Here is a 56,812-nt window from a genome sequence, read left to right as displayed (position 1 = left end):
TGGCGCGACCCCGAAACCGGCTTTACCCGCCGATCCGTCTCCCCTCCGGCCGTGGGTCTTGGCGGAGAGGTCATGGAAGGCCATCTGCCCCCAGGCGTTGTGATCACCTATGACACGCCGCCAAAACACGGGCAGGAGCATCACCTGATCATGCTGGACGGTGGCCTGACCCTGACCGTGGATGGAACCGCGCATCATCTGACGAGCGGGGATTGCCTGCGCTATCACCTGTCTGGCCCGACACGGTTCGAAACCCAAGCCGACCGAGGTGCTCGGTACCTGATGGTGCTGATATGATCTTACGACTGGCGGCCAATGATCTGAACCAAGCCCTGAACGATCTGACAGAGATACTGCACGCCTGCGTGCATGACGGGGCGAGTATCGGGTTCATTCAGCCATTTCCGTCGGGTGACGCGCTGCGCTATTGGCAGTCCCATGTCTGGCCAAACATCCAGTCCGGCGCGGCCGAGATATTCGTCTATCGTGATGGCGAACGGATTGTCGGCACCGCACAGCTGGTGCCTGCCGCGATACCCAACCAAACGCATCGCGCCGACGTGTCCAAGCTGCTTGTTCATCCCCGCGCGCGACGGCGGGGCATTGGGCGGGCGCTTATGGCGGCGGTTGAGGCGCGGGCACGCGAACTGGGGCGGTCCCTTTTGGTGCTGGACACGCGCAGCACGGACCCGTCGCTCCTCCTCTATCAAAGCCTTGGGTTTGAAATTGCCGGAGAGATTCCGAACTACTGCCGCAGCCCGGAAAATGATCGGCTGGAACCAACAACCTTCATGTTCAAAGACCTTAGCTGAGAGGGCGATCAGTCCACGGTGCTAACGGCAGTATAAAGCCGCCGAAACCGCCCCAGGCGTTCAAATAACGCATGCATTTCTACAGGCTCGAACCTGTCCGTCGTCGCAGGTTGCTCGGCCAGATCAGCTATGGTCAGCGCACCCTCAGCACAGGCCGCCAGCCGGGCGGCGCCATAGGCCGGGCCGGACTCCGCCCCCACTGAACGCACTATGGGCTTCTCGGTTACAGCTGAAATCAGACCCAGCAACAGATCAGATCGACTGCCCCCGCCAATCGCTGCAAGCTCTGGCAAACTGTCAATGGTGTCGCCAAAACTCTGTGCCGCATCAGCAAAACAAAAGGCGATTGCCTCGACCACCGAGCGGCAGATCTCGGCACGCGTTGTAGCGTCCTCAAGGCCAAAGAAACAGGCTCGAATATGCGGGTCCCCCAGGGGGCTGCGCTCACCTGTCAGATAGGGCAGGAAAATGGGCACGCGATCACCGCTGACGGTTTCAGCAAGCCCGACAACCTCGGCAGCGGACAGCCCCAGCTGATCACCAATCCACGAAATGGGCCTTGCCCCGTTCAGCATCGCCGCCATTTGATACCAGCGGTCGGGCAATGTATGCGCAAACGCATGGACATAGCGTTCGGGGTTGGGCTTGTATTTACGATCCGCAACAAACAACTGACCGGATGTCCCCAACGAGATAAACCCACGTCCAGGTTCAGTTGCGCCCAATGACACCGCACCGGTTGCCGCATCCCCTCCCCCGGCCACGACAGGCACGCCGGAGTTCAATCCGGTCTCAGCTGCAGCTTGCGCTGTCACTGCGCCAACAACAGTGTGGCCGTCGAAGACCTGCGGCAGCCAATCCACCGCAACATCCGTCGCTTCGGCCAGTCTGGCATCCCAACGACGCGCGGCCTGATCCAGCCACATCGTCCCGGCAGCGTCTGAGGTATCCGTCGCCAGCTCACCATGCAGGCGGAACCCGACATAGTCCTTGGGCAGCAGGATATGGGCAAGACGCGCATAATTGTCAGGCTCGTGCCGTTTCAGCCAGGCAATCTTGGGGGCCGTAAAGCCGGGCAAAGGCAAGACGCCTGCGATGTGACCAACTTGCGGCTGTGCCCCGCGAATGTCGTCGCATTCGCTGACCGCGCGGCTGTCATTCCACAGAATCGCCGGACGGATAGGGCATTGGTCGCGGTCCAACAGCACGGCCCCGTGCATCTGCCCCGACAATCCGACTGCTTTCACATCCGACAGGGAGATTTCGCCAGCAAGCAGGCCCAACGCATCGCGCGTCGCCTGCCACCAAATCTCCGGGTTCTGCTCGGACCAGCCGGGCTGTGGCGACGACGTCCCGATGCCGACTGACGAGGTCGCAAGAATTCGGCCGGCATCCGCGCAGAGGAGTTTGACCGCTGACGTTCCGATGTCGATCCCAAGATACATTCACACCCCTTGCCTTGCATAATTCCGATATCACCGGCCAGGCTATTGATTTTTTTTGCGCGCGCAAAGAATATGTAAAATTATGATAAGATCAAGGTGGACGAACAGACTGGCATGACGAAGATCAGGAACATGGAAGAGTTTGCGGCCCTCAGCGGCATCTCTCGGCCCACCGTATCGAAGTATTTTCAGGATCCGGACAGCGTTCGACCCACAACACGGCTCCGCATCGAAGAGGCGCTTGAGCGCTTCGACTATCGCCCCAACATCTATGCGGTGAACCAGAACCGAAAGCTGACCAAGAATATCGGCATCGTGGTTCCCTATCTTGCCGATCCGTTCTTTGCCGAAATCGCGCGCTATCTGGAACAAAGCTGTATTGCTGCGGGGTATCGCCCGTCGCTGTTCAGCTCGCATGGTGATCCCAAGCTGGAAATCGAAATTCTCGACGGGTTGAAATCCATGAAGCCTGCTGGAGTGCTGCTGGCGCCCTTGGGGCGCACCTCGGATCGGTCAGCGATCGAGAAGTTTTGCGCCAATGTGCCGACCGTCCTGTTTGACAGTAATCTCGAAGGCCTGGGCGCGGCCTTTATCGGGTCGGACAATTTCAGTTTCGTCTCACAAACCGTCGAATACATGACCCGCACCGGCGAACCGCCGTCATTTTTTGAGATGCGAACGCCAGCGAACCCCAATGCTAATAAGCGGCGCCACGCCTATATTGAAGTGATGGAACAGCTCGGCTTTGAACCACATGTCATTAGTATCGACGGCCAGGGTTGGGCATTTGAAGAGATTGGCAAACATGGAGCCGCCGGAGTTCTGGAGCGGCAAGAGCTGAAAACGGATTCGGTTTTATGCAGCAACGACCGCCTGGCAATCGGGTTTCTTTCGGCATGTTACGAACAAGGGATTCGGGTCGGTCGCAAGAAAGACTGCGCGTTGCGGGTCGCTTCAAACGATGACCATCCCTTCTCAAGGTTTACCTGCCCGTCTTTGACAACGGCCGCCCATGACTACGACAATGTAGCGGGGCGCAGCGTCGAAACTCTCTTTGAACTCATTGAAAATGGAGGGAAATTTAACGAGAGGACGGAAACACTGTTTCCTGCACGACTTGTTTTGCGAGACTCCGCATGATCAAAAATTAACGCGCGTAAAGTTTTTATTGACGCCGCGACAATTTTCCCCTTACCCTGTCCAAACAACATCCAAGCTCAGGGAGGACAAGGATGTATCTCAAGAACGCACTTCGTGCGGCGACAGCAATGACTTTCGTCGCCACGGCAGCAGCCCAAGCGGATACCTTAACAATAGCGACCGTGAACAACGGCGACATGATCCGGATGCAGGGCTATACCGATAAATTCACCGAAGCGACCGGCATCGATGTCGAGTGGGTTACGTTGGAAGAAAACGTGCTGCGCCAGCGCGTGACAACGGATATCACCACCAAAGGTGGCCAATTCGACATCATGACCATCGGTATGTACGAGACGCCGATCTGGGGCGCGAACGGCTGGTTGGTTCCCCTAGACGGGCTGTCGGATGAATACGACGTAGGTGACATCCTGCCCGCCATGTCAGGCGGCCTTAGCCATGATGGAACGCTCTACGCGGCTCCGTTCTACGGCGAAAGCTCGATGATCATGTATCGCACTGACCTGATGGAAAAAGCGGGTATGGAAATGCCGGATGCTCCGACTTGGGAGTTCATCCGCGAAGCGGCTGCTGCGATGACCGATCGCGACGCCGATATCAACGGTATCTGCCTGCGCGGCAAGGCCGGTTGGGGCGAAGGCGGTGCTTTCATCACAGCGATGTCCAATTCCTTTGGTGCGCGCTGGTTTGATGAAGATTGGAAGCCGCAGTTCGATCAGCCTGAATGGGCTGACACGTTGAACTTCTACGTAGGTATGATGAACGAGTCCGGCCCCGCAGGTTACGCCACTAACGGATTTAACGAAAACCTGTCGTTGTTCCAGCAGGGCAAATGCGGCATGTGGATCGACGCAACGGTCGCGGCTTCTTTCGTGACCAACCCGACAGACTCGACAGTCGCGGATAGCGTTGGCTTTGCACTTGCACCCGACACTGGGCTTGGCAAGCGCTCGAATTGGTTGTGGGCGTGGGCTCTGGCAATACCGGCTGGTACGGAACAGGCAGACTCGGCCAAACAGTTCATCGAGTGGGCGACATCCAAAGACTACATCGAACTCGTAGCCGAAAACGAAGGCTGGGCCAACGTGCCTCCGGGCGCACGTACGTCGCTGTACGAAAATCCGGATTATCAGGCGGTTCCGTTCGCCAAGATGACATTGGACTCGATCCTGTCGGCTGATCCGAACAATCCGACTGTAAAGCCAGTGCCTTACGTTGGTATTCAGTTTGCAGCGATCCCGGAATTCGCAGGTATCGCCACGCAGGTGAGCCAGGAGTTCTCGGCAGTTTATGCCGGGCAGCAAACGGTAGAAGAAGCTCTTGCCAAAGCGCAAGCCTTCACTGCCGAAGAAATGGAAGCCGCAGGCTACTAAGGCCTCCTTCCCAGCGGGTGGACAGAGGTCTGTCCCCCGCTTCACCCTTCCACAACTCGCGTTTTTCTCGCAGGCTGAGCTATGCCTGAACAGAGAGGTTTTGCGTCATGGCTACTCAACATTCCCGATCAGTTGCACGCCTGATGATGGCACCTGCAGTGATCCTGCTTCTTGGCTGGATGCTCGTGCCTCTGACGATGACGCTGTATTTTTCCTTCAAGAAATACCTGCCCCTGCGCGGCGGTGATCTGGGATGGGTCGGCTTGGACAACTACGTCCGGTTCGTCTCCTCCAGTTCCTTCTGGCCCGCGGTTCAGGCCACGCTGATGATCGTCGGCGGCGTGCTTGCCATCACGGTCGTTCTGGGCATCCTTCTGGCAATGCTGCTGGATCAGCCGATGTGGGGCCAAGGCGTTGTCCGCATCCTAGTGATCGCACCGTTCTTTGTGATGCCGACCGTTTCCGCATTGGTCTGGAAGAACATGTTCATGGACCCGGTCAATGGCCTGCTGGCCCATTTGTGGCGCTTTTTCGGGGCTGAGCCAGTTTCCTGGCTATCCGAGGCGTCGATGACGTCAATCATCATGATCGTATCGTGGCAATGGCTGCCGTTTGCGACGCTGATCTTGCTGACTGCGATCCAGTCGCTGGACAGTGAACAGTTGGAGGCCGCAGAAATGGACGGCGCGCCACCGCTCAAGCGCTTTTACCATATCATCCTGCCGCATCTAAGCCGCGCGATTACCATCGTGATCCTGATCCAGACCATTTTCCTGCTGTCAATCTTCGCCGAAATCTTCGTAACCACCGGCGGCGCCTTCGGCACCCGTACACTCACCTACCTGATCTTCCAGCGCGTGCTAGAGGGCCAGAACGTCGGCCTTGGATCAGCCGGAGGTGTCTATGCAATCATCCTTGCCAATATCGTTGCGATCTTCCTGATGCGCATCGTCGGCAAGAACCTGGACGCGTGAGGAGGTAACGATATGAGCCGCTCAGTTACACCCCGTCGCAAGTCGCTTAACACCGCCCTGGCATGGGCCGTTGGGCTGCTGATCTTTTTCCCGATCCTCTGGACCATCCTGACCAGCTTCAAAACCGAAGCACAGGCCATCGCCAGCCCGCCGCTGTTTCTGAACTTTGACTGGACGCTGGAAAACTATGCCATCGTTCAGGAACGCTCGGACTATATGCGGTTCCTGTGGAATTCGGTCATCATCGCGGGTGGTTCGACCATATTGGGCGTGATCATCGCGGTGCCCGCCGCCTGGGCGATGGCCTTTGTGCCGTCAAAACGCACCAAAGACATCCTGCTGTGGATGCTGTCCACCAAGATGCTGCCTGCGGTCGGTGTTCTATACCCAATCTACCTGCTGTTCATCCGGCTTGGGCTTTTGGACAGCCGCGCGGGTCTGGTTGTGGTTCTGATGCTGATCAACCTGCCGATCATTGTCTGGATGCTGTACACCTATTTCCGCGAAATCCCCGGCGAGATCCTTGAAGCCGCCCGCATGGACGGGGCAACGCTGAAAGAGGAAATCCTCTATGTGCTGACGCCCATGGCGGTGCCCGGTATCGCCTCGACCATCCTGTTGAACTTTATCCTCGCCTGGAACGAGGCGTTCTGGACCCTCAACCTGACCGCAGTCGACGCGGCACCGCTGACGGCCTTCATCGCCAGCTATTCCAGCCCCGAGGGCCTGTTCTTTGCCAAACTCAGCGCGGCATCGACCATGGCAATCGCACCAATCCTGATCCTTGGCTGGTTCAGCCAGAAACAACTTGTCCGCGGCCTGACCTTCGGCGCCGTGAAATAAGGAAAACTCCGCATGGGACGCATTCAACTCAAATCCGTGACCAAGAAATTTGGCGACGTTGAAGTCATTCCGCCGCTGGACCTGACCATTCAAGATGGCGAGTTCACTGTCTTCGTCGGCCCCTCGGGCTGCGGCAAGTCCACCTTGTTGCGGCTGATTGCCGGGCTGGAGGATATCACCTCGGGCAATATCGACATTGACGGGGCGGATGCCACCGATGTGCCGCCCGCAAAGCGCGGTCTGGCGATGGTGTTCCAGTCCTACGCGCTGTACCCGCATATGACGGTGCGCAAGAACATCGCGTTCCCGCTACGCATGGCCAAGCTGGACCAGGCCGAGATTGACCGCCGCGTAGAAGGCGCTGCTGATGTTCTGAACCTGACCGATTACCTGGATCGCAGACCGGGCCAACTGTCCGGCGGTCAACGCCAGCGCGTTGCCATTGGCCGCGCCATCGTACGTGAGCCTGCGGCGTTTCTGTTTGACGAGCCACTCTCGAACCTCGACGCCGCCTTGCGCGTTGGAATGCGGCTCGAAATCAGCGAGCTGCATAAGCGTCTTGCAACCACGATGATCTATGTGACCCACGACCAGGTCGAGGCGATGACGATGGCCGACAAGATCGTCGTGCTGCAGGCCGGTGTGATCGAACAGGTGGGCAGCCCGCTCGAGCTGTATAAGACTCCGCGAAACCTGTTTGTCGCGGGCTTTATCGGCTCACCCAAAATGAACTTCATCGCGGGCGAAGAAGCCGCGAAACATGACGCCCATACGATCGGGGTCCGCCCCGAGCATCTGGAAGTATCCGACAGCTCCGGCACCTGGTCGGGGGTGGTTGGGGTTTCCGAACATCTGGGCTCGGACACGTTCTTCCACATTCACGAAACCGGCCTTGCGGACACGATCACCGTACGAGCGGGGGGTGAAGTTGGCTTCAACCACGGCGACCGTATCTATCTGACGCCACGCGCGGATGTGATCCATCGGTTTGACGCAAAGGGCCTGCGGATCGAATGACACGTCTGGTCGGTAAAACCGCCCTGATTACCGGGGCCGCGCGTGGCATCGGACTGGCCTTTGCCAAAGCCTATGTTGCCGAAGGGGCCCGTGTCGCGTTGGCCGACATTGACGGCGCGCGCGTGCAAGCCGCGGCCGCCGAAATCGGTGAGGCCGCTTTGGCTATCGAGATGGATGTGACCAACCAGCAGAGCATCGATGCCGCGGTGGCAAAGACGGCTTCACATTTCGGTCCCATCGACATTCTGATCAATAACGCTGCCATCTTTACCGCAGCACCCATCATCGAAATCGAGCGCACCGACTATAACCGCGTCTTTGACATCAATGTCTCGGGCGCCTTGTTCACGATGCAGGCCGTCGCGCGCCACATGATCGAACACGGGACCAAAGGCCGGATCATCAACATGGCATCGCAAGCCGGACGACGGGGCGAGCCTCTGGTCGCCGTCTATTGCGCAAGCAAAGCCGCTATCATTTCGCTTACCCAATCTGCAGGGCTGAACCTGATCCAACACGGCATCAACGTAAATGCCATTGCTCCGGGGGTTGTCGATGGCGAACACTGGGATGGTGTGGACGCCTTTTTTGCAAAGCATGAGGGCAAAGAGCCCGGGCAGAAGAAACGCGAAGTAGCCGCAGCGGTGCCGCACGGACGGATGGGCCGTGCCGAAGACCTGACCGGAATGGCCGTGTTTCTGGCCTCAGACGAGGCGCAGTATATCGTCGCGCAAACCTATAATGTCGACGGCGGGAACTGGATGAGCTGATGGATCCTCTGGCAAACGCAAATCCCCCGGTGCGGCTGCGGCGCGACAGCCTTGCAGATATGCCTGCGACTGTCAGGACACCGAATTACCTGCCCACAGACCTGAAACCCGGCATCGTCCATATCGGGTTGGGCAATTTTCACCGCGCGCATCAGGCCTGGTATATCCACCAGTTGATGCAACAGGGCCAAGCACTGGACTGGGCGATCATCGGGGCCGGTGTCCGCAGCTATGATGCCGAAATGCGAGAGAGGTTGCTGGCGCAGGACTGTCTGACAACACTGATCGAGCTGGACCCAAAGGGAATATCCGCCGAAATTGTCGGAGCCATGATCGACTACCTGCCAATCGAAGAGGGCAATGCGACGCTGATCCGGCAGATGGCCGATCCGTCCATCCGGATTGTGTCGCTTACAGTGACCGAGGGCGGCTATTTTCTGGACGCCAATACCGGCGCGTTCAACGCCGATCACGAAGACATTCGATACGATGCCGCCCATCCAGACCAGCCGCGAACCGCGTTTGGCGCCATTGTTGCAGCTCTTCGACAGCGCAAGAAGGAGGGTTTGAAACCCTTTACCACACTCAGCTGCGACAACCTTCAGGGCAACGGGGTGATCCTGCGAAACTGCATTGTTGGTTTGGCGCGTATGTCTGACCCGAATCTAGCCACATGGATCGACCAATATGGCGCATTTCCCAATTCGATGGTGGATTGCATTGTACCCGCTACGACAGAGCAGGTTGTTTCGCAATGCCACGGACTTGGAATCGATGACCGCGTCCCTGTCTCACATGAAAACTTTCGCCAATGGGTGATCGAGGACAATTTTTGCGCAGGGCGTCCGCCGCTCGAACAAGTCGGTGTCACACTGACCCACGATGTTCATAGCTATGAGACGATGAAACTGCGTATTTTGAACGGCGGTCATCAGCTGCTTGCGAATGTCGGAGAAATCCTGAACGTCCCGACGATTTCACGATGCATGCAGGACTCTGATATCCTGGCGTTTTTCGCTAAAGTTCAGGCAGAAGAAATCCTCCCGCATGTCGCTGCTGTCCCCGGCGCTAAACCAAGTGAATATCTTGATCTGGTCGAAAAGCGATTTGCAAACACCGCCATCCATGACACCACGCGCCGCGTCGCGTTTGACGGATCCTCACGGCATCCCGGTTTCTTGCTGCCTTCGCTGCGTGACGCGGTTGCCTCGGACCCTGCCCCCAGCGGGCTGGCCCTGGCCGAGGCATTCTGGTGCCGGATGTGTGCAGGCAGGCGCGAGGATGGGTCTGAAATTGCGCCAAACGACCCCCATTGGGACGCTCTTCAGCACATCGCGCTGGCGTCCAGAGATGATCCGAAACTGTGGATCGAGCAGGATCAGTATTACGGCGAGATTGGCCGTGATACCCGCTTTGGTCAGGCCTTTTCTTTTTGGCTGACCAAGATCTGGAGACATGGCAGCCGCGCTGCGATAGCAGACTACGTCGCGCAGACCTCCGCGTCAGAATAACCGGTCAAAACACATGGAGATCAGTCGCGGGCCAAAACCGCGCAGTTCCGAGACGTATCACGTGCAAACGCGGCGCAGGGGTTCTGACACAGCAAATTGGCACGCACCCATAAAAATTGTAGGTGTTCTCATAACGCTGCATCGCCGCCATTGATTTTACTCACAAAAATTGAAGACTTTTGCGCATAAATTTGCACGATTTGCCCATAACATTGCGCGGTTTGAGAAACGCGCTCAATTGATGGTAGTCACCAAACATCTTCTTCAACTAAAGCCGGGCGTTTCTCAATCAAGAGTAAATTCTTATTGGAAATATTCGACCCTGATCATAGGGAAGCAGTTCTTTCGAGGGCTTGTGATAGATCCTCGCTTCGAGAATGGATATTTCTGTAATTGCCAAGTGAGCGCGTCCAAACCGACGCGCTCACTTTGCTTGGTATTGCTTGTCACTACAGAGTTAAGAGCGATGTATCACTCTGCAGCAACAGCTTCCTCTTCCAGTGCCGGGTAGTCGGTGTACCCTTTTTCATTGCCGCCGTAGAGCGTGGTTGGATCGAGCTCATTCAGAGCGGCGCCTTTCTCCAACCGGTTGACAAGATCAGGGTTGGAAATAAACGGCCGGCCAAAGGCCACCAGATCGACGGCTCCGGTTTCAACCGCTTCAATCGCCATGTCTCGGTCATAAGCGTTGTTGCCCATTTTCGCACCGTCAAACAACTCATAGAGCATCTTCAGATCGCCACCTTCCGGAATTTCGCGGGGGCCGCCGGTCTGCCCCTCCACAAGATGGAGATAGGCCAGCCCATAGCCATTCAGCAATTTGACCGCATGAGTGAATGTCGCCTGCGGGTCGCTGTCGGAGATGTTGTTGGCGTCCGAGAACGGGCTGAGGCGGACACCAACGCGGTCGGCGCCCCACACGTCAGCAACTGCGTCCATGACCTCTTTCAGAAACCGTGCTCTGTTCTCGACAGGACCGCCGTATTCGTCTTCACGCTTGTTGGACTCGTCCCTCAGGAACTGATCGATAAGGTATCCGTTGGCTGCATGGACCTCGACACCGTCGAAACCGGCCTCCTTGGCGTTTTCTGCGGCCCTCCGGTAGTCGGCAACGATGCCAGCAATTTCTTCGACAGCCAGAGCCCGCGGCTCGGATGTTTCGACGAACTGCTCACCATCAAAGGTCTTGGCCTTAGCGCCGATCGCAGATGGCGCAACAGGGGCACCACCATCCGGCTGTAAGCTGGTATGCGAAATCCGGCCCACATGCCAAAGCTGGATCACGATCTTGCCGCCCTCAGCATGGACGGCCTCAGTCACTTTTCTCCAGCCGTCGATCTGTGCTTCGGAATAAATGCCAGGTGTCCAGGCATAGCCTTTGCCTTGGGGCGAGATTTGCGAAGCTTCCGTGATGATCAATCCAGCACCCGCCCGTTGCACGTAGTACTTGGTCTGCAATTCATGGACGCTGTCATCTTCGGCTCTTGCCCGGTTGCGGGTCAGTGGTGCCATGACAACGCGGTTTTTCAGCTCGATTGCACCAGCTTTGATGCCGGAGAACAGTTTTTTATCAGCCATTGCTGCTTCCTTCTTTGGTAAACTTCGTTCAGAAATTATTGGACCAATTAGTCCAATATTAGGGTCACTGTCTCTTGTTTGAGTTTGTGTTAGGTTTCATTTCCTTATGGTGGCGGGAGGCCTTATGGCGAAATCACCAACCGGGCTTGTTTCAGGGTTTGTGATATCTGATCCCCGGGAACACCCGCCTTGCGCAAAGCTAGTGTGCCGATTGCAAGGGAGGCAAAAGCACGCGCCTTGTCGAGTGCCCGTCCCGGGTCCGAAGGCTCAAGCGCTCTCGCAATAATCTCGTCAATACTCTCCAAATGGTGCCGTCCGAGAGCCGCCACTTCATCATCCTGCGGAGCAAGTTCCGTCAGGCAGTTGATAAGCATGCAGCCGTCACGACCTCCTTGCGGGTTCGCCAAAGCTTCCATTATCGCACCAACGGGATCATCCCCGCCCGCATCTGCAACGTCACGCAGATTTTTCAAACCACGCCTTGAATAGTGCCTGAGGGCTTTGTGAAACAAAGTCTGTTTGTTGACGAACGTTCCATAGAAGCTGGACCGGCTCAAACCCATGGCCTTGGTCAGATCATCCACAGATGCGGTCTCGTAGCCCTTGTGCCAAAAAACGCACAAGGCTTTTTCCAAAGCCTCAGCTTCGTCAAAGGCGCGAGGCCTACCCGGGCCTGCGGGTGATTTGATGTCGCCAACTGCGAGAGTTTCTTTGCTCATGAGCAAGATGTGGAATGGTCGGCCCAGAAATTCAAGGTGGCGGTAGGGAATTTTTGGAATGGTCAGTCCGTATTGTGACCAGAGAAAGGAATTTAGGTCCGTGGAAATGCAAAACCTCCCCGGCGCGTTTGGTGTCACGCTAATCTTCGGATCAGGACTGTTAGTCTTCTTGCGGGAGTGTCAGACGAAGAGGATCGTGTTCGTAGAAAAGAAAGTTCACCCTCGGCACTCGTTTCCAACACTGGACAGAGTGACTGGCGGCTTTGTCCAATACGTAGATGTTGATCACTCACAAACCAGAGATTGGTTCGGTAGATCCATGGCCAATGCCCTCAGCTTGTGAGGATTACCACCCCAATGAGTAACAAAGCCTCGAATTCAGAACTGGTTTTACGAGCATCAGTACGGCGGGCCGTTGTAAGCAAACCAACAATAATTTCAGCGCGCTAGGTTAAAAAAACGAGGTTAGCTGAAGTTTAATTCGCCCAATGTGAACTTCTTAACTTTGGCTAGAACGATTTCTTGTCAGTATCGTTTCATGAGTTGTTAGTGAGTTCGGTGAGTAAGTAGATGTATTTGTATAAGTTTGAGGGACATTGTAGCGCAGTCAATGACATCCGGATGGATGATTTTGCGCTTGAGTATCCGTTGTTGGACGATGCCGGCGTGCACGCACAATGGCAAAATGGCTCCTGGCAGATCACGCGGATAGCCGATATCTGGACAAGAACCGGGAAGGTACTTTCTTTGCCTTACAAAGGGGCCAACGCCTATCCATCTTTCCAGTTTGCTGAGGATGGAACCCCGCTTCCTTTGATGGAAAAAGTGTTGAAAGCCCTGCCACGAGAAATGACGCCGTGGCAATGCGCATTCTGGTTAACCTCACCCAAATCAGAACTCCGAGGGGAAAGTCCGGCAAATCGCATTCAGACCGGCGATGACTGCATAGTCGATATCGCAGGCGAAGCTGGTGGTCTGATGGCGGCTTAGTGTTAGCTTTTGGTCACTCATACGTCGTACAGCATCTGGCAAATTCGTGTCTCCCCTGCTTTTTCTACCTCCGGCATGAATAGCGAGTTCAGGGCACTCAAATGTCCATTCTCTTCTGAGGGTTCAGTGACAATACCAAGCAGTCCAACCATAGATAAGACCGGCTAAGAGCATACTGAAATACGGGTACTAACTAGGCCTTCGCATATCGATACCCGTTGGAGAAACCCCACCGACAAGTAAAACTGTTCCGCAAATCTGGTATCTGCCGCTACGAGTAGCCGAAACTCAACAAACTCGGTTTCTGCATATTTCTGTCAAACAGACTTCACCGCTCAAACACAGCCATCATCTGCCTGCGCAATCGCGACAGATCCTCATCCACACTAGCGGTAGGATCGCACGCGAATGTTGGCAATGCCTCCACACGGATCGTCCCGCTGCGCGGTAAATGTTTGCCGCGTGGAAGTAGACTATCGCTGTCGTGGATGACAATAGGGGTGATCGTGCGACCGGTTTCTCGGGCGACTAAGACTGCACCCGCTTTAAAGTCCCCTAGCGATTCTGTTTTGGCTCGGGTGCCTTCTGGGAATAGCACGATGGAACAGCGGGCGGGCATTTCCTTGACAGCCTTTATCAGCGTATCCATGGCCGTTGAGCCGGAGTCCCGGTTGATAGGGACGAGACCCGCTCCATCAAAACCTGTGCGCAGGAGTTTGCTGTTCCAGAACTCTGACTTCGCCGCGAAAGTGAACCATTTGGTGTCGGGCACCACGAGCATGAGACTGAAGCCATCGAGATGGCTACGGTGGTTGACCACGATGATGCTGTTGGTGTCGGCGGCGAGGGCATTCTTTTCCTCAGGACGCATCTCGACGCGGATGCTGAGGAGCCACAGCAGGCGTGAACATGACCGTTTCACCAGGCGCCAATACCAACCCCGAAACCCTCTGCGCCGAACGCAAAGAAGAGGGGCAAAGGCCACGAAGAGGAAATAAAACAGGCCGATAAGAACCAGTATAGCGCGCTTGATAAGGCGTATTGGCAATGGGTCAATGGCGCGAGTAGCGCGGTCTTTACCGTCAGGTGAAAGGGGCATGACGTCCTCTGATAGGGCCTGTGGCAGGTGCGTAAGCCATAAAAAAGGCCACCGGAGGTCCTCCGGCAGCGCTTTGACACGCGCCACTTGAGAAGGAAGACAGCCACCGCACACCTCTCTATCTGTCGAAGTCAATGCCAGATCAATGAGAAAAGACGACGTACGGGAATGTATCTTGGTGCTTCAGTGTGACTTGAGTTCCAACTGACCGGCCTTGGCATAAAATATCGGTAAGAGCCCTTACCAACAAAGCCGAGTGATCTGGTAGCTGCGAGTGCACAAGGCTGCTTACAGCACTTTGCCGACTTTGACCCCTTGGTTCCCGTCAATTGTCTGAGTGAAATGACCGAATGTCGGCTGCGAGCCCAAATTGACACCGGCAAAGCAATGCCAGACATATGCAAAATGACCGTTCAAACAGTTCACTCTTATTGGATAACAGCCTCTGGCCGAGAAGGATTCTCTGGTTCGGTTGAGGCCTGCTTTCCCTATTGGAGCTTCACCAAAACTGTAATTTCAATCTGTGCTTTGAAACTGGTTGAACGCGGGAAACTCGACCTGGACGCCACGCTGAAGGGCGAACGTTACACCCTTCGCCAACTTCTAAAGCACACCTCTGGTCTCCCAGATTACGGGCAGTTTTCTGAATATCACTCAGCCGTTGCGGCCAAGGAAACACCTTGGACACGCAACAAACTACTTGATGTGGCGCTTGCAAAAGGAATGTTGTTTGAGCCGGTACAAGGTTGGTCTTATTCCAACATAGGCTACATGTTTGTAGTCGAGCTAATCGAAGCGACGCTGGAGACGCCGCTTCGTGAGGTTATTGCCGATATGGTGTGCAAGCCGTTGGGCCTGAACAGTATTGAGCTTGCAGAAACATGCGAACAATTTCGGAGGGTACATTGGGAGGCCGCGACTGACTACGACCCAAAATGGGTCTACCATGGGTGTTTGATCGGAAACGCGCCAGATGCCGCGCGGCTACTGCACGCGCTTATGTCTGGTCATCTGTTGCAGCCAGTTACCATGCGCCAAATGTTAGATGCAAAAATCCTTGGCGGTGCTATTCCCAACCGTCCATGGACAGAATGTGGATATGCTCTTGGCCTGATGTCTGGTGCTTTGAATAGTGTGGGTAAGGCGGTAGGGCATTCCGGTGGTGGACCGTTTAGCGTAAACGCAGTCTATCATTTTCCTGACGTTACTGATCCAATCACTGTGGCCTCGTTTACAGATGGGACCGCTGAGGGTGTTGCCGAGTTTGCAGCGGAGAGGCTAGCCGAAGATCAATGACTGCTTCGTCCGCACTGCCGACCTCTGGCGCGCTGGGAGGCCTTTGATGGCTGACAGAAGTTGTCAGATGGCCGCTCTGAGCCCTTAACAGACCTTGATCACACCTCTGTCTTTCGCTCATGCAGCAGGTCGCGAACTACGTAAACCGGACATTCTCTGAGTTGCACGCAGATGGCGGTGACGCGGATTTAGCGGCCAATAGCGTTCACCGACGCAGTGTCAGTAGCCAAGCATTCAGGCTCGCGACCCAGTGCTGTTTATATCTCTCTCTGCAAGTGAAGTACTTGTACGCCAAAAATAGGAAAGTGGACGTTCCGATTTGAACTATTGGAAAAGCAAGTAGTGTCCGCGACCGCTTATGCATGTTTCGCGAGATTGGTTTGACGTCAAAATCTGAGCTGGATGCAGCACAGATCGTTGACCAAGAGTCGCCCTCCCAGATCACGGTCAGCCATGAGACAAGAGTTGGCAAAGTGCGAGTTGCGATCAGACATAATCAACAGAACAGCTTGAGCTTGCGCGACTGGCACACCGATCCATCGGTTGCGAGTGTTTTGGGCATTCTGCATCGCACACAGGCAAGATGGAGGGCCTGTCAGGCATCCGCGATTATCAAATCGCTCGCCTTTTCCCCGATCATGATTGCCGGTGCGTTGGTGTTGCCACTGACGATCTCGGGCATGATCGAACAATCGGCCACGCGCAGATTTTCTAGTCCGTGAACCCTTAGTTTAGGATCGACAACAGATGCCTCAGAGCTTCCCATCGCACAGGTGCCGGTTGGGTGGTAGATTGAGGTCGAATTCGACCTGGCCCAATCCAGCGTAGCGTCATAGTCGTTGCAATTCAGATCTGCTGTTGGTCGAAACTCTTCCGAAATCTTCGAGGCCAAAGGGTTTTTCTTGGCAATTCGCCGCGCGATATTCACGCCATCGACGATGGTTCTGCAATCTGTTTCTGTGGACAAATAGTTCGGTATGATCTTGACATGTTTGGACGGATCGGGGCCGTTCAAGCGCAACTCCCCCCTGCTTTCCGGGCGCAGCTGGCAGACCGACATTGTAAAGGCCGAGAACGGGTGTACGCCCTCGCCCGGGCTGTCAGCGGACCAGGGTTGGACATGAAACTGTATATCGGGTGTCTCTACATCCGGGCGCGTTTTCATGAAGCCGGTGGCAAGGCTGGCCGCCATCGTCATAGGCCCGGCACGGAACAGTGCATATTTCAGAGCGATGCGCGCCTGATTGAACAGGCTGCGGACTTCATCATTCAGTGTTGGTTCATTGCACTTGAACACCAGGCGCGCCTGTAAATGATCCTGCAAGCCCTTACCGACGCCAGACAGGGCGTGAAGCGGTTCGATACCGTTTTCTTTGAGGTGGTCCGGGTCTCCAATCCCCGACAACATCAGGATCTGGGGTGAATTGATCGCGCCGCCAGACAGGATAATCTCGCGTCGAACCTTCAGAGTTCGCTCGACCCCCGACCTGTCCCGGTAAACCAGCCCGGTTGCCTTTTTCCCGTCCAATACCACGCGCGTCACAAATGCGTTGGTGATGATGTTCAGATTCTGACGACTTCGAATGGGTTTGAGATAAGCCACAGCCGCGCTGCAGCGACGACCGTTGCGGGTGGTCAGTTGGAAATACCCCACGCCCTCTTGTTCAGCACCGTTGTAGTCGGGGTTGAACGGGTAGCCTGCGGCCTGTGCCGCGGCAACCCAGGCGTCGCAGATGGGGCGTTGAATGCGCATGTTCGAAACAGACAAAGGCCCGCCAATGCCGTGAAACTCATCTTCACCGCGTTCTTGATCTTCGCAGCGTTTAAACAGGGGCAAGACATCGTCCCACCCCCATCCCTCATTGCCCATTTGCCGCCAGCGATCGTAGTCTTCTTTCTGGCCGCGGACATAAAGCAGTCCGTTCAGCGAGGATGAGCCGCCCAGCACCTTGCCTCGTGGCCAGTCTATGGATCGTCCATTAAGTCCCGGATCGGGTTCAGTGCGATAGCACCAGTCAACCGACGGGTTGTGCATTGTTTTGAAATATCCGACCGGAATGTGAATCCACGGGTTGGTGTCGCGACCGCCAGCCTCCAGCAATGCGACGGTCGTATTGGGATCAGCACTCAAACGGTTGGCAATGACACAGCCCGAAGATCCTGCTCCGACTACCGCATAATCGACTTCCATAACTGTCTCCTCCCGACGCGACTGAAAAAAACTCTATGCAAGATGCGAGAAATATACTAGCCTTTTTTGATACAAAACGTCTCATTAATTGCGATCAGGGAGGTAGGCAATGGAGATCGGTAAGAAACTAAGTGGCATTTCCCGGCGAGATTTTTTTCGTGTGGCCGGGCGCTATGGCATGAGTTCGACACTGCTGGCGGCAGGTGGGTTCGGTGGCGCGATGAGCCTGGCGAATCTGGCGCAGGCAGCCGAATCAACCTATGAAAAGCGCTTCTCGAAAGAGCCAAAGCACACGCTTAAATTCGGCGCATCGGGCTTTAACACCCGCAATCTGCTGATCGAACGCGCCGGCGCGATCGAGTTTGCACGCGATCTGGAAGAGCGCACGGACGGTGAAATTCGGATCGAGTTCATTGGCGACAACCAGATCTGCGGGCAGCTGAGCTGCGTTGAAAAAACTCAGCAGGGCATTGTTGATATTTACGCGGCCTCGACCCAGAACTCGGCTGGAGGCGCGCCGTATCTCAACGTGCTGGACTATGCTTACATGTTCCCCAGCCGGGCAGCGCAGTATCACTTCTTCTACAGCCCGGCGAGCCAGCGCATTCTGCGTGATCCGCTTGAGAAACGGCACGGCCTGAAGTTCCTGTTTACCCACTGTGAATTGCGCGGCCTGCAAATGGGTTCGACCTTTGCCGACAAGCCGACCGTCACCAAACTGGAAGAGCTGTTCGGCACAAAGAACCGTGTGACGGGTACACAGCTGGGACGCATTGCGATGCAGCTGTTGAACCTGAATCCGGTACCGGTTGCATGGGAAGAAACTCTGGATGCGTTGAAGACTGGTCTGATCGACGGGGCTGAAACGTGGGCATCGGCCGTCGCATATGCCAACATGGCTCCAGTGGTGTCGCAGTCAGTCAACCTGAAATTCTTCTGCGGCACTGAACATACCTCAATGTCAGCCAAAGTGTTCGACAGTCTGGGCGGGGAGCTTCAGGATGCTGTGATGGAGTCTTCCTACTTTACGCAGGCTTTGATTCAAGGTGCCAATGAAGCGGCTTTGCTGAACACCGTCGGTTTCTCGGAACCGCAGCTGCCTGATACTATCTTCGCCGAAAATGGAGTACGTCCGGCATTCCTGCCAGATGATCAGATCAAACTGGCCGAAGAGATGTGCGCCCCGAACTACAACCCCGAACCCTGGGCGCAGTGGCGTGAGCGTTTGAACAAATGGGCCGGCGGCATCGATACCTATCAGGAAATCTACGACATCGCGCGTGAGATTCCGGCAGACACCCTGCCGGAAAACGTAGAACCGCGCCGTTGGTGGAAAGGCGAAGCCTGATACAAAAGACGAACCGGCCCCAAGCGGGCCGGTTCTAATACACACCGACTGGGAGGACGGGGTACATGTCGTTTTGGGCAGACACAGGCGCGATCTTCAGTGCCTTTCTCAGCCAGGATTCGTTCGAGATTCAATCAGCGCTGGAATCGGACGCCGCATGGGTGTTGGGCGCGGTTGTTTCAGCCATGGGCGGATTCGTGATCATGCTGATCTATCGGACAGTGCCGTTTATCGAACGCCATCTGGAGCGGTCGGTGATGGTATATTCTTACCTCGCCATTGCGTTGATCATTTTCTGGGGCGTGATCGACCGATTCGTGTTCAACGATCAAGAACCGTGGTCCACCACTATCCCTCCCTTGTTGTTTATGGTGATGGCGTGGTTCGGGGCCACGTACAATGTTCGCCTGCGGACGCATCTGAGTTTCAATGAGTTCCGCACCGCAATGCCCCGAGGCGGGCAGTTGGCCTGTTTGATCCTTGATGCGGTGCTGTGGTTCATCTTTGCCGTGATCGTCATCGTGACGACCACGCGACTGGTTGCGTTATCGGCGTCAAATTTTCAGATCGTTCTCGGCACGGACAATATCATGCAGTGGTGGTTTTTGCTGGCCGCGCCTCTTTCGTTCTTTTTGATGATCGGGCGTGTGTTTCAGAACCTCGCCGACGATCTGCAAAACTGGAAAACAGGTGAGCCGCTGATCAAGCAGGCCGTGATCGGAGCAGACTGATGACAGACGGAACTTTGGTTACACTGATCTCACTTGGGGTTACCTTTCTGTTCATGCTGGGCGTGCCGGTGTTTTTGGTCATCGGCTATTGGGTGATCGGCTGCTCATTCGTCCTTGGCTTGACGCTGGACAATATGGGGGCCGAACTGTTGAACGTGTTCAACAAAGGCTTTGCCCTGCTCGCGATGCCGCTCTTTATCCTGACCGGAGACCTGATCAACAAGTCTGGTATTGCCCGAAGGCTCAGCGATTTCGCCTATGCCTGTCTGGGCTGGATACGTGGTGGGTTGGCGATGGCATCGCTTGGTGCCTGCGGGTTATTCGCGGCGATTTCGGGATCAAACTCGGCGACGACAGCCACAATTGGTTCGATGCTGCACCCCGAGATGGTCAAAGGTGGCTATGACGAACGGTTCAGCGCGGCGACCGCTGCGGCAGGGGGTACTGTAGGGATCATTATCCCGCCTTCCATTATCTTCATCGTCTATGGCTTCTTGATGAACCTTCCTATTTCCGAGTTGTTCGTGGCGGGCATTCTTCCGGGCGCGCTCATGGTCTTTGGTATGCAATTCGCGTGCTGGATCATTTGCCGCATGAACGGGTGGGGCCATCTGATCCCTTTGCAGCTCAACCGGGTACTGAAAACGGCATTTGGCGCCTGGCTTGGATTTTTCGCCATTGGGCTGGTGCTGTGGGGCATCTACACAGGCAAATTTTCACCGACAGAAGCCGCGGGCGTGACGGTTGGCTTCTGTGTGATCGCTGGTTTGGTCAGCTATCCGATCAACCGGATTATGGGGGCCAGAAACGACATATCGCCAACCGAGAAGAGTTACGCCGAAATGTTCGTGGTCGAAGGCTTTACGATCCCCGAGATCCCCTCGATCGTCATCCGCTCGGCCCAGATCACCGGCATCCTTGCGCCGCTGATCGCGATATCAGTTGTGATGCAACAGATCTTGTCATTGCTCGGCGCGCAACAAACCATTGGAGATTTTGTAACCTCGATGGGTGGGTACTATGCGGTTCTATTCACGTCGATGGTGATTGTCTTCTTCTCGGGTATGGTTCTGGAAAGCCTACCTGTAACCATAATTCTCGCTCCAATTCTTGCGCCAATCGCGGCCTCGGTTGGGATTGATCCAATCCATTTCTCGGTGATCTTCCTTGTGGGGGCGTCCATTGGATTCATCACACCACCTTATGGGCTGAACCTCTATGTGGCTTCAGGAGTAACAGGAGTACCCTATTTCCGGTTGCTTCGGTATACGGTACCCTATCTGGTGGCGCTTCTTTCGGTTTGGATTTTAGTGTCGCTTGTGCCCGATCTGGCCTTGATACTGCTGCCAAATAGCTAGACTGTTGCAGGATGGCCGAGACGGAAACACAAGAAAAAGAAACTCAAATACCGACCAACCTCCGCCTCCTGCTGATCCTCGAGGAGGTGGCGCGGCGTGGCGTTTCCGTAAAACCATCGGATCTGATTGAGGCATTAGGTCTGGCCAAGCCAACAATTCACCGTCTGCTGCAAACCGCAGAAGCCGAAGGGTTTCTGCAGCGGGATCTCGATGGCAGATCGTATGGCCCGGGACACCGGCTGCGACTGCTATCGGTCAACACCATGTCGTCCGAGCATTTGCGCACTGCGCGACTGGCGATCTTGCGCAGTGTGGCTGAAACTGTTGGCGAGACATGTAATCTCGCCATTCCAGACCGCGAGGGCATGATCTATCTCGACCGGGTGGAAACGAAGTGGCCCCTGCGAATTCAACTGCCGGTCGGGACACAGGTGCCTTTCCATTGCACGGCCAGCGGCAAGATGTACCTGTCCACACTACGGCAAGGAAAGCTGGATGGGTTTCTTTCGGCAGGACATCTACAACCACAAACCGAACGCTCGCTGACCGATCCCAAGGCATTGCGATCGGAGATCCAACGTATCTCCGAGAATAGTTATTCCACCGATGACGAGGAGTTCATGACCGGAATGACTGCCCTAGCAGTACCCGTTCAGGATGGACAAGGCCGATTGGTAGGCACGCTTTCGGTTCACGCGCCGACACAACGTCATGACGTCAACAGTCTGATGTCGTTTCTGGGCATACTTCAGAAGGGAGCGAAGCAGCTTTCGGCTCTTTTGAGCGAGTGACTAATGCTTCAGATGACAGTCAAAGCGTGATTTTTTTCACCAGCTGCGAATTCGATCATCGACCGGTTTGGAGAATTCTGCACCAGAATGGATGAGAGCGCGATAAAAGTTCCGTGTACTCCGTTCGTTCAACTTTGCAGAGTCGACATTAGCGCACCGCTGCCATTCCTAGCTAGTACAGCATCTGTCACTCTGGGCGCAAATCGGACACTTGCGTGTACCGCCACAAATGCAGGGATATGGCGACTTGCTCAGTGCATGACGCAAAGGTCAGAATATTCTTTCGCCCAACACCTATGATTACCGAGGAGCCGGCAGGAACGTGCTTGCGTGCATGATGATGTCGAAATGCTGCATCCCTTTCTGCAGATCAAAACTGACAGAATGCCCGCCTTTACGCAGCAATTCCGCATAGTCCCGGCTTTGACGAATGAATTCGGGTGTGTCGCGCTCGGCGACGGTTACATGGTAACGCGGACCGGGGGCGGGCAGGTGCAGGATGGGTGAGAAATCGTGTATTTCGACCGGGGTCAGTTGCAGCGGGTCATTCACCGGCGTCAGGCTGATCGGTTCAAGATCATAGACGCCGCTGATCAGAATCACCTCTCGTACCCGCAAGCCGGCGCGGGCTAGCGCATCGGCTGAAGTCGCCATCATCATGGCCGCCAGATGTGCCCCGGCGCTGTGCCCCGACAAGGTGATTTGCGCCGGATCGAACCCAAGGGCCGTCGCCTGTGATCCCAGCCAAAGCAGGGCATCGCGGCACTCTTTGATCATCTGATCCAGTCGGGCCTCAGGTGCGAGCGTATAGTTCAGCGTTGCAAAGGCTTGCCCGTTTTCCACCAGTGTAGGGGCCATCATCGCCGACTCACGCTGACTGAGCGCCTGCCAGTAACCTCCGTGAATAAAGACATGCAGCGGAGCGTTGGCCGTCGACGCAGGAAAGAAGTCGAGCACCTGTTCAGATGTTTCGCCGAAGGGCAGGTTTTCCCGGCATTCCATCCGGGCGCGGTTCTGCGCACTCAGCGCGGCGTAGCTCTCAAGATAGGGTGTCAGATCGCCGCCAACCATCGAACTGGGAGAATACTCCTGCTCCAGCTCTGTCTGAGTGAAACCACGATACAGCATCGCCTACTCCTGCCCGCTATACATCAATTCGGTGCGCACATCGTAGAGATCGTGAAAGAACCGCAAGTCCAGCGCTTTGCGCAGGAACGACACACCGCTAGACCCGCCTGTACCTGGCTGGTTGCCAATAACTCGCTCGACCGCGGTGACATGGTCAAACCGCCAGCGCTGGAACAGGGATTCAACGTCCATCAGCTTTTCGGCCAGCGCATAGAGGTCCCAATACTGATCGGTATTGTGAAACACCTGAGCCCAGATTTTCACCACGCGCGGGTCGCCGGAATAGGGTTGTGCAAAGTCACGGTTCAGCAGGTCATCAGGCACGTCAAACCCTTGCCGGGCCAGCATGTGCAGCACTTCGTCATAAAGCGAAGGCTTGGTCAGTGCGGCATCCAATAATTCCATGACTTCGGGATCATGCTGGTGAACCTTCAGGGTCGAGGCATCCTTGTTGCCCAGAATGAATTCAATCTGACGATAGCCATAGCTTTGAAATCCCGAGGAGCTGCCAAGTGCTTGCCTAAAGGTCATGTAATCGGCGGGGGTCATGGTCAGAAGCGTTTCCCACGCGGAAATCAACTGCCGCTGGATTGCTTTGACCCGGTCGAGATTCTTCATTGCCGGGCCAAATTCGTCCTCTTGCAGAAAGCGGCGCACTTCGACCAGCTGGTGATGCATCAGCTTCAGCCACAGCTCGCTGACCTGATGGATGATAATGAACAGCATCTCATCTGGTTGCGCGGGATCCTGAAACGTCTTTTGCAGATTCAGTAGGGTTTTGAGCTGCAGGAAGTCGCCATAGCTCTTGCGGTGGGTTTCGGCGAAATCCGTGACCAGAGTGTCCTCGATCCCGCGTTCAAGATACCGGTTGTCCTTGTCGCTCATCTGCGCCTCCAAACACCTGAGTTCCCTCCTGTTTAGGGGGTGAAGCCGTTTAACGCCAGAGGGTTAGGTCCAATCCAGAACAACCTTGCCGGATCGACCTGATTTCATCTCGCCAAAGCCCTTGGCGAATTCATCAACCTTGAAACGGTGCGTGATCACTCGGCTGACATCCAAACCGTTCTGTAACATGGCAATCATCTTATACCAGGTCTCGAACATCTCGCGCCCATAGACACCTTTGATGGTGATGGCCTTGAATACGATGCGGGACCAGTCCACGGGGGATTTTCCAGGTGGGATGCCCAGCAGAGCGATCTTGCCGCCCATCACCAGTGCCTCGACCATCTGGTCCAGTGCAATTTGTGAACCTGACATCTCAAGCCCGACGTCAAAACCTTGCTGCATGCCCAGTTCGGCGATCACGTCCTGCAAATCTTCCTTGGTCACATCGACAGGGCGCAATGTTGGCACAACATGCGCAGCCAGCGTCAAGCGGTCCGGATTGATATCGGTGATCACCACATGCCGCGCGCCTGCATGGCGGGCCACGGCGGCGGCCATGATGCCGATGGGGCCTGCACCGGTGATCAGCACATCCTCACCCAGCAGATCAAAGCTGAGTGCGGTGTGCACGGCATTCCCCAACGGGTCGAGAATGGCTCCGATTTCGTCGGGAACGTCATCGGGCAGGGGTACCACGTTGAAGGCAGGTAGTTTCAGGTATTGCGCAAAGGCACCCTGTTCGTTGACGCCGATTCCGCGCGTGCCGGGATCCAGATGGAACTTGCCAGCGCGGCTTTGGCGGCTGTCGGTTGTGATCAGGTGCCCCTCGCCGGAGCAGCGCTGGCCGATCTCAAGCCCGGTCACGTTGCGCCCGATCTCAACGATTTCACCGGCAAATTCATGGCCGGTGATCATCGGGGTGGGCACCGTGGCGGCGGCCCAGTCGTCCCAGTTCCAGATGTGGATATCGGTGCCGCAGATGCCGGTCTTGTTGATGCGGATCAGCACTTCATCAGGGCCGATCTCGGGCACCGGGGCCTGCACCATCCACAGCCCCTCCTCGGGCTTGGATTTTTCCAGCGCTTTCATCGTATTGGGTCGCATCAGATAATCCCCAGCTCTTTGCCGACCTTGCCAAAGGCGGCCAGCGCACGGTCCAGCTCATCCTTTGTCAGCGTCGCATTCATCTGCGTTCTGATCCGTGCCTTACCGCGCGGGACGACGGGGAAGAAAAAACCCGAAACATAAACGCCTTCGTCAAACAGCTTTGCGGCCATGTCCTGCGCCAGTTGTGCTTCGCCCAGCATTACCGGGATGATCGGGTGTTCGCCCGGTAGAAGGTCAAAACCCAACTTTTCCAATCCCGCGCGCCAATACTTGGCGTTGCCGAACAGTTGCGCGCGCAGCATGTCGCCCTCTTCGACCAGACGGATGGCTTCGATCCCGGCAGCAACGATTGAAGGCGGCAGCGAATTTGAGAACAGATAGGGCCGCGCCCGCTGCCGCAGCAGGTCGATCACCGGCTGCGGCCCGGCGATATAACCGCCGATTGCCCCCCCAAGTGCCTTGCCCAAGGTTCCCGTCAGAATATCCACAGCGACACCGAAATGATCCGGTGTACCGGCCCCGTTCGGACCCATGAATCCGGTGGCATGGCAGTCATCGACCATGACAATGGCGTCATATTTGTCCGCCAGTTCGCCGATTTTCGGCAAGTTAGCCAGATAGCCATCCATCGAAAACACACCGTCTGTCGCGATCATGATGTGACGCGCGCCGTCCTCGCGCGCCTGCTTCAGCCAGGCCTCCAGATCGTTCATGTCGTTGTTCAGATAACGATAACGTTTGGCCTTGCACAACCGTACCCCGTCGATGATTGAGGCATGGTTCAGACTGTCCGAGATGATGGCGTCTTCAGGCCCTAACAAAGGCTCAAACAGCCCTCCATTGGCATCAAAACAGGCGGCAAACAGGATCGCATCGTCCTTATTCAGGAATTGTGCCAGCTTCTGTTCCAGCTCACGGTGAATGTCCTGTGTGCCACAAATAAACCGGACCGAGGCCATGCCGAACCCTTTGGGCTCCATCGCATCTTTGGCGGCGGCGATCAGTGCCGGATGATCGGCCAGACCCAGATAATTGTTGGCGCACAGATTGATGACCTGCCTGTCGCCCACAGTAATCTCGCCGCCCTGGGGCGAGGTGATCATTCGTTCACGCTTGTACAGACCCTCCGCTTCGATCTGCACGAGGGTGTCGGTGACATGGGACAGGAATGCATCTGACATGGCGATCTCCGTTCAACTGAGTCGCATGTCTAACATAACGGATGAAATTCCCAAATAGGGGAATTACAGTATGAAGGAAAAATTTCCGTAAAGGCGGAAATGCGCCGGTGTCAGGCGTTTTTGACGATCAGGAACACCCTTGCTGGCTTCTTGGCAGTAATTGAGTGCAGAACGTCGGCCGCGTATCGCGCGGTGTCGCCCTGGTTCAGCTCGCTGACGGCACTGCCCGAGGTGACGCGCACAGCACCTTCAAGTACAGTCAACTGTTCATGCGCGCCGCGGGCGTGTGGTTGGCTGTTCAGCGCGCCATCACTGTCAAAGCGGATATCGTAGACCTCGTGGCCACCGGCCTCTTCGGGCGGGGAGAGGATACGGATGCGGCAATTCTGGCCCATATTGTCGATGCTGGGCACTTCGTCGCTGCGCAGGGTTTCGATCTGATCGGCGCTATTGGCCTCTTCCAGCAGGCCAGCGAAATCCACCTGCAGGGCACGGGTCAGGTTCCACAGGGTCGAGATCGTCGGGCTGCTTTCGCCGCGTTCAATCTGGCTGACCATGGATCGGGACACGCCGCTGAGATTGGCCACAGCTTCCAGCGACAGGCCTTTGGCGCGGCGGGCCTCTTTCAGGCGGGCGGGCAGGCGCGTCAGGATATCGTCTGAATTTTCCGTCATGACGGAATCTCATGCGCGTTTGGTGGCCTCATGTCAATTCCGCTTGTGACGGTACGTCCTATGGGACAGTTCCAATGACTGGATGCATAGTGCCCGCAAATCCACGAGGAGAAGAGACATGAAAGATATCGTCATTCTTGATGGTGCGCGCACCGCGATTGGCACATTTGGTGGCGCCTTGGCTTCAACTGCGCCGATTGATCTGGCGACCGTTGTGACTGAAGCGGCGATGGAGCGATCTGGAGTTGCGCCCGAGCAAATCGGCAATGTGGTGTTTGGTCATGTCATTAATACCGAACCACGCGACATGTACCTGTCACGCGCCGCGGCCAAGCAGGCCGGTATCCCCGTTGAAACGCCCGCGATGAACGTAAACCGTCTGTGCGGGTCCGGTGCGCAGGCGATTGTGTCGGCGGTACAATCCCTGATGCTGGGCGACGCCGAATTCGCTGTGGCTGGTGGCGCCGAAAGCATGTCGCGGAGTCCGTATATCGTGCCACAGGCGCGCTGGGGAGCGAAGATGGGCGATGTCACCTCGATGGACATGATGCTGGGCGCGTTGAACTGCCCGTTTGGCACTGGCCATATGGGCATTACGGCCGAAAACGTTGCTGATGAGCACCAGATCACCCGTGAGCAGATGGATGAATTCGCGATGGCCAGCCAAACCCGTGCGGCGGCTGCGCTGGAGGCGGGGTATTTCCAAAGCCAGATCACGCCGGTTCAGGTCAAGGTCAAGCGCGACATGGTCGATTTCATGGTCGACGAACATCCCAAACAGACATCCGCCGAGGCGCTGGCCGGGCTGCGTCCTGCCTTCCGCAAGGATGGCCGGGTGACGGCGGGCAACGCGTCGGGCATCAACGATGGTGCGGCGGCGATGGTACTGGCCACGGCGGAGGCGGCCGAAAAGGCCGGCTTGAAACCCAAGGCACGCATTCTGGGCTATGGCCACGCAGGCGTACGCCCCGAGGTGATGGGCATTGGTCCGGTTCCTGCGGTGCAAAACCTGATGGCGCGGACGGGCCTGACGCTGGGTGATTTCGATGTGATCGAAAGCAACGAAGCCTTTGCCGCGCAAGCGTTGGCCGTGAACAAAGAGCTGGGCTTGGATGCCGCCAAGGTAAACCCGAATGGCGGGGCGATTGCGCTGGGCCATCCGGTGGGTGCAACCGGTGCGATTATAACGCTGAAAGCCCTGTATGAGCTGGAGCGCACGGGCGGGTCCAAGGGTTTGGTCACCATGTGCATCGGTGGCGGTCAGGGCATTGCCATTGCCTTTGAGCTGCTCTGAAACCGAACCAAGCAGGGGGGCTGTCTGCCCCCCATCGCACCTGTGGCGCAATTCCCCCCGAAGGTATTTTGGCCAGATGAAGCGGGCGGGATTGGGTTTAGCTGAAGCTTGTCAGCAATAGGACGAGGGCCGCGCCGGTAGCGGCTCCAATGGTGGCGGGCAAGGCAACGGACCATAGGCGCGACCGGGTCGGCTCATCCTTTTGGGTTTGGGAAATCAATGCGTTTTCTACCAGTGCTGGAAGCCGCGGACCAAACCGGGCAAGAACCATTGCTGTTTTGCCAAGATCGCGAAGTGCGGCGCGGGGGCCGATGGATTGTTTGATGTAGTCTTCGACCACGGGCCGGGCGACTTCCCAGATGTTCATTTGTGGGTCGAGTGAGCGCGCGACGCCTTCGACCACGACCATTGTACGCTGAAGCAGGATCAGCTCGGTACGGGTTTCCATGCCGAAGCGTTCAGTGACTTCGAACAGATAGCTGAGCAACCGTCCCATTGAGATATGGGTGGCGTTCATTCCAAAGATCGGCTCTCCAACCGCGCGCAAGGCACGGGCAAATTCGTCGACATCCTGGTTGGCGGGGACATATCCGGCCTCGAAATGAACCTCGGCCACGCGCTTGTAGTCGCGGCGGATAAAGCCAAAGAGAATCTCGGCATAGACCCGGCGCGTGTATTCGTCGATATGGCCCATGATGCCATAGTCATAGGCAATGATATCGCTATTTGCCGCGACCTTCAGGTTACCCTGGTGCATGTCGGCATGGAAATAGCCGTCGCGCAGAGCATGCAGCAGGAACAGGCGCAGCACGCGTTCGGCCAGATCGCGGCGGTCATGACCGGCTGCATCCAGTGCGCCATTGTCGCCCAGCGGGATGCCATCTGCCCAGCTGAGAGTCATTACCCGACGCGCCGACAGGGACCAGACCACGGGGGGCAACCAGAATCCGGCATCGTCCTTGGTGTTAGCGGCATATTCCGAGGCAGCCGAGCTTTCCAGACGCAAGTCCAGCTCGCCACGCACGACGCCGTCGAAATGTTCGATCACTTCCATCGGGCGCAGGCGGCGCGCGCCGGGGGCGAAGAGTTGCACGATTCGGGCAGCAAAATAGAACGCATCAACATCCTTGCGGAAGGCACGTTCGATCCCCGGCCGCAAAACCTTGACGGCGACATCCTCGTCTGTGCTGACCAACTTGGCCTTGTGGACCTGGGCGATTGAGGCGGCCGCAATCGGTTCGCTGAACTCATCGAATATCTCGACGACGGGTTGACCAAGCTCTTTCTCGACCTCGGCCATGGCCTCGGCCTTGGAGAACGGGGGCAGTTTGTCCTGCAGCACGCGTAGCTGTTCTGCCAGTTCGTCTCCAACCACGTCGGGCCGCGTGGACAGAACCTGACCGAATTTTATATAGGCAGGTCCCAGGGCGGTGAGGGCACGGGTGGCTGGGGGCATCGACGGATCGCCTTTGTAACCCAGCCATTGAAAGGGTTTGCCCAGAGTGTGGGCCAGAACGCGCAGGGCACGTGGTGCTTCGAACGCGTCCAGGACGACATTCATGGCACCTGTCCGTTCCAGCGTCGCGCCGGTCCGGATCAAGCGGATGATATTGTGAGGGCCGCGCATCAGATTTTCCAGCCGGAATGCAGCGCGGCAATGCCCATGGTCAGGTTACGGTATTTCGCGTTGTCGAACCCGGCGGTGCGGACCATGTTCAGGAAAGTATCCTGATCCGGGAAATTACGGATCGATTCGACCAGATACTGATAGCTGTCATAATCATTGGCGATCAGTTTCCCCATGCGCGGGATGACATTGAAACTATAGAGGTCATAGAGTTTCTGCAGCCCGTCATTGGGCAACTGGCTGAACTCCAAAACCATCAGGCGGCCGCCGGGTTTCAATACGCGGTAGGCCTCGTTCAATGCCTCTTGCGGGCGAGTCACGTTTCGGATGCCGAAGGAGATCGTGTAGACGTCAAAGGTGTTATCCTCGAACGGCAGGGCCATCGCATCGCCCACCACCCAATTCAGACTGTCCGACATCTGATCCGCCTCGGCCCGCTGTCGGCCTTCGATCAGCATCGGCTCGGTCAGGTCCAAAACGGTGGCATGGCCACGGCCTGCGCGTTTCAGGAACCGGAACGAGATATCGCCGGTGCCCCCCGCAACATCCAGCAGGCGCTGACCCGGGCGTGGGGCCAGCCAATCCATCATCGCGTCTTTCCAGACCCGGTGAATGCCCATCGACATGACATCGTTCATCACATCGTATTTTGAGGCGACCGAGTTGAACACGCCCTGCACGCGCCCGGCCTTGTCGGCCTCACGCACGGTTTCGAACCCGAAATGAGTGGTCTTGTCGCTGTTGTCGGACATTTGCCTTGCCGTTTGTCGAATTTCGCCTCTGTTATAGGGCGATAAGAACCGGGCACAATGCGGCCCTTTGGAATAGGAGCCAGGAAATGCCCGAATTGCCCGAGGTCGAGACAGTAAGACGCGGCCTGTCCCCGGCGATGGAAGGTATCGTGATCGAACAGGCGGATGTAAATCGCCCCGATTTGCGCTGGCCGTTTCCTGACCGGATGGCCGAACGGCTGACCGGCCAGCGGGTCGATCGGTTGCGGCGGCGGTCCAAGTACATTCTAGCTGATCTTAGCAGTGGCGAAACGTTACTGATTCATCTGGGCATGTCCGGGCGGATGACGGTCTCGGGTGATCCGCTGGGCCAATTTGCGCATACCCATCCCATGCCCGAGAAACATGACCATGTGGTGTTTCACATGGCCAATGGTGCCCGGATCACCTTCAATGATCCACGTCGGTTTGGTGCGGTGGACCTGCTACCTACGGCAACCGCCGAGCATCATAAGTTGTTATCGGTCCTGGGACCAGAGCCTTTGGGCAATGATTTTCATGAACAGCATCTGATCGAAGCGTTCAAAGGCAAGAACACACCGGTCAAATCAGCGCTGTTGGATCAGGGAATCGTTGCAGGGCTGGGCAATATCTACGTCTGCGAAGCGCTGTATCGGGGTCGAGTGTCGCCACGTCGCAAAGCGGGACAGATTTCTTCAACCCGCGTTGCCGGGTTGGTTCCGATCATCCGTCAAGTGCTGCAGGAGGCGATCGAGGCAGGTGGATCGTCGCTGCGGGATTTCCGGCAAGCCGATGGAGAACTTGGATATTTTCAGCACAGCTTTGATGTCTACGGGCGCGAGGGTGCGCCCTGCCGGACAGGGGGTTGCGGGGCAGAAATCAAGAGAATCACCCAGTCCGGTCGCTCATCCTTCTATTGTGTGCAATGCCAAAGATAGCTTGATCCAAGTTTTTCGCGTGGTAAGGAATCGTACCTGAACGGAACAACCGGAAGCTTTAACTCATGGCTTTTGAGACGATCATCGTCGAAATCGAAGACCACGTCGCCCTCATCAAACTCAACCGCCCCGATGCGATGAATGCGCTGAACACTCAGTTGCTGGGTGAATTGTGCACCGCGTTGGAAGAGGCGGATGGAAACGACAAGGTACGCTGCGTCGTCATCACCGGCTCGGACAAGGCCTTTGCCGCAGGTGCGGACATCAAGGAAATGTCCGAGATGAGCTTTGTTGACGTCTTCACTGTCAACCTGTTTGCCGAGGCCAACGATCGAATCTCGGCCATCCGCAAACCTATCATTGCAGCAGTTGCGGGTTATGCGCTAGGCGGTGGCTGTGAATTGGCGATGCTGTGCGATTTCATCATTGCCGCCGATACTGCCAAGTTTGGCCAGCCTGAAATCAATCTGGGCGTTATTGCAGGGCTGGGCGGCAGCCAACGTCTGACCCGGTTCGTCGGCAAGTCAAAATCGATGGACATGAATCTGACCGGTCGCTTCATGGACGCGGAAGAGGCTGAACGTTCTGGTCTTGTCAGCCGGATTGTACCGGCCAAGAAGTTGATCGAAGAAGCCATTGGCGTGGCCCAGAAAATTGCCGAGAAATCGCAACTGTCGACCATGGCGGCAAAAGAGGCGGTCAACCGCAGCTATGAAGTGCCGTTGAGCGAAGGTATGTTGTTCGAGCGCCGGGTGTTCCATTCGATGTTCGCCACCGAGGACCAGAAAGAAGGCATGGCAGCCTTTCTGGAAAAACGCTCGGCTCAATTCCGGGACAAATAAACCGGCCACGAAATATGTATCGAACAGGCGGGCTGAGCCCGCCTTTTTCTTGCCCGCGGTTCAGCAGTGAAGAATCGGCTTGGCAAAGCCTGAAAACTTGGCTATGCACCGCCGCTATACATGCGCGTGCGGCCCGCTTGGCCCGACTCACACTCGTGATTCTGATCCGGTGCGGATATCCGTGGCGCGCTTACTACATAACCGTACCGAACAAAGGTCAGAGACACATGGCAAATTCGCCCCAGGCAAAAAAACGCGCTCGTCAGAACGAAAAGCGTTTCGCCGTTAACAAAGCGCGTCGTTCGCGTATCCGCACCTATCTGCGCAAAGTAGAAGAAGCAATCGCATCCGGTGACAAGGACGCAGCAACTGCTGCTCTGCGCGCAGCTCAGCCCGAACTGATGCGCGGCGTCACAAAGGGCGTCTTCCACAAGAACACAGCCTCCCGCAAAATGTCCCGCCTGTCGGCCCGCGTTAAATCGCTGGGCTGAGTCTTTATGTGACCTAGGGTCACGTAAGCATGGCTGAACTATTCCGAAGGGCGTCGCATATCGCGGCGCCCTTTTGCTGTTGCCAGAATACCGCGTCTTCACGTTGCCGAGAGATTCTTTCGCACAAAGACCCGAGTCAATATCAGAGTTTCGTTGCCGCAGACGTCGGCCTCTTGTTACCACTGATACAGCGATTCACTCGCTTGGGGGGACAGGCTGTTCCTGCGATTGTACTGACGGGCATCAGAGCGGTCGAGGAACGAATGTTGGCATCCGGATAAACCGGTTTGCTGATCTGCTGAGGGTCTTGGGGTAACCGAGGATCCGAGCCCTGTCTAAAGATAAGATTGCGAAGCGCAGGCCGCTTTTCGGGATATTCAGGTGCTGGATGTCACGAGTTTGGATTGTGCTGACTTTCAGGGACAAACCCGCCAAACTTCTGCGGTTTGGCGCAGGGTATCCTTTTGCGAGTGACATCGTGATCCGGGCGACCGGGGCTTAGTAATAAGGCCGACAGGCCAATAAAGAATGGGATGCGTGAGGCGCTTAATGACACAAGAGAAATGGGGACTACTGCGTAACAAACTGCTCAAGGCGATCGGAAAGAACAACTATACCACCTGGATCGAGCCTCTTGAATTCCAAGAGCTGCAGGACGGTGTAGCGGTGTTCTCGGTTCCGACGAACTTTATGGGCAATTATGTGAGCCAGAATTTTGCGGATCTTATCCTGTATGAGATGAACACCGCTGGAGAATCTGTACAGCGCCTCGCGTTCCGAGTGGCAGCGAACTCTCCGGTACGTCCTTCGAGCGACGTGGCAACTGCGCCTGCCCGCGTTCAGGAAGCGCATACGCCGACTCTATCCGCGACCGCGAATGATGCGTTGGAATCCCTGCAGGCGGCGCCGTTGGATTCTCGTTTCACGTTTGACAGCTTTGTGGTCGGCAAGCCCAACGAGCTGGCCCATGCCGCCGCGCGTCGTGTGTCCGAAGGTGGCCCCGTGACTTTTAACCCGCTGGTTCTGTATGGCGGTGTCGGCCTGGGTAAAACCCACCTGATGCATGCCATCGCCTGGGAATTAAAGACCAAACATCCCGAATTGAATGTTCTGTACCTGTCGGCGGAACAGTTCATGTACCGCTTTGTGCAGGCGCTGCGGGAACGCCGGATGATGGACTTCAAACACCTGTTCCGTTCGGTCGATGTGCTGATGGTTGATGACGTCCAGTTTATCGCTGGAAAGGATTCGACTCAGGAAGAGTTCTTTCACACCTTCAACGCGCTGGTAGACCAGAACAAACAGATCATCATCTCGGCCGACCGCGCTCCGGGCGAGATCAAGGACCTGGAGGACCGTGTGAAATCACGCCTGCAATGCGGTCTGGTCGTTGATCTGCATCCCACTGATTACGAACTGCGTCTGGGCATCCTGCAAACCAAGGTTCAGCAATACAGCCGCACCTATCCTGACGTGACTATCGTAGATGGGGTGCTGGAATTCCTGGCCCATCGCATCTCGACCAATGTGCGTGTTTTGGAAGGGGCCTTGACCCGGCTGTTTGCCTTTGCCTCGCTTGTCGGGCGCGAGATCGACATGGAGCTGACGCAGGATTGCCTGGCGGACGTGCTGCGCGCGTCAGAACGCAAGATTACCGTCGAAGAGATTCAGCGCAAAGTGTCAGAATATTACAATATCCGCCTTAGCGACATTATAGGCCCCAAGCGTTTGCGCTCCTATGCGCGCCCGCGTCAGGTGGCGATGTATCTGTGCAAACAGCTGACCAGCCGCTCTTTGCCCGAGATTGGCCGTCGGTTTGGCGGACGCGATCACACCACGGTCATGCATGGCGTCAAACGCATCGAAGAACTGAAGACAACCGATGGCCAAATCGCCGAAGACGTGGAAATGCTGCGTCGCGCGCTGGAAGCCTGAGTATCTTCTAGGCATTAAACAGGCGCCCCGGATCCTGATAGCCGGGGCGTTTTTTTGTGCGCAATAGTCCACGGTTGGCTATGAACTGTGACCGCAGGGTCACGCGCCTCTTGACCCTGCGGGCAAACCGACTCAGAAATCCATAAAAAATCCTTGTGCCTCAGGGCGGAGGCGCTAACGTGCCAGTCCCGCCCATTTTCGGCACGCAAGTCAGAGGAATTAAGGGTATGAAGATCAGCATCGAACGCGGCACCCTTCTCAAGGCCGTTTCCCAGGCCCAATCCGTCGTCGAACGACGCAACACGATCCCTATACTTGCTAATGTTCTGATCGAGGCCGAAGGCGATCAGGCCATGTTCCGCGCCACCGATCTGGATATCGAAGTGGTCGACAAGGCCCCTGCGCAGGTGGAAAAGGCCGGCGCCACCACGGTTGCCGCCACAACCCTGCACGAGATCGTGCGCAAGCTGCCCGATGGCGCGCTGGTCACCCTGACCGCCGACAGTGCGGCAGGTCGTCTGACGGTTGAAGCCGGGCGATCGAACTTCTCTCTGGCGACTCTGCCGAAAGAAGATTTCCCGGTTATGGCCTCATCGGAATACCAGTCGAACTTTACGGCTTCGGCAGCATTGCTGCGCCGTTTGTTCGACAAATCAAAATTCGCCATCTCAACCGAAGAGACGCGGTACTATCTGAATGGCGTCTATATGCATGTTTCAGATGGCTCCGAAGGCGGCAAGGTGCTGCGCTGTGTGGCCACCGATGGTCACCGTCTGGCGCGCATTGACGCAGACCTTCCGGATGGGGCTGCGGACATGCCCGGCGTGATCGTGCCGCGCAAAACCGTGGGTGAGATGCGCAAGCTGTTGGACGATGACGAGATGGATATCGCCGTTTCCGTCAGCGAAACCAAGGTGCGTTTCGCAACGCCGGATATCACGCTGACCTCGAAGGTGATCGACGGCACATTCCCCGACTACACACGGGTCATCCCGCAGGGCAATACGCGGCAACTGGAAGTGGATGCGGCTGAGTTTGCGCAGGCCGTCGACCGGGTTGCGACGGTCTCGTCGGAACGTTCGCGCGCGGTCAAGCTACAGCTGGACACGGATAAGTTGGTTCTTTCGGTCAATGCCCCGGACAGCGGTGCCGCCGAAGAAGAGCTGGCCGTCGCATATTCAGATGAACGGCTCGAGATCGGTTTCAACGCAAAATACCTGCTGGAAATTGCTTCTCAGGTAGATCGCGAAAACGCGGTGTTCCTGTTCAACTCCGCTGGTGATCCGACCCTGATGCGCGAAGGCAATGACCTGAGCGCGGTCTATGTGGTCATGCCGATGCGTGTCTGATCGGCTTTGGGGGCTGATCGCTGAGGAAAGAGAGGGGTCATGACCTTGGCCCTGACCGAACTGACGGTCTCGCATTTTCGCTCTCACAAACTGGCGCGTTTGTCGCTGGATGGCCGTCCGGTTGCCATTCACGGACCTAACGGCGCGGGTAAGACCAATATCCTTGAAGCTGTTTCGATGTTTTCACCCGGCCGCGGCATGCGGCGGGCCAGTGCAGCCGAGATGACGCGTCGGCCCGAGGCGCTGGGCTGGAAGCTGTCCGGTCTGCTGCAAGCGCAGGGCCAGAGCTATGAGATCGAGACTTGGTCCGAAGCTGGCGCAGCGCGGCAGGTTCGGATAGATGGCAAATCCGCCAGTCAGATCGATCTGGGCAAGCTGGCGCGGGTCGTCTGGCTGATCCCGTCGATGGACCGGCTGTGGATTGAAGGCGCCGAGGGGCGGCGGCGGTTTCTGGATCGCATCGCGCTCAGCTTTGATCCTGCCCACGCCGAAGCCTCACTGATTTATGAAAAATCCATGCGCGAACGCAACCGGCTGCTGAAAGAACAGGTGCGCGATGCCCATTGGTACGCCGCGCTCGAGGGGCAGATGGCCGAAACCGGGCATCGCATCCATGTGGCGCGCATGGCCGCTCTGGATCATCTGCGCACAGCACAGGATCAGGCCGAAACGGGTTTTCCATCGGCTGATCTTGAGCTGGTTCAAACCGAAGGTGCGATGCCGGAAACGGCGGATGATCTGCGTGAGGCGCTGAATGAAAGCCGCTTTCGCGATCTGGCGGCGGGGCGCACACTGGTCGGGCCACACCGGTCTGACCTGTACGGCGTCTTTGCCGCCAAGGGCGTTCCGGCCAAGGATTGCTCGACCGGTGAGCAAAAGGCGCTGCTGGTCTCGCTGATCCTGTCCAACGCGCGCGCTTTGGCCGGGATGATCGGGGCACCGCCGATTGTGTTGCTGGATGAGGTCGCGGCCCATCTGGATGCCGGGCGCCGCGCCGCGCTCTATGATGAGATTTGCGCGCTGGGCGCTCAGGCCTGGATGACGGGCACAGGGCCTGAGCTGTTTTCGGAATTAGGGGACCGGGCCCAGACCCTGGTTGTCACCGAAGACGATGAGGGCTCGGTCGTCGATTAGGCCGGTTCGCTGACCTTACGTTCCCACAAGAAGCCGCGCATTACTTCGTCAACTGGGGTTTGTGCCATGTGGTTGACGTAGTTCGACATGGTTTTCTGCGCCAGGCCCAGCACCACGTCCAATACGGCGCGGTGCGAATAGCCAGCGTCAAAGAAGGCTTGCAGCTGCGCCTCGGTCGGATTGCCGCGGGTCTGCATCATCTGCAGCGTAAACGTCCGCAGCGCCTCAAGCTTGGCATTCGGCAGCGCGGTTTCGTTGCGCAGCGCCTCGGTGATGTCATCCGATACCTTCATCATCTTGGCGATACCTGTGTGGGCGGGCACGCAATAGTGGCACTCGTTTTCCACATTGATGGTCTGCCAGACAACGGTTTTTTCGTCATTGTCGAAATCGGTCTGCATGAAGAGACCGTGCAGAACCTGATAGCCTTCCAGATGCTGCGGGCTTTCGGCCATCACCTTATGCAGGCCGGGCAGGCGGCCAAACGCGGCCTGAGATTTTTCCAGCAAAGGTTTGGATGCTTCGGGCGCGGTGGTCAGGTCGTGGGATGGGAAATCGGCCATGTGGATGCTCCATTTTTTGATGTCTGAGTTGGAAATAGTCTTTCTTGAGTGATCACTCAAGTATATATTTGAGTGACCGTTCAAGAATTGGTGATGTCGATGCCCCGCAAACCTACCTATGACCGAGACGCGCTGATCGCGCAGGCCCGCGACATATTCTGGCGCCATGGCTGGGCCGGGACGTCGTTGAAGGATCTGGAGCGCGAGCTGAAGTTGAAACCGGGCAGTTTCTATGCGGCCTTTGGGTCGAAAGACGCGCTTTATGCGCTGGCGCTGGAACGTTACACGCAGGACGGTGTAGCGCGGCTGACAGCGCTGGCAGAAGACATCGGGCCGCTGGCCGCGTTAAAGACGCAGCCGCAGATTGTGATCGATTCCAGCCAAACGCCGGTGCAGGCCTGTATGCTCGCCAAGACCTTTGCCGAATTGCAGGCCAGGGATCACCAGCTAGCGCAGAAAGCCAGCCGGCATATGGCTGAGATGAAGCAATGTTTTGCAACGCTGTTTAGACAGGCGCAACAGGCCCGAGAGATCGGTCCTGACCACGATCCAGAGCGGCTTGCGGCGCGCTATCAATCCGACCTGTTGGGCCTGCGATTGTCCGCTGAACGCAGCGACGTCAACGCCAAGGAAATCGCCGCAGATATCGCCGCAGACCTCGATCAGCTTTGATCGGCTGAAAATCCAAACTCTGGCACAAAATATTGGGGGATCGCGTGACATTCCCCACCAGAGAACGTATAAGTTTCCAAAATAATATAGGTACTAACGGCATGTCCGAAGACGCACAGGCACCGCAAGAATACGGCGCGGATTCAATCAAGGTTCTCAAAGGCTTAGAGGCAGTTCGAAAGCGCCCAGGCATGTATATCGGCGACACCGATGACGGCTCGGGTCTGCACCATATGGTGTATGAGGTTGTCGACAACGGAATTGACGAAGCTCTGGCCGGTCATGCCGACCATGTGACAGTGAAAATTCACGCCGATTCCAGCGTCTCAGTCAGCGACAACGGTCGCGGGATTCCGGTGGATATCCATCCCGAAGAAGGCGTGTCCGCCGCCGAGGTCATCATGACTCAGCTGCATGCGGGAGGTAAGTTCGACAGCAACTCGTACAAAGTGTCTGGTGGTCTGCACGGCGTGGGCGTTTCGGTTGTGAATGCGCTGTCCAACTGGTTGGAACTGCGCGTCTGGCGCAAGGGCAAAGAACATGTTGCCCGGTTCGAAGGGGGCGAAACCGTCGAGCATCTGAAAGTGGTCGGCGAATGTGGTGACCGTACGGGGACCGAGGTGCGCTTTCTGGCCTCGACTGATACGTTCTCGAACCTCGAATACTCGTTCGAGACGCTGGAAAAGCGCCTGCGCGAGCTTGCCTTCCTGAATTCGGGTGTGCGGATCATCCTGGTCGACGAACGCCCCGCAGAACGGCTGGAAACCGAGCTGTTTTATGAGGGCGGCGTGAAGGAATTCGTCAAATACCTCGACCGGTCAAAGTCGTCTGCCATGCCCGAGCCGATCTATATCAAGGGTGAGCGGGACGATATCGGTGTCGAAATCGCGATGTGGTGGAATGACAGCTATCACGAGTCGGTTCTTCCCTTTACCAACAACATACCTCAGCGCGATGGCGGTACTCATATTGCGGGTTTCCGGGGTGCGCTGACCCGCACGATCAACAACTATGCCCAATCTAGCGGCATTGCGAAAAGGGAAAAGGTCAGCTTTACCGGCGATGACGCGCGCGAGGGCCTGACCTGCGTGTTGTCGGTCAAAGTACCGGATCCAAAGTTTTCCTCACAGACCAAAGACAAGCTGGTCAGTTCCGAGGTCCGCCCTGCGGTCGAAGGGATGGTGAACGAGAAGCTGGCTGAATGGTTTGAGGAAAACCCAAATGAAGCCAAAATCATCGTGGGCAAAATCATCGAGGCTGCTCTGGCCCGTGAAGCCGCACGAAAAGCCCGTGAACTGACCCGCCGCAAAACGGCGATGGATGTGAACTATCTGGCTGGCAAGCTGAAGGATTGTTCCGAGAAGGACCCGTCAAAGACCGAAGTTTTCCTGGTCGAGGGGGACTCGGCTGGCGGCTCGGCTCAGACAGGTCGGGATCGTTTGACACAGGCCGTGTTGCCGCTGCGTGGGAAAATCCTGAACGTGGAGCGTGCACGGTTCGACCGGATGCTGTCGAGCCAGGAAATCGGTAATCTGGTAATGGCGCTGGGCACGGGCATTGGCCGCGATGAGTTCAATATCGAAAAGCTGCGCTACCACAAGATCGTTATCATGACGGATGCGGATGTGGATGGCGCACATATCCGGACGCTGTTGTTGACCTTCTTCTTCCGGCAGATGCCAGATCTGATCGAGGGCGGATACCTGTATATCGCGCAGCCGCCGCTTTATAAGGTCGCGCGCGGTAAGTCCGAGGTGTATCTGAAAGATCAGGCGGCACTGGATGACTACCTGATCAATCAGGGCGTCGAGGGTGCGGTGCTGAAACTGGGTTCGGGCGAGGAATTGACCGGCCAGGACTTGGCGCGCGTGGTTGACGAAGCGCGCCAGCTGAAACGCGTTCTGGATGCATTCCCGACGCACTATCCGCGTCACATTCTGGAACAGGCCGCCGTGGCCGGTGCCTTTGTCCCCGGTGCAGTTGATGCCGATCTGCAAGGCGTGGCCGACAAGGTCGCAGCCCGTCTTGACCTGATCGCATTGGAATACGAACGTGGCTGGCAGGGTCGGATCACGCAGGATCACGGCATCCGCCTGGCTCGTATCCTGCGCGGCGTTGAAGAGGTGCGTACGCTGGATGGCCCGATGCTGCGCTCGGGCGAAGCGCGCAAGACCGGCAGTTTTACCCAAAGCCTGCAGGAGATCTATAACACATCCGCAACCCTGATCCGCCGCGACCGGTCGCAGGCCATCCACGGTCCGCTGGACCTGTTGCGTGCCATTCTGGAAGAGGGTGAAAAGGGCCTGTCCCTGCAGCGCTATAAGGGACTGGGCGAGATGAACCCAGATCAGCTGTGGGAAACCACGTTGGACCCGGATGCAAGGACGCTGTTGCAGGTACGGGTGAATGATATGCTCGAAGCTGATGACCTGTTTACTAAATTGATGGGCGATGTCGTGGAACCGCGCCGTGAATTCATACAGAAAAATGCTCTGAGCGTCGAAAACCTGGACTTCTGAATTTTTGTATGTGCGCCCAAAGATTTGCATTTTTGGCCCAAAACTCTGGGCGCATTAACCTTCAACTTTCTTAGTTCGAGGTTCCATATCTTCGGGTCTCATTCTTTGCTTGTTTCGCGCCATCGCCGTATTGCCGGGGAAGGTTTTCGGATGGCCGCTTCCAGCTTGAAGCAGACTTTCAAAACTAGACTTTGCAGTTTCCGAGATGCGGGACGAAGCCGCCATAGGCACCATCGCAAGCAATGACGGTTGTCAGCCCAATGTGGGCTTGGTCGATCCGCAAGCAGGGAGGCGAGCAGGCATAGGCGCTGGCAACTACCTTGGTCTGATTTACAGGTAAGCCGCGCAAAAGCGGCGAATGCGAACACGTATTTGCAGAACCCTATTATACCAGTTGATTAATTAACAAAATGGTATAATATGTCACCATGACAGGTGATGAACAACTTGATGCAGCTTTTTCCGCACTGGCCCACCCGACGAGGCGCGCGATTCTGGCCCGATTGGCCAAAGGCACAGCGACTGTGAACGAGCTTGCAGAACCCTTCGATGCGACCTTACCCGCGATTTCCAAACATATCCGGGTACTGGAGGCTGCTGGCTTGGTCTTACGTGGCAAGGATGCTCAGTTCCGCCCTTGTGCTTTGGACACAAAACCGCTGGAGGCCGTTGCAGGCTGGACCGACCAATACCGTTTCATCTGGGAAGCTCGGTTCGACGCAATGGACAGAATTCTGAATGGAATGAAGGAAACACCAGATGAATGACGAGAAGAAATGGGTAAAGATCGAGCGAGAATTTGACGCCCCGATTGGCACCATCTGGGACATGTGGACTGACCCGGCGCTGTTTAGTGCATGGTATGGACCCCGTGGCATGTCGGTTCCAGTAGCCGAAATGGACGTGGTTGTTGGCGGCACGCGTAAGGTTTGCATGGAAATGACGTCCGCCGAGCGACCCATGAAAATGTGGTTCACGGGAGTGTACAAAGAAGTCACCCGTCCGCATCGCCTCGTCTATACGGAGAGTATGTGTGATGAGGATGGCACCCTTATCACACCTCAGTCCATGGGCATGCCTGGTGACTTTCCTGACATCACCGAGATCATTGTTGAACTCTCTGAAGTGAATGGCAAAACCTTAATGACCATGGTCCACATCGGTGTTGAGGCGGACACGGCAGGTGCCGGTGGCTGGAATCAGGCCTTTGACAAGCTCGCTGAGTACCTTTCTGCAAGAGAAGCTAGCTGACAGGTCGGACACATGCGACAGCTTGCCATTCTGACATTCGTGACGCTCGATGGCGTGATGCAATCCCCGAGTATGCCAGAAGAAGATCCGTCGGAAGGATTTGAACACGGTGGCTGGGCCGCGCCGTATTGGGACGGCGTGATGCAACAAGTCGAGCGTCACGCCATGTCCGAACCATATGACATGGTTTTTGGTCGCAACACCTACGACATCTTCGCGGGCCATTGGCCGGGTGCACCAAAGTCCGCTCTTTCAGACCGAATGAATGGCGCCAGGAAATACGTCGTTACTTCGCAGCCTGACAGTTTGCGCTGGGAAAACTCGCACCCGATCAACGATGACGTTATCGGCGAAATCTCGGCTTTGAAGGCGAGGGATGGGCCTCTTTTACAGGTGCATGGCAGTGCCCGGCTGATACAAACGCTTCTGGCCCATAGTCTTATCGACGAGTTCCGCTTGTTGGTTTTCCCTGTGGTTGTCGGTAGCGGAAAGCGTCTTTTCCAGAACGGCAGCCCATCATGCCAACTAGAGCTCACTAGATTTGAACACTGCGGAAATGGTGCAACGATGCAGTTCTACCGGCCCTAAAGTGATCACTCTATCTCCACATAGCAGCCGTGAAACTGGGCTTGTTGCCACCATGCTATACGCTCAGCTCAATTGATTGTTCGCAGCCCAAAGAAGCCATTGGTCGCGGCTGCAAAGAACGACAGAAGTACACTAAGTGCACCAAGATCAACGTGCTTTCTTGATCTTTATCTTGTCAAGTTTCGCTCTGCTCTTGGTCGATTCCTCAGAGCGTGTGAGAGCTTTGGCTATGGCTTTCAAGCCCATGCCCTTTGACACCAGTAGGTGCAATTTTTGAATTTCTTCTTGTGTCCAAGCTTGAAGGTGGCGCTCAAAACGTTCTGGTATGGTTTTCGTCTACCTTATTAATGTGCCTGATCTGTCATAAAGCATGGTCATCGTGTTGGTGCCAGCTCAAGGGCAATCACGAGTATTTTCAAGAAGCAGGGTTGATGCCAAACGCGACAAATGACGGCACCCATCCCGATGCGAATATTCCACCGTCATCCTACCTCGGATAAAACAGACGTTCCTCCAAGGATCAGAGTTGGTGGAGTCGGCCACCAAGCAGACCTTCGCTGCTAGCGCAGCACTAGGACTCAGTGACGGCAGCAATGCACAGGAAGCGGATTTTTAATCTAAGATGCAGTGTTTTTGTCTTAGACAGCAGCTATGCGGACAAAGCGCCATTTCGCTGCGCTCGCAAGAAATTCCGCAATGCAGCGAAATGATGGGTTGTCTCGGTGGCCGTCCTGGGGCTATGGAATCTTGAAAAGACCTCGCCATCGTTGGGAAATACCGTGAACATCGCACGAAAGAGTATAGTTTTTGTTGTGTTCTCTTCCGCGATTCAATGCGGCATACAAACAGCCTGGGCGGCACCTAATGAAAGTGTCCCTTTTCAAATCAGCGCAAATTGGCAATCTGATCACCAACCTCACAAGGAAAGGCGTAGACGGTCCGGTGATGATCGGGATCGCGCCGATGAGCGCGACGTTGGCGTAAATTCAAGCGACCGTCAGTTTGACAGGGATACGCGCACCTTGCATAATCAGGTTAGGTCAGCAGCGCGCAGTATTGAAGCCGCCTTGAATGGTGACGTTGCAGTTTCAGCTCAGTCCCTTCATGAGGAACTGACGGCACTAAGTAACACCGTTTCCGATTATCTTGAAAAACATGGTCCGAGACTGCCAGTCAAAGCCAGAGCTAAGGCTCAGCAAACACTTGCCGAACTGAACACATCCATAGAGGGGAGTTGGAGTGGAATTCAGGTCGCAGTCATGTGGATTGTTCAGAATTCAGTCGGGGCTCTTGATGTAATTATTCAGGAGTTTCGAGCAAATCACGGTCAGTGAGTACCAAACATCAAGGCAAAACAGATGAGTTTTGATAGGCGGAGCGCCGACTTCTTGCCGTGCTTTTGTGAGTGATGGTGGACTGCAATTTACAGCGCCTTCCTTGCGCTGCGGTCTTGATAACAGCCGTTTGTGCGCGACGCGGCATCGAGTAATTTTGGGCTCGAACCGGTCATCTAACGGTTTCAGTTGGTCATCGGGTCGGTTCAGACGGCATCAAGGTCGGCCTAGCGGGACTTTCCGGTCGTTCACTTATCGGGCTTCGCTGATGCAGCATTCGTTCGCACGCGCGGCACGTTCATCGTTGTGTCGCAGCGGATGTCGCCAGACCGGTCGTTCAGGGCCCCCGATTGTGCCTGACCCAAGACCGATCTTTCGCCGCACGCTACGCCAATATGAAAGATGCGGACAAACCGGACTTGTGCAGTCGCAGCTATTGCAGACGCAGAAGTACCTCGCATCTGCGGCATGGCTATCACTGTTTTGCAACTCATATCGCCGAAGTCGCCGTTTATCGCGTTATGAGATGGCGAACGGCAGAACCGCTCGCCAAGGTAGGTCATATGTCGATGCGCTCGGCTATGCTCAGAGCATCTTCCAATTCGACACCAAGTTAATGCATCGTGCTGTCGACTTTGGTGTGGCCAAGGAGCAGTTGCGCCGCGCGAAGGTTGCCCGTCTTACGATAGATCTCGGCCGCCTTTGTGCGGCGGAGCGAGTGTAAACCGTATCCACTCGGCTCCAGCCCGATCGCCTTCACCCAGTCGCGAATAAGCCGTGCGTACTGACGCGTCGAGATGTGTGGTCGGTCGTGAAACCGGCTTGGAAACATGAACAGGCAAGCAAGCATCTCTGGAGTTCTGACCCAGGCCAGAACGGTTTTTCGCGTGTTTTCCGACAGTTCAAATTGAACGGGTCGCTTGGTTTTGCTCTGGATCACCGAAACACGTTCCCGGACGCGATGGTTTTTGATAAGATCAGGCACGGTTAGCTTGACCAGATCACAGCCTCGAAGCTTGCTGTCGATGGCGACGTTGAACAAAGTCAGGTCGCGCAGATTGCCTGCAAGCTCGAATCGAGCACGGATCGCCCAAACCTGTTTTGGCAGCAGTGGACGTTTCTGTCCGATGATGCGCCCTTTGTTCCAGGCTTTGCACATGGGGGTAACTGCGGGAAGTTGGACTCTTGGCATGATTTGCCCTCCGATCCTCCCTCCACGCCCCGTCATCAGCACCGTGCTGACTGGGCGATTGTGCAAGCAGGGCTGAGCGCCCGTTTAGGGCAGCCACTCAAATGGGCATCTTCTGCGAGCGCTTTCGGCGGCTTGGAGGTCCAAGGGCGAACTGCGCCGATGGCCTCGAAACGCATAAGCCGACATTGTGGATGTTGAAGACGGGCCTTGGCCGCCATGGCGATGACAGGCAATGCAGCAGCGTGTGTCGCGGATACGGTCGCCGCAGAATGTCATGTCTGCAGGACACCCAATGGTTTGAGGATGTGCAGCGTCAAGACGAAACGAAACCTCTGCCGCTTAGAACGACTGAAATGAGCGGACGTCGAGACGGGTTGAAGGCTTCAAAACATACTGCCTATCCGTCAATTGACCTGGGTCATTCGGTAGAGATAGGATCGTGTAAAGCCTTCCGGCCCACGCAGAAAATATCCTCGGATTCTCCGTTGATTACGGGGCAAATGGAACAAAAAATTCGGGGCATCTGGAACATGGCCAGGAAGAATTCAGTAACTTCGGTCGACGTCGCCAAACGGGCGGGCGTGTCGCAATCAGCCGTGAGCCGCGCCTTCTCTCGTGTACCCACTCAGTCCGGCGTATCGGCGGAAGCGAAGAAGAGAATCTTCGATGCGGCCAAGGAGTTGGGCTATAGGCCAAATGCTCTTGCCCGGTCGATGATCACTGGGCGCTCGAAGATCATCGCCTTGCTGTTCAGCTATCTGGACAATCAATTCTATGCGCTGGCACTGGAAAAGCTCTGTATCGAATTGCAGAAGAACGGCTATCACGCGATGGTTTTCATGATGCCGGAAACCGCAGTCGGGGTCGAAGAGACGGTATCCGAATTGCTGGAATACAAGGTTGACGGGATTATCACCGCATCGGTCGAACTGTCTTCGTCGCTTTGCAAGCATTGCCAGGATCAAGGTATCTCAGTCGTTATGTTCAACCGGATAAAGGCTGAGGAAGGTGTGTCTTGCGTGTCGTCAGACAATGTCCTGGGCGGACGCTTGGCAGCGCGCTATCTCATTGAAACTGGACACCAGAAGATTGCGTTGCTGTCCGGTTGGGCGGAATCTTCGACCGGGCGCGACCGCCAATTGGGATTTGAGCAAGAGCTGTCGGATCAGGGACACAGCCTGTTTGATCATGCTGCCGGGCATTTTGATCTGGCTGAGACGCGCTCTGCTGCCCTCAAACTTTTGGACAGACCAGCGTCAAAGCGGCCAGATGCGATCTTCATCGCCAACGACTACATGGCGATCGAAGCACTCGGCGTAATTCGCAGCGAGTTGAAACTCACGGTGCCGCAAGACGTGTCGATTGTCGGCTTTGACGACATTCCAATGGCGGCATTGCCTGAGTATGATCTGACGACATTGCGCCAGCCGATCAACCGGATGATCGACCAATCCGTCTCGCTGATGCTAGCTGCGATAGCCGGAAACGACACAGCAGGTAACGTGAGCATCGTGCCAGAACTGGTCGAGCGCGGCACCGTGGCAAACAGAACCTGATCAGCTTTCGCGCCCAAGCTCTGCCAGAATGTCCACTCCTTGCATGGCCATGAAATGTGGGATGTCGATGAAGATCCAGTTCTCGGCCAGTTTTTCGCCATCGCGGCGGTAGAGATCCACGATCCGCATGTCGGCTTCGACTTCGCCAGGCGGTAGACCAAGAAACCCACCCTTCGACCGTAGGGATAGGCTGGGATAGCCGAAGAACCCGCCGTAGTTGCCCTCGCCCAAACGCGCGACATGTTCGGTGTGGCGAACGTATTCCAGACCCTCCTCGAACGGCCCTGAGTGGCCGCGCCGATAACCATCGAAGAATGCGCTGGCGCCGATGCCGCCGGGGCCGAACCAGCACATATTGGGCGTCCAGAAACGGGTCATGTGCTCTTCGGGCGAGCCAACTTTGTTCGCGCGCAAATCGGTTACCATGTCAGAGATCAGACCGACACTCGCCCGGCCTTCGGTTTCCGAATGCGCATCGTACAATAGGCCATCATGCGTCGCAGGTCCAGGCGTCAACAGGACCGATCCGGTTGTGCCCGCGCTTGGATGACGTCCCGATTGCGCCAAAAGGTTCAGGATATCGACGTAGCAGGCGGTTTCGACGATCTTTTCCTTCTCAATGCGGTGAAATTCGCAATAGCGCAGAAACGAAAGCTTGCGGGAGGGTGCGAGCCCGATCCAGGACTGATCCCATGTGCCCATCAGATGCCCCATTTCGACAACCCAGACCGAGGAAAACCCGTCAAGTTCGTTCCGTCCGGCAAAGAAAATGTCCGGCCGCCGTTGCAATGGCCCCATGGCCTGTTTCAACGGCCGCCAGAAGACGTCAGCAACCTGTTCCGGACCGGTCTGCTCATGAAACGGGTACATGCCGCGCCACGCAAGATTGGCGGCGAAATGAGGTGTCATCGCCTCGGAAACACTTTCAGTGCCTGCCGCATCAATAGCCGCATTGGCGGAGCGGACAAGCGCCTTGGCGTCCTGATAATCAGCCATCGCGGCGGGCCTTGGCGATCTGGATCATCAGGTCCAACTCGTTGAAAAGCTGCCATTCCTGCTGAACCACACCATCCTTGACGCGCTGTTGCGTGATGCCCCAAATCTGGCATTTCTGCCCCGTGGGGTCTCGGTAGAGAGTACGGCCGGTATGGGTGGCATCGGCGCTCCAACGGGTTGAGATCAGATAACCGTCGTCATCGTTGCCCATCCAGTAGACCTCGTCGACATGGTGTTTCATGTCAGGGAAGGCTTCACGCAATTCGGCGATGTAGGCGCGATAAGCGTCCCGCCCGAAAAACTTGCGATCGGTTGTCCCTTCGAATGACACATCGGCGGCATAGCATTCATCCAGTGCCGCCCCATCGCCATTCCAAAGGCTGTCATGGATGGCTCTAGCAAAAGCATCGGGGTCGAACCCCTCAACAGGTTCGCCAACGCACAACGGGCGCTCAGGACGCACACCGGACCGCAGATCGGCCCAAGTTTCGGCGCTGCGCGGCCAGCCGGGGAAAGGATCGGCGGCCAGCCTGTCCGCCTCTTCCCAAAGATCAAGGCCCAGCTGCTTGAGCATGGCGGATGTGTTGTAAAGCACGTGCTCAAGAAAAATGTCGTTGCCAAGTGCCACACAGTTGGCAATGACCATGACGTCGACCTCAGCTCCGGCCGGGTCGCCGTATTTGCTCGGTCCGGTGTTCTTGCCCTTGATGCGCGTCAGGTGTGAAGTGTGAAATCCGATAGTGTCATCGCCAGCCCAGATCACCTCTTCCGCGTTAAGGATAATGTCGGGGATTGCGCCGGTCGTGTGGTGCGTGTCGCCGACGATCTTGGCGTTGCCGTGCTGCAGACCATAGTCGTCATAGACAAGGCTATCGTCGGAGTAACACGCTTCGATATATTCGACTTCACGGGCCTCGGTTTCCCAGATGCGATAGGTGATGCGGACGATATAGTCGACGATGTTGCGGTACTCGGGATCGAACCCGCCAAGCGACTGCGACGGCCCGAGATAGGGCGGGATACGGTGCGCCCCGCCCTTGGTGTAGTTCTTGAGAGATATGTCGAACGACGTGGGCATGTGACCCCGCGACAAGGCGGCGGCCGGATGATGCGACTTCGAGCGATCGGGCATGAATTGGGTCATTCGGTCTCTCCAGTATTGGCCAAAAGATCAACGCCCTGTTCGGCAAGGAAATGCAGGATGTCGATGAATATCCAGTTTTCGGCGAGCTTGTCGCCGTCGCGGCGATAAAGGTCCACGACGCGCATTTCGGCAGCCACGTCATTGGCAGGCGCGCCGAGGTAATCGCCGGTGTTGCGAAGGGTCAGGCAAGGCCACCACATGAAGGCGGCAATGTTGCCTTCGGCCAGTGCAAGTTCCCAATCGTGGATCTTCACCACGTCTTGCTTTGCTTCGAAAGGCAGGGTGTGTCCGCGTTGGTAGCCGGGAATAGAGAGGCTGGCTCCGATGCCGGCCGGGCCGAACCAGTTCATGTCCGCGTTCCAGAACCGGACCAGATGATCGCCGGGCGACGTATAGCTCAGCGCCAGATCGGTCAGCATGGCGTGGGTCAGATCATAGGTGTTCTGGGTCAGGTCCCCGGGCTGGGGGTCATGCAGAAGCCCGTCGTGTGTCATTGGTCCCGGCGACATCATCATACCCCCGGTCTGTTGTTTCGCCAGTGGGTTCCGGCCTGCCTGGCTCAAGACTGCGAGAATATCCAGAAACTCTACCGTTTCGACAATGGCTCCGTCCTGGACCCGAGACATCGTCGCGTAGGGCAGATAGGTGGTTTTTCCGGTGGCGGACATGCCCAGCCAGTCGTCCGTAAAATCGCACAGGAAATTGCCCATTTCAACAACCCAGGTGCCGGCACCCGGGTCAAGATCGGCATGACTGGCGAAAAAGATATCGGGGCGCCGCTGGATGGCGGACATGGCATTCTTCAGCGGTGTCCAGACGGTGTCGGCCAATGCTTCGGGCCCTTCGACATCGTAAAACGGGCGCATACCGCGGTAGGTGTGCTCAGGGGACAGGTACTCTGCGCAAGCAGCAGCGGTTTCGGCCCCGGGGGCGCCTTTGTCACGGGCGGTGAAGTACGCTTGAACAAGCGACTTGGCGGATTGCAGGTCTACTGACATGGATCTTCCTTGATCTAGAGGTGACGGTTGGGTTGCGGCGTTGCGTTAACGGCGCGACACACCCTAGGTTTGAAGACGATCTCCCAGATACCATGTGAAAATCAGCGGAGCGGAGGCGAGTGTCAGACGGTCCATCGCCTCACCCTTTCACCGCGCCGGCGGTCAACCCGCTAACGATCTGGCGTTGGAAGAACAAAACCAGGAAGAACAGAGGCACCATGGCGCTCACCACCGCCGAAACGGCAAACATCACGTTGCCCTGTTCGCGTATCTGGGTAAGGAAGCTTGCGATTTTGGGCACCATCGTCTGGTTTTCCGAACTCAGAAGCATCGAGGTAATTGCAAAATCATTGTAGGCCAGAAGGAAAGAAAATAGCCCGGTCGTAATGACGCCCGGCCACATGACCGGAATTATCACATGCCAGAACGCCTGGAACCGGGTGCAGCCATCGACCATAGCGCTTTCGTCCATATCCTTCGGGATGTTCAGGAAGAACGAGTGCAACATCCAAAGCGTAAACGGCTGATTAATTGCGACCAGTACGACGATTGTGGTCGAGAGTCGTCCCCACAGGTTCCATTCGAAGAATGGCAGCAGGTAGCCTGAGACCAGCGTGATATGCGGCATGGCCCGAAACACGAGTGCTGCGATCAAAAGCCAGAATGCGTAACGATATCCGGAACGCGCCAAGGCGTATCCGCCCAAGGTTCCAAGCGTCAAAGAAATAATGACTGTGCAAACAACGACAATCGTGGTGTTCAGCACATTCCGCCAGAACTCTTCCTGAATCCAGGCGCCATAATATCCGTTGCCGGTGAAGCTGCCGCCGGTTTCGGACAGGGTATAGACCCCATAGATCGCGTTCCGCCAATCGGCCTTGGAAAAGAAATCGCCCTGAACCTTGAAAGATCCCCAGACCGTCCAGACAAACGGCCCGATCGCGATCATCAGCCAGAAGATGATCATCGAGGTCGCGAACCACGTCAGCAGACGCGGTGATTTGTTAGCCGCTGACGCCATCACACCGCCCTCCGGTTAAAGTCCCGCCAGGTCTTGATCAGCACTGGTGTCAGCAGGATGGCAACGCCGAGGATTGTTAGCATCGAAGTCGCTGCGGCCGAGCCGAAGAGTTTATCCTGCCCCGAAAGGTCGTTGTAGATGATCCAACTGAGCGATCTGGCCTTGGCTTCGGCCGAGAAGGACACGATGGGTTCAAGGACGCGGAAATTGTCCATCAGTTGCATCAAGGTGATGAAGACCAGAAGCGGCATCATGTAGGGAACGATGACATAGCGGACCTGTTGAAACCTGCTTGCCCCGTCAATCTTCGCAGCTTCGAGAGTATCCGTGGGAACCGTCTGTAACCCCGCGTAGAACACAACGAAGGCAAAGGGCGTCGAATGCCAGACGCCGTAGACCATCAGCATGATCCAGGTGAGCGGTGCCGAAGCTTTCAGGCTAAGATCAGGATCGTCAAAGATGATCTGCAGCGTAGCCCCGATGATGCCGTCTGCGTCTACCATCCAAAAAAGGATCAAGCCCCCGATCAGAGGTGTCACGATCATCGGCAAGAGCGAGGCAAAGATTGTCGGCCCCTTGGTGACTTTTGGAAGGCGGTTCACACCCAGAGCTATCAATAGACCAAAGACGATCACCAACGGTGTGACGACGAAGGTATAGGCAAGCGTGAAGAAAAGCGCCTTGTAGAACGGCAGGTTGTAAACCCCCGAGATGAATCCCCCGAAAGATTCAGATGCTGACCAGATCCCGCTCACTTCGTCAAAGGCCAGATGCCCACGGTTTGTGTAGGTTCCCAAGCCGTTATAACGCCCGAGAGGTGCGTCGACCTTCAACGCGTCGGTTGCTTCCAGATCGACTTGTAGAATCGTGGTACATGTGAAGGGCCCGCAATTCTCGACCTCACGCATGACCTGTTCATGTTCAACAAAGAACGACTGCATCGCTACCGACACGATCGGCAGGGCAATGAACAGGATCATTGCCAGGAATGATGGCCAGATAAATCGTGCAAAAGTTCCGTGCGGCATAGCGAAAACCCGACAAAGTTGTGTGCGGCGCAGAAAGAGCGCCGCGCACTATTTGAGTGTTTACTTGAGGAACCCTTGTTCCTTTGCAGCAGCGGTATAAGCCGCCTCGATGTCAGCTAGGGTTTGTTCAGCGCTTTCGTTGCCCTGCAGGAAGTCTGGCACCTCTTGGAAAAATGCCGAATGCAGAAGCCCCATGTAGGGCAGCATCGGATAAGGCTCGGCACCGGTACCTGCGACGGCCGCGACGCCCTCAGCAGCGACGCCAGGTTTGTAGCTTTCCATCAACCAAACGGCCTTGTCGTTATTAGCCATGACCATGTCATCAGAGATGCCATTGACCATCGCAATGAAAGTAGCTTCGGCATCTTCATCGCTGATATTCGCGGCGATGGTGAAACCGTCCCACCAGAGCGATGACGCTGGCGTCGAACCGCCCGCAACAGTCATCGCACCGGCAGGCATCGTCGCCGCAACGATTTCAGGTGTAGAACCCTCGTCGTCGAGCAGACCACCCACCGACGATCCCCAAATGACAGCCATTGCTAACTCGCCCGATTCCCAAAGCGGCACGACTGCGCCAGTATTGTAGGTCAGGAAGTCAGGGTTGGAATATTCCATCAGCGATTTCAGCATGTTCAGCGTCGCGACGCCTGCTTCGTTGTTGATGGACACCTCAGCCGTGCCGGGCTTGAAAAATTCGCCGCCGTGACCGAGATACATGTTCACGACCTCTTCGCCGAGGTTCCAATCCGATTTGGTCAGCATTGCGAAAGGGTATTCCATGATGCCAGCCGCGCGGATGGCTTCGGCAACATCAAGCACCTCTTCGTAGGATGTCGGCACCCCTTTGCCGACTTGGTCAAGAATGTCCTGGCGCACGATCAGATGCTGTGCATTGGCCATGAAGGCAATCGCCATGATCTTACCATCGACACGAATTAGCTGGTTTGGTTGCAAATTCTGACCGTGCTTGGCGACGAGATCATCCAGCGGGCGTATCAGCCCATCATTCAACAAAGGAACGATGGACGAGTTCGCTACGATTTTAGTCGTATACTCAGCCGGATTGGCCGTGAGCGCTGCAACCTGTATTTCATTGTGCTTGGTCGAGTGGTTCTTCGAGAATTCCGCCCCCTCTCCGACGCACGCTTCGGCGTTATCGACAACCGCATGCAGCGCTGGAAAGTCGTTGGCAAGGATTCTGACGCTCCCGCTGGTAACCGGACAATCAGCGAACGCAGCCCCGACCGTCATTCCAAGCGCAGTTGAAGTAACTGCCAGACGAGTGATGATAGACATGTTTTTCTCCCTGGGTTCGACCTCGTTGGGTCAGCTTAGAAGCAGATACGAGCAGTTTGGTCGCTCGACATCGCATACGTATGCGATGTCGACTATACTCGATTCTCTTAAAATATCAAAACCTCAATCCAATCCGGTCAGCAGGCGTTGTCGCGCAATAAGATCGACACCTAATTGTTCAAGAAAGTGCAGATGATCAATGAAGTTCCAATTTTCAGCGATTTTATCACCCTCCCGCCGATAGAGGTCGACAACGCGCATCGTCGCCTTCTTCTCGGACTTCGGGGCAAGCCCGATATATCCCCCAAGCGAGGTCACATCAAATGTGGGCCAACCGAAGAATCCACCATAGTGGCCTTCTGCGAACTCCGTTCGGTGGCCGAAAAAGTCGCCCCACTTCAAGCCTTCTTCGAAGGGAACGCAATGCTGCTCAAGATAGCGTTCCTGGGTGTAGGGTGCACCGATGCCGCCTGGCCCCCACCAGATCATGTCTTCCTTCCAATCCAACGACAGATCCGTGTTTGTTGTGTGAACATCTTCCGCCAGCAAACGGTCGATCATCCTGAGAAACAGCTTCAAAGTCTTTTCGCCTTCGCTCGAAGGTTGGCTGTTGAAAAGCAGGCCGTCATGCGTGCGCGGCCCGGGCGTCACCATCGTCGCGGCGGTCGACGGCGGAAGTGCTTCGGCCCGCACCTGCGCCATCAGATTCAGCACATCTAGGAACATCGTTGTTTCGGTTATCTTGCCGTCCACGACCAGGCTGAATTCTGCGTATCTGAGCATTGTTGACTGTCGGGTCGGACGCATTCCGAGAAACGGCTGATCGAACAGACCAAGAAGGTGCCCCATAGAAGCGACCCAAACGCCAGGTTCATCGCTCAGGTGATTGTAGCCTGCAAAAAATATGTCCGGTCTGCGTTGAAGGGGAGAAAACGAACTTCGCAATGGGCCCCAAAAATTCTTGTCGGCATTTTCGGCGCCGACGCATTCCCGGAACGGTGCAGTGAACTGAAAACTGCAATTCGCGCTGGTTTCGACCGAAAGCCCTTCAGCAAGCGCAAACTTCGGTGCAGTGTCTATGTGCCGCTGATGCGACAAGACTGTCTTCTTGGCTGCGTCTAATGCGCTCTCACGTCGATCCATTGGTGCCCTTTTTTCTACAAATTACCGCTTTCACTCTATCCCAAAAGAACACCCCGAAAATGGTATCAACACCAACCTTACCTGAAAGGGACTCCCGTCAGCTTTGGTGGACGATAGGGAAGAGCATGCGCCACGACTTCACGCATGATACTAGCTTCTAATTTCCACATTGAACTAGGCTGAGCGAATAACCGCATCAAATTTTCGGATCCCGTTGTGGCGCTTTCCCTGCTTTCGCGATGCTCACTAAGGTGGACCTCGGGTCGCGAAAGCCGATCTTCTGCATTGTCCGCGACCTATGAATTGATGATTCCAGATTTGCTGCGATATGTTTGAACGGCCGGTTTTCTCGCCGCGTTGCGACCGCCTAAATTCAGCAACAGCAGAAAAATCCGCGCTGCGTGCGCTCGCAGCAAGAACAGTGAACTCACAGGAAGGGCTCACTGCCGCCGAATGCATCGGCAGAAATGGTGTTCTCCGTAGACTTCCGAGAGCAGGCATTCACTCCGCTTGTAAGATTACAACGTCAGCGCGGTGCAGATGTCTGGGCGTGGGGGGGATCGGAGGGCAAAACATACAAAGAGTCCAACTTCCCGCTGTCACCCCGAAACGCAAAGCTTGAAACAAAGGCCGGATTCTCGGTCAGAAACGACCGCTCTTGCCGAAACAGGTCAGGACGATCCGTGCGCGGCTCAAACTAGCGGGCTACCTGCGCGATCTTGCGCTGTTCAATGTGGCGATTAATAGCAAGCTTCGCGGATGCGATTTGGTGAAACTGGCCGTCACCGACTTGGTGAGGGATGATCGCGTTCGCGGACGCGTGTCCGTTGTCCAAGGCAATACTAAGCGGCCCGTTTAGTTTAAGCTCTCTGAAAACACGCGAATGCCATTGCCTCTTGAACCAAGGCTACCCCGTGCGACTTGATGATTAACTTCAAACAAACTCGCGCATAAAGTCAAAGGCTCACGTCAGCTCACCAAAAGAAAAACAGCGGCCCGTTAGAGCCGCTGTTTTCCGAATTTCAGTTCTGTCCGGATCAATCCAGTGTCCGGGTGACCTCTTCGCGCTCGAAGATTTCGATGACGTCTCCGGCGCGGATATCGTCATAGTTCTCGAATGCCATACCGCATTCCTGACCCGACTGAACCTCGGCCACTTCGTCTTTGAAGCGTTTCAGCGTCTTCAGCGTGCCTTCGTGGATCACCACGTTGTCGCGCAGCAGGCGGACACCTGCGGAACGACGCGCCACGCCTTCTGTAACCAGACAGCCAGCAACCTTGCCAACGCCTGTAACCTTGAAGACTTCGCGGATCTCGGCATAACCGATGAACTTTTCGCGGATCTCGGCGCTCAACAGGCCTGATGCGGCGGCTTTCACGTCGTCGACCAGATCGTAGATCACCGAGTAGTAGCGGATTTCCACGCCCTTTTGGTTTGCGGTGTTCCGGGCTGAAGCATTGGCACGCACGTTGAAGCCCAAGATCGGGGCTCCGGACGCTTCCGCCAAGCCGACATCCGTTTCGGTGATCGCGCCGACGCCTGAATGCAGCACCCGCACGCGCACTTCGTCGTTGCCGATCTTCTCCATCGCCTGAACGATGGCTTCGGCAGAACCTTGCACGTCCGCTTTCATCAGAATTGGCAGTTCGGTGACGTTTTCGTCTTCCTTGGCCTTTTGCATCAGCTGTTCAAGGGTGGTTGCGGCACCGGCGGCGGCGCGTTTGTCCTTGGCGGCCTGTTCACGGTAGGCGGCGATTTCACGCGCCTGCGCTTCAGTCTCGGTCACGTTCAGAACGTCCCCGGCTTCGGGCGTGCCATTCAGACCCAGAACCTCAACCGGAACCGAGGGGCCTGCCTCTTTGACGCGTTCGCCCTTGTCGTTGATCAGCGCACGGACTTTACCGTATTGCTCACCCACAACAAAGATATCGCCCTGACGCAATGTACCGGTTTGAACCAGAACGGTAGCAACAGGTCCACGGCCCACATCCAACTGCGCCTCGATCACGGCACCCTGGGCGGCGCGATTCGGGTTGGCTTTCAGCTCAAGAATTTCGGATTGCAACGCGATGGCTTCCAACAGCTCATCCAGACCCTGACCGGTAATGGCGGACACTTCGACGTCCTGAACCTCACCCGACATTTTCTCAACGATGACTT

The 56,812-nt window shown here is 56.2% G+C and carries 51 protein-coding genes and 1 pseudogene (2 of these 52 cut by a window edge); 30 read left to right on the top strand and 22 right to left on the bottom strand.

The genetic code is table 11. From position 1 onward, the window contains the following. Positions 1 to 297, top strand: the 3' portion of a protein-coding gene (locus AC2FH9_RS16755) for a helix-turn-helix domain-containing protein (RefSeq protein ID WP_496750450.1). The gene continues 258 nt to the left of window position 1, outside the view; only the last 297 of its 555 coding nucleotides appear in the window; the start codon falls outside the window, past its left edge; its stop codon occupies positions 295 to 297. Beyond that, positions 294 to 812 carry a GNAT family N-acetyltransferase gene (locus AC2FH9_RS16750; protein ID WP_496697472.1) on the top strand — a complete coding sequence of 173 codons (519 nt, stop codon included), beginning with the start codon at positions 294 to 296 and terminating at the stop codon, positions 810 to 812. Before AC2FH9_RS16755 ends, AC2FH9_RS16750 begins: the two co-directional genes overlap by 4 nt. Before the next feature lie 8 nt (positions 813 to 820). Here the strand turns inward: AC2FH9_RS16750 and xylB are convergent, their stop codons facing one another. Beyond that, on the bottom strand, positions 821 to 2,257 hold the full coding sequence (xylB, locus tag AC2FH9_RS16745; RefSeq protein ID WP_496872295.1) for a xylulokinase: 1,437 nt from the start codon (positions 2,255 to 2,257) through the stop codon (positions 821 to 823). A gap of 114 nt (positions 2,258 to 2,371) precedes the next feature. Here xylB and AC2FH9_RS16740 point away from each other — a divergent pair, with 114 nt between their 5' ends. The 7 genes from AC2FH9_RS16740 (at position 2,372) to AC2FH9_RS16710 (ending at position 9,906) form a co-directional block, all read left to right on the top strand. Further along, on the top strand, positions 2,372 to 3,397 hold the full coding sequence (locus AC2FH9_RS16740) for a LacI family DNA-binding transcriptional regulator (protein ID WP_271951883.1): 1,026 nt from the start codon (positions 2,372 to 2,374) through the stop codon (positions 3,395 to 3,397). 92 nt (positions 3,398 to 3,489) lie between these two features. Further along, a complete protein-coding gene (locus tag AC2FH9_RS16735) occupies positions 3,490 to 4,791 on the top strand; it encodes an ABC transporter substrate-binding protein (protein WP_271951885.1) in 1,302 nt (433 codons plus the stop codon). Between the two features lie 107 nt (positions 4,792 to 4,898). Beyond that, on the top strand, positions 4,899 to 5,765 hold the full coding sequence (locus tag AC2FH9_RS16730; protein WP_142639539.1) for a carbohydrate ABC transporter permease: 867 nt from the start codon (positions 4,899 to 4,901) through the stop codon (positions 5,763 to 5,765). A 12-nt stretch (positions 5,766 to 5,777) separates the two neighbouring features. Further along, positions 5,778 to 6,608, top strand: coding sequence for a carbohydrate ABC transporter permease (locus tag AC2FH9_RS16725; protein ID WP_142639541.1), 831 nt, complete (start codon positions 5,778 to 5,780; stop codon positions 6,606 to 6,608). A 12-nt stretch (positions 6,609 to 6,620) separates the two neighbouring features. Beyond that, positions 6,621 to 7,625, top strand: a complete 1,005-nt coding sequence (locus AC2FH9_RS16720; protein ID WP_142639543.1) for an ABC transporter ATP-binding protein — start codon at positions 6,621 to 6,623, stop codon at positions 7,623 to 7,625. Further along, positions 7,622 to 8,395: an L-iditol 2-dehydrogenase gene (locus AC2FH9_RS16715; RefSeq protein ID WP_496694124.1), complete on the top strand. Its 774-nt coding sequence runs from the start codon at positions 7,622 to 7,624 to the stop codon at positions 8,393 to 8,395. Before AC2FH9_RS16720 ends, AC2FH9_RS16715 begins: the two co-directional genes overlap by 4 nt. Further along, the gene (locus tag AC2FH9_RS16710) at positions 8,395 to 9,906 is read left to right on the top strand and encodes a mannitol dehydrogenase family protein (RefSeq protein WP_496872293.1); all 1,512 of its coding nucleotides are present in this window, start codon (positions 8,395 to 8,397) and stop codon (positions 9,904 to 9,906) included. Before AC2FH9_RS16715 ends, AC2FH9_RS16710 begins: the two co-directional genes overlap by 1 nt. A 471-nt stretch (positions 9,907 to 10,377) precedes the next feature. Here AC2FH9_RS16710 and AC2FH9_RS16705 read toward each other — a convergent pair whose 3' ends face one another. After that, entirely contained in the window at positions 10,378 to 11,484 is a 1,107-nt protein-coding gene (locus AC2FH9_RS16705) for an alkene reductase (RefSeq protein WP_496872292.1), read from the bottom strand. Positions 11,485 to 11,606: 122 nt separating this feature from the next. Next, the gene (locus tag AC2FH9_RS16700) at positions 11,607 to 12,203 is read right to left on the bottom strand and encodes a TetR/AcrR family transcriptional regulator (protein WP_496872290.1); all 597 of its coding nucleotides are present in this window, start codon (positions 12,201 to 12,203) and stop codon (positions 11,607 to 11,609) included. 621 nt (positions 12,204 to 12,824) lie between these two features. Here AC2FH9_RS16700 and AC2FH9_RS16695 point away from each other — a divergent pair. Further along, positions 12,825 to 13,193, top strand: a complete 369-nt coding sequence (locus tag AC2FH9_RS16695; RefSeq protein ID WP_496872287.1) for a hypothetical protein — start codon at positions 12,825 to 12,827, stop codon at positions 13,191 to 13,193. A 328-nt stretch (positions 13,194 to 13,521) separates the two neighbouring features. Here the strand turns inward: AC2FH9_RS16695 and AC2FH9_RS16690 are convergent, their stop codons facing one another. Then, complete coding sequence (locus AC2FH9_RS16690; RefSeq protein ID WP_496872284.1) at positions 13,522 to 14,292, bottom strand: lysophospholipid acyltransferase family protein; 771 nt, start codon at positions 14,290 to 14,292, stop codon at positions 13,522 to 13,524. Between the two features lie 405 nt (positions 14,293 to 14,697). On the opposite strand from AC2FH9_RS16690, the gene AC2FH9_RS16685 reads away from it, so the two are divergent. Continuing rightward, the gene (locus AC2FH9_RS16685; protein WP_496697873.1) at positions 14,698 to 15,588 is read left to right on the top strand and encodes a serine hydrolase domain-containing protein; all 891 of its coding nucleotides are present in this window, start codon (positions 14,698 to 14,700) and stop codon (positions 15,586 to 15,588) included. 595 nt (positions 15,589 to 16,183) lie between these two features. Here AC2FH9_RS16685 and AC2FH9_RS16680 read toward each other — a convergent pair. After that, the gene (locus AC2FH9_RS16680) at positions 16,184 to 17,779 is read right to left on the bottom strand and encodes a GMC family oxidoreductase (protein WP_496872282.1); all 1,596 of its coding nucleotides are present in this window, start codon (positions 17,777 to 17,779) and stop codon (positions 16,184 to 16,186) included. A gap of 109 nt (positions 17,780 to 17,888) precedes the next feature. Here AC2FH9_RS16680 and AC2FH9_RS16675 point away from each other — a divergent pair, with 109 nt between their 5' ends. The 4 genes from AC2FH9_RS16675 to AC2FH9_RS16660 all read left to right on the top strand — a co-directional run bounded on the left by AC2FH9_RS16675 (position 17,889) and on the right by AC2FH9_RS16660 (position 22,007). After that, positions 17,889 to 19,127, top strand: coding sequence for a TRAP transporter substrate-binding protein (locus AC2FH9_RS16675; RefSeq protein ID WP_142638251.1), 1,239 nt, complete (start codon positions 17,889 to 17,891; stop codon positions 19,125 to 19,127). A gap of 65 nt (positions 19,128 to 19,192) precedes the next feature. After that, positions 19,193 to 19,858 carry a TRAP transporter small permease gene (locus tag AC2FH9_RS16670; protein WP_142638249.1) on the top strand — a complete coding sequence of 222 codons (666 nt, stop codon included), beginning with the start codon at positions 19,193 to 19,195 and terminating at the stop codon, positions 19,856 to 19,858. Continuing rightward, a complete protein-coding gene (locus tag AC2FH9_RS16665) occupies positions 19,858 to 21,216 on the top strand; it encodes a TRAP transporter large permease (RefSeq protein ID WP_496689852.1) in 1,359 nt (452 codons plus the stop codon). The genes AC2FH9_RS16670 and AC2FH9_RS16665 overlap by 1 nt, the downstream gene beginning before the upstream one ends. 11 nt (positions 21,217 to 21,227) lie before the next feature. Further along, positions 21,228 to 22,007 carry an IclR family transcriptional regulator gene (locus AC2FH9_RS16660; RefSeq protein ID WP_496697447.1) on the top strand — a complete coding sequence of 260 codons (780 nt, stop codon included), beginning with the start codon at positions 21,228 to 21,230 and terminating at the stop codon, positions 22,005 to 22,007. Between the two features lie 300 nt (positions 22,008 to 22,307). Here the strand turns inward: AC2FH9_RS16660 and AC2FH9_RS16655 are convergent, their stop codons facing one another. The 5 genes from AC2FH9_RS16655 to AC2FH9_RS16635 form a co-directional block, all read right to left on the bottom strand. After that, complete coding sequence (locus tag AC2FH9_RS16655) at positions 22,308 to 23,135, bottom strand: alpha/beta hydrolase (protein ID WP_496872279.1); 828 nt, start codon at positions 23,133 to 23,135, stop codon at positions 22,308 to 22,310. Positions 23,136 to 23,138: 3 nt separating this feature from the next. Beyond that, entirely contained in the window at positions 23,139 to 24,020 is an 882-nt protein-coding gene (locus tag AC2FH9_RS16650; RefSeq protein ID WP_142638241.1) for a tryptophan 2,3-dioxygenase, read from the bottom strand. Positions 24,021 to 24,083: 63 nt separating this feature from the next. Further along, positions 24,084 to 25,112, bottom strand: coding sequence for an L-threonine 3-dehydrogenase (gene tdh / locus AC2FH9_RS16645; protein ID WP_142638456.1), 1,029 nt, complete (start codon positions 25,110 to 25,112; stop codon positions 24,084 to 24,086). 14 nt (positions 25,113 to 25,126) lie between these two features. Further along, the gene (locus AC2FH9_RS16640; RefSeq protein ID WP_496707504.1) at positions 25,127 to 26,311 is read right to left on the bottom strand and encodes a glycine C-acetyltransferase; all 1,185 of its coding nucleotides are present in this window, start codon (positions 26,309 to 26,311) and stop codon (positions 25,127 to 25,129) included. Positions 26,312 to 26,421: 110 nt separating this feature from the next. Then, a complete protein-coding gene (locus tag AC2FH9_RS16635; protein WP_496872277.1) occupies positions 26,422 to 26,985 on the bottom strand; it encodes a helix-turn-helix domain-containing protein in 564 nt (187 codons plus the stop codon). A 118-nt stretch (positions 26,986 to 27,103) separates the two neighbouring features. On the opposite strand from AC2FH9_RS16635, the gene AC2FH9_RS16630 reads away from it, so the two are divergent. Beyond that, on the top strand, positions 27,104 to 28,279 hold the full coding sequence (locus AC2FH9_RS16630) for an acetyl-CoA C-acyltransferase family protein (RefSeq protein ID WP_281973592.1): 1,176 nt from the start codon (positions 27,104 to 27,106) through the stop codon (positions 28,277 to 28,279). A 97-nt stretch (positions 28,280 to 28,376) separates the two neighbouring features. On the opposite strand, the gene ubiB is transcribed toward AC2FH9_RS16630, so the two are convergent. Next, the gene (ubiB, locus tag AC2FH9_RS16625; protein WP_496872275.1) at positions 28,377 to 29,906 is read right to left on the bottom strand and encodes a 2-polyprenylphenol 6-hydroxylase; all 1,530 of its coding nucleotides are present in this window, start codon (positions 29,904 to 29,906) and stop codon (positions 28,377 to 28,379) included. Next, the gene (gene ubiE / locus AC2FH9_RS16620; protein ID WP_496872273.1) at positions 29,906 to 30,658 is read right to left on the bottom strand and encodes a bifunctional demethylmenaquinone methyltransferase/2-methoxy-6-polyprenyl-1,4-benzoquinol methylase UbiE; all 753 of its coding nucleotides are present in this window, start codon (positions 30,656 to 30,658) and stop codon (positions 29,906 to 29,908) included. Before ubiE ends, ubiB begins: the two co-directional genes overlap by 1 nt. 86 nt (positions 30,659 to 30,744) lie before the next feature. On the opposite strand from ubiE, the gene mutM reads away from it, so the two are divergent. The 6 genes from mutM (at position 30,745) to recF (ending at position 37,347) form a co-directional block, all read left to right on the top strand. Next, on the top strand, positions 30,745 to 31,596 hold the full coding sequence (mutM, locus tag AC2FH9_RS16615) for a bifunctional DNA-formamidopyrimidine glycosylase/DNA-(apurinic or apyrimidinic site) lyase (RefSeq protein ID WP_496872271.1): 852 nt from the start codon (positions 30,745 to 30,747) through the stop codon (positions 31,594 to 31,596). 65 nt (positions 31,597 to 31,661) lie between these two features. Then, on the top strand, positions 31,662 to 32,438 hold the full coding sequence (gene acuK / locus AC2FH9_RS16610; protein WP_142638228.1) for an acryloyl-CoA hydratase: 777 nt from the start codon (positions 31,662 to 31,664) through the stop codon (positions 32,436 to 32,438). Positions 32,439 to 32,665: 227 nt separating this feature from the next. Further along, a complete protein-coding gene (gene rpsT / locus AC2FH9_RS16605; RefSeq protein WP_281973595.1) occupies positions 32,666 to 32,929 on the top strand; it encodes a 30S ribosomal protein S20 in 264 nt (87 codons plus the stop codon). A 549-nt stretch (positions 32,930 to 33,478) separates the two neighbouring features. Next, the gene (gene dnaA / locus AC2FH9_RS16600) at positions 33,479 to 34,864 is read left to right on the top strand and encodes a chromosomal replication initiator protein DnaA (protein WP_496750468.1); all 1,386 of its coding nucleotides are present in this window, start codon (positions 33,479 to 33,481) and stop codon (positions 34,862 to 34,864) included. Between the two features lie 227 nt (positions 34,865 to 35,091). Next, positions 35,092 to 36,213 carry a DNA polymerase III subunit beta gene (gene dnaN, locus AC2FH9_RS16595; RefSeq protein ID WP_271950744.1) on the top strand — a complete coding sequence of 374 codons (1,122 nt, stop codon included), beginning with the start codon at positions 35,092 to 35,094 and terminating at the stop codon, positions 36,211 to 36,213. Positions 36,214 to 36,252: 39 nt separating this feature from the next. Then, on the top strand, positions 36,253 to 37,347 hold the full coding sequence (gene recF / locus AC2FH9_RS16590; protein WP_282022490.1) for a DNA replication/repair protein RecF: 1,095 nt from the start codon (positions 36,253 to 36,255) through the stop codon (positions 37,345 to 37,347). On the opposite strand, the gene AC2FH9_RS16585 is transcribed toward recF, so the two are convergent. Next, positions 37,344 to 37,910 (bottom strand): carboxymuconolactone decarboxylase family protein, encoded by a 567-nt coding sequence (locus tag AC2FH9_RS16585; RefSeq protein ID WP_496678606.1) that lies wholly within the window; start codon positions 37,908 to 37,910, stop codon positions 37,344 to 37,346. The two genes, recF and AC2FH9_RS16585, sit on opposite strands and share 4 nt — an antisense overlap. A 99-nt stretch (positions 37,911 to 38,009) precedes the next feature. Between AC2FH9_RS16585 and AC2FH9_RS16580 the strand changes: the two genes are divergently transcribed. The 6 genes from AC2FH9_RS16580 to AC2FH9_RS16555 all read left to right on the top strand — a co-directional run bounded on the left by AC2FH9_RS16580 (position 38,010) and on the right by AC2FH9_RS16555 (position 44,274). Beyond that, positions 38,010 to 38,582, top strand: a complete 573-nt coding sequence (locus AC2FH9_RS16580; protein WP_496697438.1) for a TetR/AcrR family transcriptional regulator — start codon at positions 38,010 to 38,012, stop codon at positions 38,580 to 38,582. Positions 38,583 to 38,683: 101 nt separating this feature from the next. Further along, positions 38,684 to 41,101, top strand: a complete 2,418-nt coding sequence (gene gyrB / locus AC2FH9_RS16575) for a DNA topoisomerase (ATP-hydrolyzing) subunit B (protein ID WP_496872268.1) — start codon at positions 38,684 to 38,686, stop codon at positions 41,099 to 41,101. Positions 41,102 to 41,529: 428 nt separating this feature from the next. Then, positions 41,530 to 41,868 (top strand): ArsR/SmtB family transcription factor, encoded by a 339-nt coding sequence (locus AC2FH9_RS16570; RefSeq protein WP_496750471.1) that lies wholly within the window; start codon positions 41,530 to 41,532, stop codon positions 41,866 to 41,868. After that, on the top strand, positions 41,861 to 42,352 hold the full coding sequence (locus tag AC2FH9_RS16565; protein WP_496872265.1) for an SRPBCC family protein: 492 nt from the start codon (positions 41,861 to 41,863) through the stop codon (positions 42,350 to 42,352). Before AC2FH9_RS16570 ends, AC2FH9_RS16565 begins: the two co-directional genes overlap by 8 nt. Positions 42,353 to 42,364: 12 nt before the next feature. After that, positions 42,365 to 42,940, top strand: a complete 576-nt coding sequence (locus tag AC2FH9_RS16560) for a dihydrofolate reductase family protein (protein ID WP_496872263.1) — start codon at positions 42,365 to 42,367, stop codon at positions 42,938 to 42,940. Between the two features lie 779 nt (positions 42,941 to 43,719). Then, on the top strand, positions 43,720 to 44,274 hold the full coding sequence (locus AC2FH9_RS16555) for a hypothetical protein (RefSeq protein ID WP_496872262.1): 555 nt from the start codon (positions 43,720 to 43,722) through the stop codon (positions 44,272 to 44,274). A gap of 613 nt (positions 44,275 to 44,887) precedes the next feature. Here AC2FH9_RS16555 and AC2FH9_RS16550 read toward each other — a convergent pair. Beyond that, positions 44,888 to 45,466, bottom strand: a complete 579-nt coding sequence (locus AC2FH9_RS16550; protein ID WP_281973847.1) for a tyrosine-type recombinase/integrase — start codon at positions 45,464 to 45,466, stop codon at positions 44,888 to 44,890. Positions 45,467 to 45,966: 500 nt separating this feature from the next. Between AC2FH9_RS16550 and AC2FH9_RS16545 the strand changes: the two genes are divergently transcribed. After that, on the top strand, positions 45,967 to 47,022 hold the full coding sequence (locus AC2FH9_RS16545) for a LacI family DNA-binding transcriptional regulator (protein ID WP_496872261.1): 1,056 nt from the start codon (positions 45,967 to 45,969) through the stop codon (positions 47,020 to 47,022). Here AC2FH9_RS16545 and AC2FH9_RS16540 read toward each other — a convergent pair whose 3' ends face one another. The 7 genes from AC2FH9_RS16540 to AC2FH9_RS16510 all read right to left on the bottom strand — a co-directional run bounded on the left by AC2FH9_RS16540 (position 47,023) and on the right by AC2FH9_RS16510 (position 54,291). Then, positions 47,023 to 48,018, bottom strand: a complete 996-nt coding sequence (locus AC2FH9_RS16540; protein ID WP_496750477.1) for a nuclear transport factor 2 family protein — start codon at positions 48,016 to 48,018, stop codon at positions 47,023 to 47,025. Continuing rightward, the gene (locus AC2FH9_RS16535) at positions 48,011 to 49,162 is read right to left on the bottom strand and encodes a nuclear transport factor 2 family protein (protein ID WP_496872260.1); all 1,152 of its coding nucleotides are present in this window, start codon (positions 49,160 to 49,162) and stop codon (positions 48,011 to 48,013) included. Before AC2FH9_RS16535 ends, AC2FH9_RS16540 begins: the two co-directional genes overlap by 8 nt. Further along, positions 49,159 to 50,160, bottom strand: coding sequence for a nuclear transport factor 2 family protein (locus AC2FH9_RS16530; protein ID WP_281973843.1), 1,002 nt, complete (start codon positions 50,158 to 50,160; stop codon positions 49,159 to 49,161). The genes AC2FH9_RS16535 and AC2FH9_RS16530 overlap by 4 nt, the downstream gene beginning before the upstream one ends. Before the next feature lie 139 nt (positions 50,161 to 50,299). Beyond that, entirely contained in the window at positions 50,300 to 51,181 is an 882-nt protein-coding gene (locus AC2FH9_RS16525) for a carbohydrate ABC transporter permease (RefSeq protein WP_271951248.1), read from the bottom strand. Beyond that, positions 51,181 to 52,209 carry a carbohydrate ABC transporter permease gene (locus AC2FH9_RS16520; protein ID WP_281973841.1) on the bottom strand — a complete coding sequence of 343 codons (1,029 nt, stop codon included), beginning with the start codon at positions 52,207 to 52,209 and terminating at the stop codon, positions 51,181 to 51,183. The genes AC2FH9_RS16525 and AC2FH9_RS16520 overlap by 1 nt, the downstream gene beginning before the upstream one ends. 60 nt (positions 52,210 to 52,269) lie before the next feature. Beyond that, a complete protein-coding gene (locus AC2FH9_RS16515) occupies positions 52,270 to 53,508 on the bottom strand; it encodes an ABC transporter substrate-binding protein (RefSeq protein WP_496872257.1) in 1,239 nt (412 codons plus the stop codon). Between the two features lie 123 nt (positions 53,509 to 53,631). Beyond that, the gene (locus tag AC2FH9_RS16510; protein WP_496702271.1) at positions 53,632 to 54,291 is read right to left on the bottom strand and encodes an ester cyclase; all 660 of its coding nucleotides are present in this window, start codon (positions 54,289 to 54,291) and stop codon (positions 53,632 to 53,634) included. A gap of 994 nt (positions 54,292 to 55,285) precedes the next feature. Between AC2FH9_RS16510 and AC2FH9_RS16505 the strand changes: the two are divergent. Further along, positions 55,286 to 55,507 (top strand): annotated as a pseudogene (locus AC2FH9_RS16505) (integrase); the annotation flags it as partial. Positions 55,508 to 55,688: 181 nt separating this feature from the next. Here AC2FH9_RS16505 and infB read toward each other — a convergent pair. Continuing rightward, positions 55,689 to 56,812 carry the 3' end of a translation initiation factor IF-2 gene (gene infB, locus AC2FH9_RS16500; RefSeq protein ID WP_496692727.1) on the bottom strand. It continues 1,354 nt past the right edge of the window, so only the last 1,124 of its 2,478 coding nucleotides appear in the window; its start codon lies off the right edge, out of view; it ends in the stop codon at positions 55,689 to 55,691.

The organism is Ruegeria sp. CDSC081 (assembly GCF_059610485.1).
This window is presented reverse-complemented; position numbering and strand designations above follow the sequence as displayed.

What these genes read in the sequence shown, in the direction of transcription:
- AC2FH9_RS16750 (WP_496697472.1), top strand. Translation starts at nt 294, where the DNA reads ATGATCTTACGACTGGCGGCCAATGATCTGAACCAAGCCCTGAACGAT.
- xylB (WP_496872295.1), bottom strand. Translation starts at nt 2,257, where the DNA reads ATGTATCTTGGGATCGACATCGGAACGTCAGCGGTCAAACTCCTCTGC.
- AC2FH9_RS16740 (WP_271951883.1), top strand. Translation starts at nt 2,372, where the DNA reads ATGACGAAGATCAGGAACATGGAAGAGTTTGCGGCCCTCAGCGGCATC.
- AC2FH9_RS16735 (WP_271951885.1), top strand. Translation starts at nt 3,490, where the DNA reads ATGTATCTCAAGAACGCACTTCGTGCGGCGACAGCAATGACTTTCGTC.
- AC2FH9_RS16730 (WP_142639539.1), top strand. Translation starts at nt 4,899, where the DNA reads ATGGCTACTCAACATTCCCGATCAGTTGCACGCCTGATGATGGCACCT.
- AC2FH9_RS16725 (WP_142639541.1), top strand. Translation starts at nt 5,778, where the DNA reads ATGAGCCGCTCAGTTACACCCCGTCGCAAGTCGCTTAACACCGCCCTG.
- AC2FH9_RS16720 (WP_142639543.1), top strand. Translation starts at nt 6,621, where the DNA reads ATGGGACGCATTCAACTCAAATCCGTGACCAAGAAATTTGGCGACGTT.
- AC2FH9_RS16715 (WP_496694124.1), top strand. Translation starts at nt 7,622, where the DNA reads ATGACACGTCTGGTCGGTAAAACCGCCCTGATTACCGGGGCCGCGCGT.
- AC2FH9_RS16710 (WP_496872293.1), top strand. Translation starts at nt 8,395, where the DNA reads ATGGATCCTCTGGCAAACGCAAATCCCCCGGTGCGGCTGCGGCGCGAC.
- AC2FH9_RS16705 (WP_496872292.1), bottom strand. Translation starts at nt 11,484, where the DNA reads ATGGCTGATAAAAAACTGTTCTCCGGCATCAAAGCTGGTGCAATCGAG.
- AC2FH9_RS16700 (WP_496872290.1), bottom strand. Translation starts at nt 12,203, where the DNA reads ATGAGCAAAGAAACTCTCGCAGTTGGCGACATCAAATCACCCGCAGGC.
- AC2FH9_RS16695 (WP_496872287.1), top strand. Translation starts at nt 12,825, where the DNA reads ATGGATGATTTTGCGCTTGAGTATCCGTTGTTGGACGATGCCGGCGTG.
- AC2FH9_RS16690 (WP_496872284.1), bottom strand. Translation starts at nt 14,292, where the DNA reads ATGCCCCTTTCACCTGACGGTAAAGACCGCGCTACTCGCGCCATTGAC.
- AC2FH9_RS16685 (WP_496697873.1), top strand. Translation starts at nt 14,698, where the DNA reads ATGACCGTTCAAACAGTTCACTCTTATTGGATAACAGCCTCTGGCCGA.
- AC2FH9_RS16680 (WP_496872282.1), bottom strand. Translation starts at nt 17,779, where the DNA reads ATGGAAGTCGATTATGCGGTAGTCGGAGCAGGATCTTCGGGCTGTGTC.
- AC2FH9_RS16675 (WP_142638251.1), top strand. Translation starts at nt 17,889, where the DNA reads ATGGAGATCGGTAAGAAACTAAGTGGCATTTCCCGGCGAGATTTTTTT.
- AC2FH9_RS16670 (WP_142638249.1), top strand. Translation starts at nt 19,193, where the DNA reads ATGTCGTTTTGGGCAGACACAGGCGCGATCTTCAGTGCCTTTCTCAGC.
- AC2FH9_RS16665 (WP_496689852.1), top strand. Translation starts at nt 19,858, where the DNA reads ATGACAGACGGAACTTTGGTTACACTGATCTCACTTGGGGTTACCTTT.
- AC2FH9_RS16660 (WP_496697447.1), top strand. Translation starts at nt 21,228, where the DNA reads ATGGCCGAGACGGAAACACAAGAAAAAGAAACTCAAATACCGACCAAC.
- AC2FH9_RS16655 (WP_496872279.1), bottom strand. Translation starts at nt 23,135, where the DNA reads ATGCTGTATCGTGGTTTCACTCAGACAGAGCTGGAGCAGGAGTATTCT.
- AC2FH9_RS16650 (WP_142638241.1), bottom strand. Translation starts at nt 24,020, where the DNA reads ATGAGCGACAAGGACAACCGGTATCTTGAACGCGGGATCGAGGACACT.
- tdh (WP_142638456.1), bottom strand. Translation starts at nt 25,112, where the DNA reads ATGAAAGCGCTGGAAAAATCCAAGCCCGAGGAGGGGCTGTGGATGGTG.
- AC2FH9_RS16640 (WP_496707504.1), bottom strand. Translation starts at nt 26,311, where the DNA reads ATGTCAGATGCATTCCTGTCCCATGTCACCGACACCCTCGTGCAGATC.
- AC2FH9_RS16635 (WP_496872277.1), bottom strand. Translation starts at nt 26,985, where the DNA reads ATGACGGAAAATTCAGACGATATCCTGACGCGCCTGCCCGCCCGCCTG.
- AC2FH9_RS16630 (WP_281973592.1), top strand. Translation starts at nt 27,104, where the DNA reads ATGAAAGATATCGTCATTCTTGATGGTGCGCGCACCGCGATTGGCACA.
- ubiB (WP_496872275.1), bottom strand. Translation starts at nt 29,906, where the DNA reads ATGCGCGGCCCTCACAATATCATCCGCTTGATCCGGACCGGCGCGACG.
- ubiE (WP_496872273.1), bottom strand. Translation starts at nt 30,658, where the DNA reads ATGTCCGACAACAGCGACAAGACCACTCATTTCGGGTTCGAAACCGTG.
- mutM (WP_496872271.1), top strand. Translation starts at nt 30,745, where the DNA reads ATGCCCGAATTGCCCGAGGTCGAGACAGTAAGACGCGGCCTGTCCCCG.
- acuK (WP_142638228.1), top strand. Translation starts at nt 31,662, where the DNA reads ATGGCTTTTGAGACGATCATCGTCGAAATCGAAGACCACGTCGCCCTC.
- rpsT (WP_281973595.1), top strand. Translation starts at nt 32,666, where the DNA reads ATGGCAAATTCGCCCCAGGCAAAAAAACGCGCTCGTCAGAACGAAAAG.
- dnaA (WP_496750468.1), top strand. Translation starts at nt 33,479, where the DNA reads ATGACACAAGAGAAATGGGGACTACTGCGTAACAAACTGCTCAAGGCG.
- dnaN (WP_271950744.1), top strand. Translation starts at nt 35,092, where the DNA reads ATGAAGATCAGCATCGAACGCGGCACCCTTCTCAAGGCCGTTTCCCAG.
- recF (WP_282022490.1), top strand. Translation starts at nt 36,253, where the DNA reads ATGACCTTGGCCCTGACCGAACTGACGGTCTCGCATTTTCGCTCTCAC.
- AC2FH9_RS16585 (WP_496678606.1), bottom strand. Translation starts at nt 37,910, where the DNA reads ATGGCCGATTTCCCATCCCACGACCTGACCACCGCGCCCGAAGCATCC.
- AC2FH9_RS16580 (WP_496697438.1), top strand. Translation starts at nt 38,010, where the DNA reads ATGCCCCGCAAACCTACCTATGACCGAGACGCGCTGATCGCGCAGGCC.
- gyrB (WP_496872268.1), top strand. Translation starts at nt 38,684, where the DNA reads ATGTCCGAAGACGCACAGGCACCGCAAGAATACGGCGCGGATTCAATC.
- AC2FH9_RS16570 (WP_496750471.1), top strand. Translation starts at nt 41,530, where the DNA reads ATGACAGGTGATGAACAACTTGATGCAGCTTTTTCCGCACTGGCCCAC.
- AC2FH9_RS16565 (WP_496872265.1), top strand. Translation starts at nt 41,861, where the DNA reads ATGAATGACGAGAAGAAATGGGTAAAGATCGAGCGAGAATTTGACGCC.
- AC2FH9_RS16560 (WP_496872263.1), top strand. Translation starts at nt 42,365, where the DNA reads ATGCGACAGCTTGCCATTCTGACATTCGTGACGCTCGATGGCGTGATG.
- AC2FH9_RS16550 (WP_281973847.1), bottom strand. Translation starts at nt 45,466, where the DNA reads ATGCCAAGAGTCCAACTTCCCGCAGTTACCCCCATGTGCAAAGCCTGG.
- AC2FH9_RS16545 (WP_496872261.1), top strand. Translation starts at nt 45,967, where the DNA reads ATGGAACAAAAAATTCGGGGCATCTGGAACATGGCCAGGAAGAATTCA.
- AC2FH9_RS16540 (WP_496750477.1), bottom strand. Translation starts at nt 48,018, where the DNA reads ATGGCTGATTATCAGGACGCCAAGGCGCTTGTCCGCTCCGCCAATGCG.
- AC2FH9_RS16535 (WP_496872260.1), bottom strand. Translation starts at nt 49,162, where the DNA reads ATGACCCAATTCATGCCCGATCGCTCGAAGTCGCATCATCCGGCCGCC.
- AC2FH9_RS16530 (WP_281973843.1), bottom strand. Translation starts at nt 50,160, where the DNA reads ATGTCAGTAGACCTGCAATCCGCCAAGTCGCTTGTTCAAGCGTACTTC.
- AC2FH9_RS16525 (WP_271951248.1), bottom strand. Translation starts at nt 51,181, where the DNA reads ATGGCGTCAGCGGCTAACAAATCACCGCGTCTGCTGACGTGGTTCGCG.
- AC2FH9_RS16520 (WP_281973841.1), bottom strand. Translation starts at nt 52,209, where the DNA reads ATGCCGCACGGAACTTTTGCACGATTTATCTGGCCATCATTCCTGGCA.
- AC2FH9_RS16515 (WP_496872257.1), bottom strand. Translation starts at nt 53,508, where the DNA reads ATGTCTATCATCACTCGTCTGGCAGTTACTTCAACTGCGCTTGGAATG.
- AC2FH9_RS16510 (WP_496702271.1), bottom strand. Translation starts at nt 54,291, where the DNA reads ATGCTCAGATACGCAGAATTCAGCCTGGTCGTGGACGGCAAGATAACC.